At 69.8% G+C, this 57671-nt stretch carries 35 protein-coding genes and 1 tRNA gene (1 of these 36 running past the window's edge); 13 read left to right on the top strand and 23 right to left on the bottom strand.

The genetic code is table 11. From position 1 onward, the window contains the following. The coding region (locus D7X12_RS00985) for a thioesterase domain-containing protein (RefSeq protein ID WP_120623388.1) at positions 1 to 689 on the top strand (689 nt) is incomplete at its 5' end. Positions 690 to 817: 128 nt separating this feature from the next. On the opposite strand, the gene D7X12_RS00990 is transcribed toward D7X12_RS00985, so the two are convergent. From D7X12_RS00990 to D7X12_RS01010, 5 genes are all read right to left on the bottom strand, one after another. Further along, positions 818 to 1405, bottom strand: coding sequence for a prolyl hydroxylase family protein (locus tag D7X12_RS00990; protein WP_120623389.1), 588 nt, complete (start codon positions 1403 to 1405; stop codon positions 818 to 820). Next, positions 1406 to 2143 carry an SDR family oxidoreductase gene (locus D7X12_RS00995; protein ID WP_120623390.1) on the bottom strand — a complete coding sequence of 246 codons (738 nt, stop codon included), beginning with the start codon at positions 2141 to 2143 and terminating at the stop codon, positions 1406 to 1408. 16 nt (positions 2144 to 2159) lie between these two features. Beyond that, positions 2160 to 3551, bottom strand: coding sequence for an FAD-binding oxidoreductase (locus D7X12_RS01000; protein ID WP_120623391.1), 1392 nt, complete (start codon positions 3549 to 3551; stop codon positions 2160 to 2162). Between the two features lie 13 nt (positions 3552 to 3564). Next, positions 3565 to 5013, bottom strand: coding sequence for a UbiA family prenyltransferase (locus tag D7X12_RS01005; RefSeq protein ID WP_120623392.1), 1449 nt, complete (start codon positions 5011 to 5013; stop codon positions 3565 to 3567). A 138-nt stretch (positions 5014 to 5151) separates the two neighbouring features. After that, a complete protein-coding gene (locus D7X12_RS01010) occupies positions 5152 to 6534 on the bottom strand; it encodes a di-heme oxidoreductase family protein (protein WP_120623393.1) in 1383 nt (460 codons plus the stop codon). Positions 6535 to 6826: 292 nt separating this feature from the next. Here D7X12_RS01010 and D7X12_RS01015 point away from each other — a divergent pair, with 292 nt between their 5' ends. The 3 genes from D7X12_RS01015 to D7X12_RS01025 all read left to right on the top strand — a co-directional run bounded on the left by D7X12_RS01015 (position 6827) and on the right by D7X12_RS01025 (position 12456). Beyond that, the gene (locus tag D7X12_RS01015) at positions 6827 to 9823 is read left to right on the top strand and encodes a DEAD/DEAH box helicase (protein ID WP_120623394.1); all 2997 of its coding nucleotides are present in this window, start codon (positions 6827 to 6829) and stop codon (positions 9821 to 9823) included. 138 nt (positions 9824 to 9961) lie between these two features. Next, positions 9962 to 10936 carry an NADP-dependent oxidoreductase gene (locus D7X12_RS01020; RefSeq protein WP_208718755.1) on the top strand — a complete coding sequence of 325 codons (975 nt, stop codon included), beginning with the start codon at positions 9962 to 9964 and terminating at the stop codon, positions 10934 to 10936. Positions 10937 to 11043: 107 nt separating this feature from the next. Beyond that, a complete protein-coding gene (locus D7X12_RS01025; protein ID WP_120623395.1) occupies positions 11044 to 12456 on the top strand; it encodes a hypothetical protein in 1413 nt (470 codons plus the stop codon). A 9-nt stretch (positions 12457 to 12465) separates the two neighbouring features. On the opposite strand, the gene D7X12_RS01030 is transcribed toward D7X12_RS01025, so the two are convergent. Continuing rightward, complete coding sequence (locus tag D7X12_RS01030; RefSeq protein ID WP_120623435.1) at positions 12466 to 12771, bottom strand: hypothetical protein; 306 nt, start codon at positions 12769 to 12771, stop codon at positions 12466 to 12468. A 255-nt stretch (positions 12772 to 13026) separates the two neighbouring features. On the opposite strand from D7X12_RS01030, the gene D7X12_RS01035 reads away from it, so the two are divergent. Beyond that, positions 13027 to 13248, top strand: coding sequence for a hypothetical protein (locus D7X12_RS01035; protein WP_147443471.1), 222 nt, complete (start codon positions 13027 to 13029; stop codon positions 13246 to 13248). Between the two features lie 26 nt (positions 13249 to 13274). Here D7X12_RS01035 and D7X12_RS01040 read toward each other — a convergent pair. Continuing rightward, positions 13275 to 13360: transfer RNA gene (locus D7X12_RS01040), tRNA-Leu, on the bottom strand. 413 nt (positions 13361 to 13773) lie between these two features. Between D7X12_RS01040 and ffh the strand changes: the two genes are divergently transcribed. Together ffh and D7X12_RS01050 are read left to right on the top strand one after the other, a co-directional pair. Further along, the gene (ffh, locus tag D7X12_RS01045) at positions 13774 to 15420 is read left to right on the top strand and encodes a signal recognition particle protein (protein WP_120623397.1); all 1647 of its coding nucleotides are present in this window, start codon (positions 13774 to 13776) and stop codon (positions 15418 to 15420) included. A 169-nt stretch (positions 15421 to 15589) separates the two neighbouring features. Beyond that, positions 15590 to 17701: an Ig-like domain-containing protein gene (locus D7X12_RS01050; protein ID WP_120623398.1), complete on the top strand. Its 2112-nt coding sequence runs from the start codon at positions 15590 to 15592 to the stop codon at positions 17699 to 17701. Between the two features lie 100 nt (positions 17702 to 17801). Here the strand turns inward: D7X12_RS01050 and D7X12_RS01055 are convergent, their stop codons facing one another. From D7X12_RS01055 to D7X12_RS01110, 12 genes are all read right to left on the bottom strand, one after another. After that, on the bottom strand, positions 17802 to 18902 hold the full coding sequence (locus D7X12_RS01055) for a TIGR04552 family protein (RefSeq protein WP_120623399.1): 1101 nt from the start codon (positions 18900 to 18902) through the stop codon (positions 17802 to 17804). A gap of 86 nt (positions 18903 to 18988) precedes the next feature. Then, positions 18989 to 19516, bottom strand: a complete 528-nt coding sequence (locus D7X12_RS01060; RefSeq protein ID WP_158619917.1) for a toxin-antitoxin system YwqK family antitoxin — start codon at positions 19514 to 19516, stop codon at positions 18989 to 18991. A gap of 188 nt (positions 19517 to 19704) precedes the next feature. Beyond that, on the bottom strand, positions 19705 to 20589 hold the full coding sequence (locus tag D7X12_RS01065; protein WP_120623401.1) for a hypothetical protein: 885 nt from the start codon (positions 20587 to 20589) through the stop codon (positions 19705 to 19707). Between the two features lie 233 nt (positions 20590 to 20822). Further along, positions 20823 to 22934, bottom strand: a complete 2112-nt coding sequence (gene gltJ, locus D7X12_RS01070; protein ID WP_120623402.1) for an adventurous gliding motility protein GltJ — start codon at positions 22932 to 22934, stop codon at positions 20823 to 20825. 136 nt (positions 22935 to 23070) lie between these two features. After that, positions 23071 to 35346 carry a tetratricopeptide repeat protein gene (locus D7X12_RS01075; protein WP_120623403.1) on the bottom strand — a complete coding sequence of 4092 codons (12276 nt, stop codon included), beginning with the start codon at positions 35344 to 35346 and terminating at the stop codon, positions 23071 to 23073. A 107-nt stretch (positions 35347 to 35453) separates the two neighbouring features. Beyond that, positions 35454 to 37169, bottom strand: a complete 1716-nt coding sequence (locus tag D7X12_RS01080; RefSeq protein WP_120623404.1) for a tetratricopeptide repeat protein — start codon at positions 37167 to 37169, stop codon at positions 35454 to 35456. Next, positions 37136 to 37351 carry a hypothetical protein gene (locus D7X12_RS44900; protein ID WP_147443472.1) on the bottom strand — a complete coding sequence of 72 codons (216 nt, stop codon included), beginning with the start codon at positions 37349 to 37351 and terminating at the stop codon, positions 37136 to 37138. Before D7X12_RS44900 ends, D7X12_RS01080 begins: the two co-directional genes overlap by 34 nt. 34 nt (positions 37352 to 37385) lie before the next feature. Beyond that, positions 37386 to 38027 carry an adventurous gliding motility protein CglE gene (cglE, locus tag D7X12_RS01090; protein WP_120623406.1) on the bottom strand — a complete coding sequence of 214 codons (642 nt, stop codon included), beginning with the start codon at positions 38025 to 38027 and terminating at the stop codon, positions 37386 to 37388. Positions 38028 to 38147: 120 nt separating this feature from the next. Then, on the bottom strand, positions 38148 to 40115 hold the full coding sequence (gltG, locus tag D7X12_RS01095; protein WP_120623407.1) for an adventurous gliding motility protein GltG: 1968 nt from the start codon (positions 40113 to 40115) through the stop codon (positions 38148 to 38150). Between the two features lie 79 nt (positions 40116 to 40194). Continuing rightward, positions 40195 to 40467, bottom strand: a complete 273-nt coding sequence (cglF, locus tag D7X12_RS01100) for an adventurous gliding motility protein CglF (protein ID WP_120623408.1) — start codon at positions 40465 to 40467, stop codon at positions 40195 to 40197. Between the two features lie 135 nt (positions 40468 to 40602). After that, on the bottom strand, positions 40603 to 42048 hold the full coding sequence (gene gltE, locus D7X12_RS01105) for an adventurous gliding motility TPR repeat lipoprotein GltE (RefSeq protein ID WP_120623409.1): 1446 nt from the start codon (positions 42046 to 42048) through the stop codon (positions 40603 to 40605). Further along, positions 42048 to 45638, bottom strand: coding sequence for a tetratricopeptide repeat protein (locus D7X12_RS01110; protein WP_208718757.1), 3591 nt, complete (start codon positions 45636 to 45638; stop codon positions 42048 to 42050). The genes gltE and D7X12_RS01110 overlap by 1 nt, the downstream gene beginning before the upstream one ends. A 303-nt stretch (positions 45639 to 45941) precedes the next feature. Between D7X12_RS01110 and D7X12_RS01115 the strand changes: the two genes are divergently transcribed. Continuing rightward, a complete protein-coding gene (locus tag D7X12_RS01115; protein ID WP_120623436.1) occupies positions 45942 to 46592 on the top strand; it encodes a hypothetical protein in 651 nt (216 codons plus the stop codon). Positions 46593 to 46659: 67 nt separating this feature from the next. Further along, positions 46660 to 47616: an ATP-binding protein gene (locus D7X12_RS01120; RefSeq protein WP_120623411.1), complete on the top strand. Its 957-nt coding sequence runs from the start codon at positions 46660 to 46662 to the stop codon at positions 47614 to 47616. Here the strand turns inward: D7X12_RS01120 and D7X12_RS01125 are convergent, their stop codons facing one another. Continuing rightward, on the bottom strand, positions 47617 to 50199 hold the full coding sequence (locus D7X12_RS01125; protein WP_120623412.1) for a N,N-dimethylformamidase beta subunit family domain-containing protein: 2583 nt from the start codon (positions 50197 to 50199) through the stop codon (positions 47617 to 47619). It abuts the gene before it with no gap. A 166-nt stretch (positions 50200 to 50365) separates the two neighbouring features. Beyond that, a complete protein-coding gene (locus tag D7X12_RS01130; RefSeq protein ID WP_120623413.1) occupies positions 50366 to 51559 on the bottom strand; it encodes an aspartate kinase in 1194 nt (397 codons plus the stop codon). Between the two features lie 42 nt (positions 51560 to 51601). Between D7X12_RS01130 and D7X12_RS01135 the strand changes: the two genes are divergently transcribed. From D7X12_RS01135 to D7X12_RS01150, 4 genes are read left to right on the top strand one after another with little or no spacing between them, the layout of a single operon-like run. After that, positions 51602 to 52345, top strand: coding sequence for an ABC transporter ATP-binding protein (locus tag D7X12_RS01135; protein ID WP_208718759.1), 744 nt, complete (start codon positions 51602 to 51604; stop codon positions 52343 to 52345). A 35-nt stretch (positions 52346 to 52380) separates the two neighbouring features. Then, positions 52381 to 53184, top strand: coding sequence for an ABC transporter permease (locus D7X12_RS01140; RefSeq protein ID WP_120623414.1), 804 nt, complete (start codon positions 52381 to 52383; stop codon positions 53182 to 53184). Positions 53185 to 53186: 2 nt separating this feature from the next. Next, complete coding sequence (locus D7X12_RS01145) at positions 53187 to 54755, top strand: GldG family protein (protein ID WP_120623415.1); 1569 nt, start codon at positions 53187 to 53189, stop codon at positions 54753 to 54755. Then, entirely contained in the window at positions 54752 to 56227 is a 1476-nt protein-coding gene (locus D7X12_RS01150) for a DUF4340 domain-containing protein (RefSeq protein WP_120623416.1), read from the top strand. Before D7X12_RS01145 ends, D7X12_RS01150 begins: the two co-directional genes overlap by 4 nt. A 7-nt stretch (positions 56228 to 56234) precedes the next feature. On the opposite strand, the gene D7X12_RS01155 is transcribed toward D7X12_RS01150, so the two are convergent. Both D7X12_RS01155 and D7X12_RS01160 read right to left on the bottom strand, forming a co-directional pair. Further along, positions 56235 to 56939 carry a metallophosphoesterase family protein gene (locus D7X12_RS01155; protein WP_120623439.1) on the bottom strand — a complete coding sequence of 235 codons (705 nt, stop codon included), beginning with the start codon at positions 56937 to 56939 and terminating at the stop codon, positions 56235 to 56237. Continuing rightward, positions 56923 to 57671 carry the 3' portion of a nucleotidyltransferase gene (locus D7X12_RS01160; protein WP_208718761.1) on the bottom strand. It continues 76 nt past the right edge of the window, so the window shows 749 of its 825 coding nt (coding positions 77-825); its start codon lies beyond the right edge, outside the window; it ends in the stop codon at positions 56923 to 56925. The genes D7X12_RS01155 and D7X12_RS01160 overlap by 17 nt, the downstream gene beginning before the upstream one ends.

The raw sequence follows: 57671 nt of genomic DNA on the forward strand, positions 1-57671 counted from the left end.
ACGGACGCCCCGTCGCGGAGTCCGTGGAGGAGATGGCCGCCCTCTACCTCGAAGCCGTGCGCTCCGTGCAGCCCCAGGGCCCCTACCTCCTCGGAGGCTGGTCCATGGGCGGCGTCGTCGCGTACGAAATGGCCCGCAGGCTGCGCGAAGCGGGCGAAGCGGTGGACCTGCTCGCCCTGGTGGATGCGCACGTCCCCGGCCTGACGAAGCCTTCCACCGACTACACGCCCCAGGCCAGGGCCCGCATCGCCTTCGCCCACGCCACGGCCTCCGCCTTCGGCCAGACGCCCACGCTGACGGACGACGCCCTCGCCCGGGGCGACGACAACGCGATGCTCGGCGCCCTGCTGGAGGAAGGCCTCCGCGCCCGCATCCTCGACACGCAGTCCGGCCCCGCCCAGCTGCGCGCCCTCTTCCGCGTCTTCCAGGCCAACCTGCTCGCCCTGGAGCACTACGTGCCCCAGCCCTACGACGGCACCGCCCTGCTGCTGAGCGCCAGCGAATCCGCCCCCCTCCCGCGTCATCGCGGCTGGGAAGGCCTCGTGCGCGGCGGACTGGAGGTCCTCGACGTCCCGGGCAGCCACCACGCGCTGATGCAGGACCCGCACCTCGAGCCCCTGGTCGAACGCCTGCGCGAGGCCCTCGCCCGCGTGTCTGTCATTGACCCACGGGAATCCACGGGGAGCTGAGCCCCACTCCACCGTGCCCCGCGTCTGGCCCCACCAGACGCGGGGACTCCCTCCAGGCTGTCGAACACCGCGGAGCCCGCGCCCACTCAGCCCCGGAACACCACACCCACCTCCGAGGCAGAGCGCAGCTACGCGCCAGCGCGCCGATACATCAGGTCGGTGCGAAGCACATACTTGAGGCCCGCCGTGACCGCGGCGCCCTCGTGGTACAGGTGGTGATTGAACAGCAGGGCCGTGCCCGTGCTGGGCGCCACGGAGTGCCCGAGCATGAGGAAGTTCGTCGCGCCCCCCTGTGGGCAGTCATTCAAATACACCATGAACGTGAGCAGGCTGCGCTCATCACGGTGACGGACAAACGCGCCGTCGAAGTGCGGAGCGAAGTACTGGCCCGCCTCGTAGCGATAGCAGCGGAATCGCTCATTCGCCCCGCACGCCTCCCACTCGCGCTCGAGCCGGAGCGGCACATGGGGCGCGATGCGCTCGAACAACCGTGACGCCATCGCGACGTCGTCGAACATCACCCGGGTGTTGTTGCGGATGTCCGGGCGCATCACGAAGCCCGCCGCCGTGGTGATGGGGGCCGCGGTCGGCCCTGCCTCTTCAATCCGCGCAATCAACTCGCGGCACTCCTCCGCGCTGAGCAGGTTCTCGACGGTGATGACGAGCGGGTTGCTCGTCCCAAGCGCCGCCTCCGGATCCGGAAGGAGGGGCAGCATCTAGAGCTTCATCCTCTTGAACACCGGCTCCGGGATGCTCCGGATGATGAGCATGATGAGCGCCCAGAAGCCGGGCACGTAGACCTCGTTCTTCCGGCCATCGGCGGCGCGCAGCAGCCCCTTGGCCACCTGCTCCGGCGTGGCGAAGAGCTTGTTCTTCGGCACGTGCGCCGTCATCGGTGTGTCCACGAAGCCGGGCTTCACCGTCACCACCGCGACGCCGGACTTCGCCAGCCGGTTGCGCAGGCCCTGGAGGAACACGGTCAGCGCGCCCTTGGACGCGCCGTACACGTAGTTGCTCTGCCGGCCCCGGTCTCCGGCCACCGAGGAGATGACCACCAGCGTGCCGGCCTTCTGCGCCTCGAAGCGGTTGGCCAGCTCCGTCAGCAGCGACGCGGCGCTCAGGAAGTTCGTGCGCAGCACCACCTCCGCCGCCGCCCACGAGCGCTGGCTCGCGTCCTGGTCGCCCAGCACGCCATGCGCCAGCACGGCCCCGTCCAGGCCGCCCAGAGCCTGCCACGCCCGCTCCACGAGGCTTGCGTGCGCATCACAGTCGTTCAGGTCCAGCGCCCGGAACTCCACCTTGGGCGCGCCGCGCGTGGCCGCGTCACGGGCCACCGCCTCCAGGTTCTCCGCGTTGCGGCCCACCAGGTACAGCGAGGCCCCGCGCGCGGCGAGCAACCGCACCGTGGCCTGGGCGATGGCGCTCGTGGCGCCGAGGATGATGACTTTCTTCATGGGGACCAGGGGCCTGTCAGCGAAGGGCGAGCAGTGACGCCGGAGGGACCGCGCTGTCGCCGCGCCCCTCCAGCGAAGGCATGGGCAGCGACACCGGGTTCACCCGGCGCCAGAAGGAGGACGAGAAGGCCGGGTCGATGTACGCCGCGAACCGGTCGCGCTGGGGGAAGTACGCCGCGAAGCTCTCCGGGCTCATGCGCGCGTCCTTGGCCGGATACACCGCGCCCCCCGCCTCGCGCGTCACGCGGTCCAGCTCCTCCACCAGGCGCCACGTCTTCTCGCCCCGGTTGGCGAAGTCCAGGGCCAGCGTGAAGCCGGGGCGCGGAAAGGACATCCACCCGGGCGACGGCAGGTCTCCAAAAGTCTTGAGCACGGACAGGAAGCTGGGCAGCCCGCCCCGAGCGCTGCGCTCCAGCAATTCCTTCAGCGCGTCACGCGCGGTGGCGTGCGGCACCACGCACTGGAACTGGAGGAAGCCCCGGCTGCCATAGATGCGGTTCCACCCGTACACGCTGTCGAGCGGGTAGAAGAACGGATCGTAGTGCACCAGCTGCCGCGACGGCCGGCCCCGCTGCCGGTGGTAGTACAGGAAGTTGAAGGCAGACACCGACAGCCGGTTGAGGCAGAAGCCCGGCAGGTCCATGGGCACCGCGAGCCCGGTGCCGTGCGACAGGTGGCTCTTCGCGAGCGGCAGCCGCTCGAACTGCGACGGCGCGAAGTTGCCCCGGTAGAACAGCCCCCGGCCCAGCTTCTTGCCCCGCGCCAGGCAGTCCACCCACGACATGGTGAAGTCGTGGTCGGCCTCGGACTCCGCGGACACGCGGAGGAAGCCGTCCAGGTTGTCGAAGGGCACCGTCTCCTGCATCACGAAGGGGTTGCGGATGGGTGCCAGCTGCACCTCCGCCCAGGTGATGAGCCCGGTGAGCCCCAGTCCGCCAATCGTCGCCCCGAACCAGTCGGGGTTCTCATCGGGCGCGCACATCCGGCGGCTGCCGTCCGAGCGCAGCAATTCGAAGCGCCGCACGTGCCGGCCAAACGTGCCGGCGCGGTGGTGGTTCTTGCCGTGCACGTCGTTGGCGATGGCGCCGCCCACCGTCACGAACTTCGTCCCCGGCGTCACCGGCAGGAACCAGCCGCGAGGCACGCAGAGCCGCAGCAGCGTGTCCAGCGACACGCCCGCCTCGCAGCGCACCACGCCGGTCGCCGCATCGAAGTCGATGAGCCGGTCCAACCCGGGGGTGAGCAGCAGCGTGCCCCCGGCGTTGAGGCAGGAGTCGCCGTAGCTGCGGCCCAGGCCATGCGGCAGCACGGGCCCGTCGACCTTCGGCAGCGCGTCCGAGCGCCAGACGAGCGACCGCGTCCGCTGCTCGACGCGGGGGAAGCGTCCCCAGGAATCCGAAGGGCTCATCACAAGGCTCCCGTCACGTCGCCACCCACAGCACCAGCGCCGCGACGAGCCCGACGACGTAGCTGACCCTGTCCCTGAGCGCGAAGACGAGCGGGTCCTCGTTCACGAGTCCCCGGTGCGCCAGCACCCAGATGCGGCCCACCCAGTACAGCATCACCGGACAGAGCAGCCACAGCCGCTCCGGATGGCCATACAGCGCGGTGACCTCCTTGCTGGTGATGTACAGGGCGAGCACCAGGACGGACACCTGCCCCGCCGCCACGCCCAGGCTCGCGAGCTGCTCGTAGTCCTGCGCCAGGTAGCCGCGCCCGTGGGCGGCCGTCTCGTGGGACTCCCGCAGCCGCCGCACCTCGCTCACGCGCTTGAGCAGGGCCAGGGACAGGAAGAGGAAGGTGCTGAACATCAACAGCCAGCTGGACGTGGGCACGCCCACCGCCAGCGCGCCGCCGAAGATGCGCACGGTGTACAGGCCCGCCAGCACCAGCACGTCCAGCATCACCACCTGCTTGAGCCGCAGCGAGTACGCGAGCGTGAGCACGAAGTACACGCCCAGGAGCGCGGAGAACGACAGGGGCAGCGTCCCCAGCGCCACCACCGCCGCGAGCCCCAGGAGCACCGGCGCCAGCACCACGCCCGCGCGCACCGACAGCTCGCCCGACGCGAAGGGGCGCCGGGACTTGGTGGGGTGCCGCCGGTCCGACGCGAGGTCCATCAAGTCGTTGAGCACGTACACGCTGGACGCGCACAGGCTGAACGCCACGAAGGCGAGCACCGCGCGCGGCGCCATGCCGCCCTGGGTCGCCTTGTGCGCGGCCAGCAGCGGCACGAACACGAGCGCGTTCTTCGCCCACTGGTGCACCCGCAGCGCCCGCACCCAGCCGCGCCAGGAGGCCCTGGGGGCCTCGAACACGCGGTGCATGGGCCGGCCCAGGTCCCGGGCCTGCCGCAGCACCCCGGCCCGGGCGTGCACCACCACGACCTCGCGGCACTCGCGCCACAGCGCCAGGTCCACCGCGTCGTTGCCCGCGTAGTCGAACGTGCCCAGCACCTCCCGCAGCCGCGCGAGCTTCCGCGCGCCGGACAGGTTCACGCCGGCTTCGCTCGCGAGCACGTCGCTGAAGAGGCCCAGGTGCGCGGCCACCGCGTCGGCGATGCGCCGGTCCGCCGCCGTGGCCAGGACGAGCCGCCGCCCCCGCGCATGCTCCTCCCGCAGGAAGGTGAGCACCTCCGCGTTGTAGGGCAGCGAGGTGACGTCCAGCGCCGCGTGCCGGGCGACCTCCGCCTTGAAGAAGGCCTTGCCCCGGAGCATCCACAGCGGCGCCAGCAGCAGCCACCACGGCGCGTGCTTGAGGAGCACGAGCAGGTTCTCGTGCAGGGTGTCCGTGCGCACCAGCGTGCCGTCCAGGTCGACCGCGAGCGGGACGGCGGGGGCGCCATCGGGGATGGGAGCGTGGGGCTGCATGAAGGGGGGCCGCAGGCTAGCCCAAGGATCCGGCCCGTCCACCGTTTCGGGGTCCAGGGTGCCGGAAGTCTCCTCCAGGCGACGGGCCTCCCGGCCGCAGGTCGGACGGGGGGCCAGGGGCTTTGGCCCCCGTCGGCGCTAGAGCGACTTCAGGAAGGCGAGCAGCGCGGCCCGGTCCTCCCGGGGCAGCCGCACGTAGCGCTCCTGCGCGGAAGCCGCCTCGCCCCCGTGCCAGAGCACGGCCTCCTCCAGGTTGCGCGCCCGGCCGTCATGCAGGAAGCGCGTGTGCTTGTTGACGACCTCCACCAGCCCGATGCCCCACAGCGGCGGCGTGCGCCACTCGCGGCCACTGGCGAGCCCATCCGGACGCCCGTCCGCCAGGTCCTCGCCCAGGTCGTGCAGCAGGAGGTCCGTGTAGGTGTAGATGACCTGGCCGGACACCTCGTCGAAGCCCTCCACGGTGCCCGTCAGCTGGGGCGTGTCGATGTGGCAGGCCGCGCACCCGATGGCGCGGAACACGGCGTGGCCGCGCTGCACGTCGGGGGCCTCCCAGTCGCGCCGCTTCGGCACGGCCAGCAGGCGCATGTAGATCATCAGCAGGTCCAGGTCGTCCTGGGACACCTCCGGCTCACCGGGCGCGTCCCGCCCCTGCTCACGGGGATACAGGGAGCTGGTGAGCCCCATGTCCGCGACGAGCGCATGCGTCACCTGCTGGCGCAGCGTGGGCTGGTTGGCCTTCCACCCGAAGCGGCCCAGGCGGGTGGTCCCGGTCTCCACGTCCAGCACCTGGTTGGCGCGGCCGGAGATGCCGTCCTGGTCGCGGTCCTCGGGGTCGGCCCGGGCGAGGATGGCCGCTTCGGGCAGGGCCTCCAGCAGCCCCAGTCCGAAGTTCACGGGCGACACGCGGGCGGACACGGGGGCCCCATCGCCCAGGGGGCCATGGACGAGCCCCTGGAACTGGTAGCGCGGGCGCACCAGCGAGTACGGCTCGCCGGTGGCGAACGTGCCGCGCGTCTCCTCGAAGTCGACGCGGACGTGGCCCTCGGGGACGTGGCCGTCCAGGGCGTGCGCGTCCAGCTGGCCGCCGTACAGCGGATGGGGGCCCTGACCTTCGGGCGCGCTCAGCTGGAACACCAGCGAGACGGGCGCCTCGGAGGGTGAGGCCGGCGGCTGACCGCGGCCGTCCTTCACGTGGCAGGTCATGCAGGAAGCGGCGCTGAAGAGCGGCCCCACGAGGACGGGCCCCCTGCGGGCCTCGCTCCAGTCGCGGTCGAAGACGCCCTTGCCGGCGTGGAAGTCCGGCCAGCGCGGGCGAGGCATGTTCATGGGCGCGCGCCCGAAGGCATTGCGGCCCGGATCCGTCACCGTGGTGGCGCCACCGGAGCGCTCCACGTCGGGAAGGACGACGGGGGGCAGCGCGCCGAGGACGAGGGGCTGAGGGCGGAGGACGACGGTGGCCCACGCGGCACCGACGAGCAGCGCTCCGGCGGAGATGCCAGCAATGGTCCACGGCACGCGCATCCGGAAACCTCCTCGACACACCCCGCGAACATGCTGCGTTCGCGAAAGGGGAACCGGTGCGTCATGCACCTGCCACGCCACGCACCGCTCCAGCCCGGCTCCACTCGGAGGAACGGGACCGGGTGACACGCCGGTCCCGGCGGCTGTAGCGCGCCGGGTTACAGGGGCGCGCGGGGGTGTATCGGTCCGCGTTACAGCGAGCGGCCTGACGGACACTCCGGGTACGGATGTCCTCCACTCCCGCCGCGTTGTTGCGTGGAGCGCGACGGAGGGCTAGGGAACCGGTCCTCGTATGTCGGCGCTCGCGGAACTGCTCGATGCCATCCGGGAGGAGTCAGGCCCGGCCACGTGGTCCGCCGGACAGGCCCTGTCTCGCGCGGGGGTCGTGTCGGTGCAGTCCGTGGGTGAGGAGGAGGTCGTCCTGCGGGTCCGCATCCCCGGCCGCCCCACCCCGCTGACCACCACCCTCTACCCCGAGGACGAAATCTGGGAGTGCGACTGCCGGGGGAAGGTGGACCCGTGCGAGCACGTCATCGCCGCGGCCATCGTCCTGCGGCAGGCGGAGGGCCGGAAGGCGGTCGCGGCGTCCCCTGCCCGCGCAGGACCGGCTCCCACCGCCGCGCGGCCGGGCACCGCACCGAAGCCGGAGCGCATGGTGTACCGCTTCAAGCGCGTGGACGGAGGCCTCCAGTTGGAGCGCCTGGTGGTGCGTCCGGACAGCACCGCGCGCCTCCTGGCCCGCAGCCTGACGTCCCTCTTGAACAACCCCGTGGAGGCCGCGCGCATCCAGGTGGAGCCCTGCGACCTGCTCGCGGACAAGCTCCTGGCCCAGCCCACCAAGGGCGCGCTCCCCTCAAGCCGGCTGGACGCCCTGCTGCACGTGCTGGAGAAGGCGCGCACCGTGCTCTTCGACGGCGTGCTGGTGTCCGTCTCGAACGAGCCCCTCCTGCCCCGCGTCACCGTCGAGGACCGCGGCGAGCAGACGGTGCTCAAGGTGGAGAAGGATCCGCGCATCACCGAGTTGGTCAGCCCCGGCGTCGCGCTGTGCGCGGGCACGCTCTGCCGGCTGGGGGAACAGGCCCTCACCGGCACGAGGCTGGAGAACCTGCCGCAGGAGCGCGTCTTCTCCCCGGATCAGCTGGCGGACCTGACGGGCAAGGTGTTGCCGGACTTCGCGCGGCGCATGCCGGTGGACGTGAAGAGCCGCCGGCTGCCGCCCATCGACCGGACGCTCAAGCCGCGCATCTCGCTGGAGCTCGACAAGCTGGACGCCGGCCTCTCCGTGCTGCCCACGCTGGTGTACGGCTCCCCGCCCACCGCGCGCATCGACAACGGGCGCATGGTGTACCTCCAGGGCGCCGCACCCGTGCGCGACGAAGCCACCGAGACGAAGCTCATCCACCAGTTGAGGGACGAGCTGAACATGGCGCCGGGCCGGCGCGTGACGGTGCACGGCAAGGACGCGGTGCAGCTCGCGGACAAGCTGCGGCGCTGGAGAGGCGGCCTGACAGGGGACGCGGCGGGCGTGGTCAGCCCCGACGTGAAGCTGCGGCCCACGCTCACGCTGGACACGACCACCACCGAAGCCGGAGTGCCCCGCGTGGGCTTCTCGCTCGACTTCCAGGTCGAGGGCCTGGGGCCCGGCGTGACGCGCTCGGTGGACGCTGGCGCGGTGATGCGCGCCTGGGAAGAGGGACTGGGGCTGGTGCCGCTGGAGGGCGGAGGCTGGGCACCCCTTCCCACGGGCTGGCTGAAGGCCCACGGCCAGCGCGTGACGGACCTGCTCGCCGCGCGCGAGACGGACGGCCGCATCGCCAACCACGCCATCCCCCAGCTCACCGGGCTGTGCGACGCGCTGGAGCACCCTGCCCCGCCCGGCCTGGAGCGACTCGCGCCGCTGGTGCAGGGCTTCGAGAAGCTCCCCGAGCCGCGTCTGCCCAAGGACCTCACCGCGACGCTGCGTCCCTACCAGTTGCAGGGCGTGAGCTGGCTCACCTTCCTGCGACAGGCGGGGCTGGGAGGCGTGCTCGCGGACGACATGGGTCTGGGCAAGACGCTGCAGACGATCTGCACGCTGAACCCGGGAACCCTCGTCGTAGCGCCCACGAGCGTGCTCCCCAACTGGGAGGCGGAGGTGAAGCGCTTCCGTCCGTCGCTGAAGGTGTCCGTCTACCACGGCGTGGGAAGGACGCTGGACGAGACGGCCGACGTGACGCTCACGACCTACGCGCTGCTGCGGTTGGACGCGGCCATCCTCGGCGCGAAGACGTGGGACACGGTGGTGCTGGACGAGGCCCAGGCCATCAAGAACCCGGACAGCCAGGTCGCGCGAGCGGCCTTCGAACTGGACGCGAACTTCCGGCTGGCGCTCAGCGGCACGCCCATCGAGAACCGGCTCGAGGAACTGTGGAGCCTGATGCACTTCACCAACCGGGGGCTGCTGGGCGGACGCAAGGCGTTCGACGAGCGCTGGGCGCGGCCGGTGTCGGAGAACCAGAAGGGAGCCGCCGAGCAGCTGCGCGCGAGGATCCGTCCCTTCGTGCTGCGCAGGCTCAAGCGGGACGTGGCGCCCGACCTGCCGCCGCGCACCGAGGCCGTGCGGCACGTCACGCTCACGGAGCAGGAGCGCGCCGTCTACGACGCGGTCCACGCCGCGACGCGCGAGGAGGTGGTGTCCCAGCTCGAGGAGGGCGGCAGCGTGCTGAAGGCGCTGGAGGCCCTGCTGCGGCTGCGACAGGCGGCCTGCCATCCGGCGCTGGTGCCGGGGCAGCAGGCGAAGACGTCCTCGAAGGTGCAGGCGCTGGTGGAGGCGCTCGGCACGGCGGCGGAGGACGGGCACAAGGCGCTCGTGTTCTCGCAGTGGACGTCGATGTTGGATCTCATTGAACCCGCGCTGCGGGAAGCAGGCATCGGGTTCATCCGGTTGGACGGCGGCACGGCGAACCGGGGCGCGGTGGCGGCGTCCTTCCAGGACGAGAAGGGACCGCCGGTGATGCTCATCTCGCTGAAGGCCGGAGCCACGGGGCTCAACCTCACGGCGGCGGATCACGTCTTCCTGGTGGATCCCTGGTGGAACCCATCCGTGGAGGCGCAGGCCGCGGACCGGGCGCACCGCATCGGGCAGCAGCGGCCGGTGATGGTGTACCGGATGGTGTCCCAGGGCACGGTGGAGGAGAAGATCCTCCTCCTCCAGGACAAGAAGCGCGCCCTCTTCGAAGCGGCGCTCGGAGGTGCCTCGGGAGGAGGCGCCGCGCTCACGCGCGCGGACCTCATGCAGTTGCTGAACTGAAGCCGGCGAAGGCGGGCGGACGCACGACCGCTCGGGCACGGGCGTGCGCGCAAGGTGTGAAGGAAGCAGCCCCTGACGCTCACGCGGGGAGTGCGCATGGTTTCGGGGAGTCTGGCTTCACCCGAAAGGAGTCACAGCATGCCCTCGTCCATTCCCGACAAGATGAAGGCCGCGGCGCTCGACCAGTTTGGCGGCCCCGAGGTCCTCGGCATCAAGACCGTGTCTGTTCCCACCTGCGGTGACGATGAGCTCCTCGTCCGCGTCGCGGTCGCCGGAGTCGGCGCCTGGGATTTCATGGAGCGCGAAGGACAGATGGCCGAGATGGTCCCAGGCGGCCCGCGCTTCCCCTACATCCCCGGCACCGACGGCGCGGGAGAGGTGGTCGCGGTGGGCAAGGCCGTGCAGGGCTTCAAGGAGGGAGATCGCGTCTACGGCACCGCGTTCAACAGCGCCAAGGGAGGCTTCTATGCGCAGTTCACCGTGGTGAAGGCGCGGCAGGCGGCACGGATTCCCAAGGGCCTGAAGATCGAGCAGGCAGCAGCCCTCGCGGCGGATGGCATCACCGCGCTGCAAGGCCTTGAGGAGCACCTCCAGCTCAAGGCGGGCCAACGCCTGATCATCTTCGGAGCCAGCGGTGGCGTGGGACACCTCGCCCTGCAGTTCGCCAAGAGACTGGGAGCCCAGGTGCTGGCGATCGCTTCGGGCGAGGACGGGGTGGAGCTGGTCCGTCGGCTCGGCGCGGACGCGGTCGTCGAGGGCCGCCAGGGAGACGTGGACAAGGTCTGCCGTGAGTTCGCACCGGACGGCTTCGACGCCGCGTTGGTGCTGGCGAGCGGGGACACCTGCGAGGCCGCGCTCAAGCACGTCCGCCAGGGAGGGCGCATCGCGCACCCGAACGGCGTGATGCCTCCTCCGAAGGGCTCCGGGAACATCCAGGTCATCGCCTACGATGGCAACGCCCATCCGGAAGCCTTTCAGCGGATGAACACGCTCATCGAAGCGGGCCCCTTCCATCTGGAGATCGGTCGCCTCTACGCGATGGAGGAGGCCGCCAAGGCGCAGCAGGAGGTGCTCAAGCACCACCTGGGCAAGTTCGCGCTGCGGATCCACTGACGCCGCGAAGGCCCTCCCCAGCAAGGCCCCCGGACGCACCGGGAGTGCATGAGGACCGCAATCCAGGCGAGACTGGTTCACCCTGCCCTACCCACTCCAGGTGAACCATGCTCTCCGTCACCGCATTGCTCACGGCGCTCGCCCTCGCGGCAGCCCCCGCTGCTCCCGACGAAGCCGCGCTGTGGAAGGCCGCCTTCGCGTTGGAGGGCGCCCCTGCACCGGCGCCCCGGGCTGCCGCGGAGGCCGTGCTGCTTCAGGGCGGGGCCACTGCGTTTGGCGTGCTGACGAAGCTGGCCCGGGTGGGAGGACGGGGGCAGGTGATGGCCGCCGCGGGCCCGGTGCCCGTCTGCTCCGAGATGATGCACCTGCGCTCCATGGCGATGATGAACTCGAACGGGCCACGGCTGCCCGGCGTGGCCGCGGAGCTCGCGGGGCGCCTGTTGATGAAGGACGACGCCTTGCGGCGACGGGCGCAGGCCTCAGCGGACCCCTTCGACCGGGCCCTCGCACTGGCGGCGGCGACCCAGGCGCCCGAAATCCAGGCCCAGGCCCTGTCAGCGATGCGGAAGGAGCCGGAGCTGTGGCTGCGGCTGTGGGCCAGCTCGTTCGCGAATTGCTTCACCCGCGTGGCGGAGAAGCGCGGCGATGGCTCGGTGGAAGCGCTGCGCAGCGAGGCGAAGTACCTGGCGGAGCGGGCCGAGGAGGTGGGCCCACCGCTGCGGTGTGAGGAGCCCGCCGAGCTGGAGCCCGCCCTGGTGGACGAGCTGGCCAGGGACCAGGCCTCGGCCGGGGGCTGGTCGTCCTCCAACGACACGCTGGAGGTGAAGGTGCGGCGTGCGAACGAGGACAACGTCGAGTTGAGCCCGGCGTGTGCGTTGGCGGCCTATGACGCGCTGGTGGCACGGGGGAAGTATGTCAATGCGCTGGTGATGCCGGTGGCCACGCAACTGCACAGCCATTGGAAGCTGCGGCAGGCCGCGGGCCAACGGGCGGCGCGCGACCTGGAGCACGTCCCGGAGCTCAGGCGCAACCGCGTGGCGGCGGAGCTGGTCAACGCGGGCCACAGCGTGCCGCTGAAGGTGACCTGGGAGGCAGACAGGATCCACTGGAGCCGGGAGGAGCTGGAAGCCGCCATGCGCCAGGGAAACCCAGACGCGAAGGCCGCCCTTGAGCAGCTCGTGTTCTGCCGGAGTACCACCGGGCAGAACGACCTGTCGCTCGTGGGGTATCTGGGGACGAAGAAGGCGGCGGAGACGGCGCATGTGATTGCCGAGCGCTGCCCTGACGTGCAGGCGGCCGCCACCGCGGCGCTGGTGCGCCTGAAGGACCCGAGGGCGGCCAGGTTCCTGCCCCAGGCGCTGGAGCAGTGGGGCCACGACCAGGAGGCGCTGAAGCGCGCGATGCTGGAGGCGTACACCCCGAAGCTGGGCCAGCAACTGCGGGCCCTGGAGGCCAAGGGCCTCGACAAGGCCGGGGACATGGTGAAGCTGCTGAAGACCGCTGGGGTGATGAAGGACTAGCTCCGGCCTTCAGTGCGGTCCGGCGTCCTCCGCAACGGGGGTCAGCATCCGGACCGCCACGGAGCGGCACTCGGCGCACGCCACCCCGGTGCGCTCCCAGTGCACCTGTGCCTCCAGCTCGCTGGAATCTTCGGATCCAGCCTCCAGCCGCTGGACGAGCTCGGCGAGCGCATCTCCGTGGCCGCTGTCCGCCTCGCCCGAAGGGTCGAGCAGATCCTGCTCCCCTTCGAGCACCAGGCTGAAGCGGTAGTACACCTCGTGGGCCGCCAGGACGCGCTGACATGCAGCACAGGTTCTTGATTGCGGACCCGTCATGCCGCTGAGCGTAGCCAGGAACGCCCGCGTCCGCCCTCTCAACCGGTGGGAGAGGCCCGGGAGGATTCGATGTGCAGTGCACTTGACACTCCGCGCGTCGTCCCTAGCTTCCGGTCCACGAGAACGAAGCGCCCTGAGCCCCAGCGTGCGCCGTCATTTTCGCCTTCCCTCGAACCCTCCGGAACAACAATGACCAGGCACCTGAAGACGCTGCTTGTCGCGGCAATGGCACTCACGGGAATGGTTGGCTGTGGCGTGGACGCCGCGATCGACTGCAACTCCATCTGCGACCGTTACGCCTCCTGCTACGACAACGACTACGACACGTCCGCGTGCGAGAGCCGCTGCCGGGACAACGCGAACGACGACGAGGACTACGAGCGAAAGGCAGACATGTGTGACGCCTGCCTCACGGACCGGGCCTGCACGTCAGCGACCTTCGCCTGCGCCACGGACTGCGCCACCATCGTCCCCTGAGGCTGGCGCGGGACGGGGGCTGTGAATGCACGAGCCGGGGATCGAACCCGGACGACCCTTGCGAGTCAGCGGATTTTAAGTCCGCTGCGTCTGCCAGTTCCGCCACTCGTGCTCCCGCTGCATCGACAACCTACCTCATCCCGTCCCATGGCGCGCAGGGTGGGACGGACGGTCCTGGTCACCCCACCCGTCTGCGCATGAAGGGCGCAGCCCCGTCGCAGCACAGGTTCGTCTGGCGTCGCAGGGCACCTGCCCCTGGCGAGGAAAGGGCCCCCTGGGCAGGGCCGTTCCCGTCCCGTTCGACGCGGGGGTGAACCCTCGGAATCCCCGTCCCATCCTGGGACAGGGGGAGGCCGGCCCCCGCCGGACGGCCCGGAAACGGGGCGCTGGCGGGCCCTGCCGAGGGGCCTGGGGGCTTCCGAAACCCCGGAATGGTGGGGGAAGTCCCTTGATTCCTCCACTGCTGGACGGCCGGGGCTTCCGTGGGCGTCGCATCCTGCGGGCCCCTGTTATAAAGCGCCCCCCATGCTTGAGACCGTCACCAAGGGCTTCCGGGCCGCCAAGAACCGCCTCGCCGGCAAGAGCGAACTCACCCCCGACCTGGTGGACGAGTCGCTGCGAGACATCCGGGTTTCGTTGTTGGAGGCGGACGTCGCCTTCGACGTGGTGAAGAAGTTCGTCGCCCGTGTCCGCGAGAAGGCCGTGGGCGAGGTGGTGCAGACCTCCGTCACGGACGCAGGGGGCCAGAAGCGCCGCGTGAGCGCGATGGACCACTTCATCAAGATCTGCCACGACGAGTTGCAGGCCCTGATGGGCCCGGTGGACACGAGCCTCCACCTGAAGCCCAAGGGGCAGCTGTCGGGCATCATGATGGTGGGCCTCCAGGGCTCCGGTAAGACGACGACGACGGGCAAGCTCGCCAGCCGGCTCCTCCAGGAAGGGCGCAAGCCGTTGCTGGTCGCCGCGGACATCTACCGTCCGGCCGCCGTGGACCAGCTCAAGGTCCTGGGCGAGCGGCTGAAGGTCCCCGTGTACTTCGAGCCCGGCATCCAGCCGCCGGAGCTGGCGAAGCGGGGCTACGCCGCCGCGCGCGAGCAGAAGTGCGACGTGGTGCTCATCGACACGGCGGGTCGGCTCGCCATCGACGAGACGCTGATGACGGAGCTGGAGGCCATCAAGTCCAACGTGCAGCCGGACACCATCCTGCTGGTGTGCGACGCGATGATTGGCCAGGACTCGGTGCGCACGGCGGCCGAGTTCGACCGGCGCCTGACGTTGGACGGCTTCATCCTGACGAAGCTGGACGGTGACGCGCGTGGTGGCGCGGCGTTGTCCATCAAGGAAGTGACGGGCAAGCCCATCAAGTTCCTCGGCATGGGCGAGTCGATGGACAAGCTGGAGGAGTTCCGTCCGGAGGGCCTCGCGGGCCGCATCCTGGGCTTCGGCGACATCGTCGGCCTGATGAAGGACTTCGAGAAGGTCGTCGACGAGAAGAAGGCGGAGGACGACGCGCGCAAGCTGTTGTCCGGCCAGTTCTCGATGAAGGACTTCGTCGAGCAGATCCGCATGGTCCGCCGCATGGGGCCGCTGAAGGACCTGCTGGAGAAGTTCCCGCTCTTCGGAGACCTCACCGAGCACCTGAACCCGGACGAGAAGGAGCTCACGAAGATCGAGGCGATGTACGACTCGATGACGGCGAAGGAGCGCCTGCGTCCGGACCTCATCAATGCCAGCCGCATCAATCGCATCTCGAAGGGCAGCGGTCGCAAGCCGGAGGAGGTGCGCGAGCTGCTGCAGAAGTTCGGGATGATGCAGCAGGTGATGGGCAGCATCGGCCAGAACCCGGGCCTGCTGGGCCGCATCCCCGGCTTCAAGCAGTTGGGGCAGCTGGGCCAGATGAAGAACATGGACCTGGGCAGCATGTTCGGGAAGGACCCGAAGATGCTGGAGAAGGCCATGGCGGGGTTGGGAGGCGGCATGGGAGGCATGCCCATGCAGCTGCCCCAGATTGCCCCGGGCTACACGCCCCCCATGGGCCAGGCCGCGATGGCCAAGGCCCGCCTGATGGGCTACGCGCCGCCGCCGGTGGGCAAGCCGGACGACCGCGACGCCATCAAGGAGCGGCGCAAGAAGGAGAAGGAGAACAAGAAGAAGAACCGCAAGAAGAAGTAGCCGGTTCGAGCAGCTCCCGAAGTCCCCCTGCCCGCGCGTCCCCACCTGAAACCGGGGGGCGGCGGGCAGATGTGTATCCAGGGCCGGACGCCCATCCCCTCCTCCGGACGCCCACGGCAGTGCCTCCCGTCGGGACCGACCGGAACACCCCTTGCAGAAAGCCACCCCCATGCCCCACCTGAGACTCTTGTTGCTGTTGAGCTGCGTAGGCCTGAGCCACGCATGCATCGAGGTTCCGCCCATTGAAGACCCCGTCGGCGCCCCTCAACCGGACCCCAATGCCGACTTCACGTTCACCGCGGTTCCCTCGCAGGAGCAGGTCCTTCCCGGTGATGCGCTCGGTTGCGAGGTCCAGCTGACGTGGGTGGGGGCAGAGGGTGGAGACGTGGCGATGAGCCTCGTCGGTCCTCCAGAAGGCATCCAGCTTCAGCCGTTCACGCTGTCCTCCGGGAAGAGGCGCGCGACGCTGAGCATCGGAATCGGCACGTCCACGATGCCGGGGACCTACTCCCTGACGCTCGAGGGCCGGAGTGGCGCGGTCACGAAGCAGGCCACGCTGGCGGTGACTGTCGGGAAGGCCGGCGACTTGGTGGTGAACTGGATCGTCCCGACGCCCGGTAAGGCCTTTACCAACGGACCACTGCTCCTCCAGTTCACCGTGGGAGGAGGCACCGCCGAAGCGGTGGAGATCCTGAAGGACGCCAGCGTGCTGGCGAAGCCGAGCGGAACGCCCTACGCGTTCACCTGGGACACGACCCAGGAAGCGGAAGGCACCTACCAGCTGTCGATCCGCGCGATTCGGGATGGAGCCATCTTCCTCAGCACGCCCCGGACGGTCACCGTCGACCGCACGGCCCCCACCGTAAGTTCCTTCCTGCCCGTCAGGAACGCGGCGGCGGTCGGAGTGCGCGAGTCCATCCAGGTCACGTTCAGCGAGCCCATGAATCCGCTGTCGGTGACGGAGGAACTGGTGCGCCTCACGACGAGCACAGGCGCCCCCATTCCGAAGACGGTCAGTCTCTCGGTGGATGGAAAGACGCTGACCGCTACGCCGGTCAATCCGCTGGCGGCCCCCGATACAGTGTCCGTTGATCTCTCACCTGTGGTCGGCCTCATCACGGATCTGGCAGGCAACATGGTGGGCAGTGCATCGGAATGGGCATTCACGGTTCCCACGTGGCTCCCGCTGGGTGGAGCCATCAGTGCGGTCGCAGGCCCAACTTCGGCGGAAGGCGTAGTGCTGAAGATGGACCGCGATGACCAGCCGGTGGTTGCCTGGGCTGAGTCGGATGGAACGAACAAGAACATCTACGTCGCGCGCTGGACCGGTGCGGCATGGACCATGCTGGGCGCGCCCTTGAGCGGACTGGTTGCAGTTGGAACCGATGCAGCGATGCCTACCCTGGCCATTGAGTCCACTGGCGAACCGGTGGTTGCCTGGGAGGAAAAAACTGGCAACGGCGATGGGCGCACCATCTTCGTCAGGCGATGGACTGGCACCACATGGGCCGCATTACCTTCCCCGCCCTTCCCAACCGGCCAAGCAGAATATCCATCTAAACCTCGACTCACCATCGACACAAACAAGAACATCAACATCTTCGCGGACTTCTACGATTCCGTCGCGTTCTCAATCCTCGGTTACACGTCCCCCCCTCAGTCTCAGACCTGGCAAGATCGGAAACTGTTTGAAGACCCCTATCTATTCAACCCAAGCGACGTGTCCGCAACATCTTCGGGCCCAGACACATTCGTTGCGGCAAGTGTCTTCAACGATCACGACTCAACACGTGGCATTGCAGTCTTCAAAAACGACACCTCTCCGCTGGGAAACAGGACTCTCGGAAGAAGCGCAAGCACACCGTCAATCACTATCGACGGCAACGGGTACGCATGGGTTGCTTGGACTGAGTTGACTACGGATCCGCAGTCAGACGGACAAATCCATTGGGCCCGCTGGGAGGGAACTACATGGTCCCCCGCCGCATCCATCAGCACGGGGGGAACAGGGAATACCGCACCAAGCCTCGCACTTGCACAGGGCGGACCTCACATTCTCGCTTGGAGTGGAATCGTTGCTTCCGAGCGGAGCATTCTTGTCAGCCAATGGATCAACAACTCGTGGCAGCCCTTGGGTGCCCCATTGAATGCATCGACTGTTGCAGGAACGCCTGCGATGAATCCTTCCGTCGACCTGAACGCCACCGCTCAGCCATTCATCGCATGGACCGAACCTGATCCAAGCGTGGCAAGCATTCATGTTGTCCGGATAAATCGATAACCAGGGTTCGGTTTCCGACGTGTCCTCGCAGGCCTTTCTTGCAAAAGGCCTGCAGGACGCAGGCCTTTCAAAAACAGGGGTTCTGGCAACGACCGAGGGCTTAACCTTGTCGTTTCGGAACGACCAATCCTCGGCTTAGTCGATTGAGCACTCGTCGCTTCTGTCGACGCTTGTAACTCTCATGGGCATTGTCTCCCAATTCGTTGCGTCGGGCTGTCTCCTCATCCGCAATCTGGAACTCCACCAGTGCGAAGGAGACTCGCCCCTTCCTGGGGCGAACGTCCTCGTCGGGAGGCGGCAAGTACGGATCCATCCGAAGGGGGAGATCTACGACGAAGTTGAGAACCTGGTACGAGCTGCCCGAGAACGCGTTTCCCGTTCGGTCCTCACGGTCTTCAAAATCACGGTCGAGGTGAAGCTGTGGGATGAACTGCTCGAAGTGGGGGTTATCCGCGAGCAGCCCCTTGAACGGCAGCAGCGTGTTCTCCGTCTGCCCCGGTACGACGAAGTTGAAGGGGAACAGACGCTGCGTGAGGAAGTAGAGCACAGGAAGTAAGTCCGCCCGTGTCCGGGTAATGACCCGGAACCGTGTGCGGTCGTAGACCTGGGCCGCCACGGTCTCCTTCTTCGCGTTCAGCTTCGTGATCAGCGAGTCACGCGTCTTGATGGAGTGCGCGAACTCCACGATGGGGAGCCCTTGCTTCTTCATCTCCTCCGCGACGCCCAGGACCTTGTCCGTGACCATCGTGGCCAGTTCTGCCTCGGACGCAGCCAGACGGAAGAGGAGATCGCGCCCTTCAATATGCTGGATGACGTGCATCACCTTGAGGACGATGCAGGCAATCCGTCGGTAGCGAGCGAGGCCCTTGGCTCCCGACGCGAAGAGGAAGAGGTCGTGCAGTTCCTCAGGCTGGGCCACCGCGTCCGCGACCCTGTAGTCAAAGGTCTTGCGGAGGTACTCCACGGCATCCGCGAGAACAGTCCGCGCCCAGGCGTCGTCAAAGGGCCGCGACACGTCGAACTGGCAGAGCCGGAGGAACCGGTCCACCTCTTCGCGTGACTGGAAGTGCATTCGCCGCCAGTCGATGACGGACCCGCCCCGCAGGATGAGGCGGATGCGTTCAAGCTCGCGCAATCCCATCTGCTGCACCGTGCAGATGGGAATCGAGGACAGAACGGGAGCTAGAGAAGGGGCCTTCACCCCTACGTTCCTACTCGGACCGAAGGCCGAGGGAAAGCCCCTCGACGGCCTCCCTCGCGGGACAGGAAGCCGTCTTGGACATCAAGCTACTGCGCCGAAACCGGCCGCCCGTTTTCGAAGCGCTGCGTGCTCACGAGCTGGCCATTTCGGTACTCGGACTCGGCGACCTTCTGCCCGTTCTCAGCGAAGGCCACTGCCACACCATTCTGCATTCCCTTGGCCCAGCGCTCCTCGGACTGCTTCTGCCCGGTGACAAAGAAGTGCGTCCGGCGGCCGTTGTAATTCCCGCCCGCGAACTCGATCTCCTCCGTCTTCACCCCGTCGGCGTTGAAGAAGGTCCAGAGGCCCGACTGAGCGCCATCGGTGTGCTGACCAACAGCCTTCTTCTGTCCGTTCGGGTGGTAGCTGACGTAGGGGCCGTGCGCCACCGGCAGACTCTGGTCGGTCTTGTTCTTCACGCAGAACACGCCGCGGTCCGTCATGGTCGCACGGCCACCAAACTGCTTCGTCCCCGCCGGGCAGGACAGCTTGACATCGTCAGCCTGGTCGGCAGCCAGAGCAGGGCTCCCCACAGCCAGGCACAGGGCAAGAACGCGGAACGTGACTTTCGACATGGTCTTTTTCTTTCCAGAAGTTGGGAGGTATCTCGAACTTCCACTCAAGAAAACGCGCGGCATCCGAATAAATTCAAGTCGCTACCGGGCATCTAGACGAAGCCCCCAATGAGTGAGGCCCTGCTCCCGAGGATCGGAAGCAGGGCCTGCTGGACTCGAACAGCAGCCCAGTTGCTCACTGAAGGTGCTTACTTCGTCAGCGTCGCGCAGTAGCCGTTGCCGCCCGTGAAGTAGAAGCCGAGCACAATCTGGCTGTCACCCGCGGCGGTGCAGAGATTGACCGAGAGGGAGGCGCTGCGAGCGTCGGCCGACCGCTGGTAGCCATTGCTGAGCGGAACACCATTCAGCTCGCTGCCATTGGTCCGGACGTAGAAGAAGCCGTTGAGCCCTTCCTTCGACGTGGGGAGGTCCGCATTCTTGGAGTAGAACGAGACGCGGGCCTTCACCGTCTGCGACGTGGTATCCGTGCCGCAAGCCGTGCCAAAGATCTCCTTGGTCACGTTGTAGATGACGTAGCCGGTACCCGTGGCCGGGTCGAAGCTGGCGGCCGGCTTGCCCTGAAGATTGGAGCAGGTCGGGGCCGGGGGAGCCGAGCAGGTGCCGCTGTAGCAGGCCGAACCGTACGCGCAGGTCGACTTGCCATCGCCGGAGCAGGTCGTCGCGGCAGGCTTGCACTGACCGGTGGCCGTGTCGCAGGTGTTGCCGGTGCCGCACTCGGTGTCAGTGGTGCAGCCCGTCGTGGTTCCCGGGGTCTCGCAGCGCTTGGAGACGGTCCCGCAGACCAGGGACGTGGAGTCATCCTCGTTGCACAGCTGGTTGGTCTTGCACTGGCAGACCTTCGCCGTGTTGGTCGCACCCGCGAGCGGGGCGCACTCCTTCTCGGTGTCGGGGCAGTCCGAGGCGCTCTCGCAGGTCTCCATACACACGCTCGCCGCCGTGTTGCAGAAACCGGAGGCGCAGTCGGTGTCGGACGAACACGTCTCCGGCGTCGTCGCGTCATCGCCACATGCCGTCAGGGCCAGGCTCATCGTGCTCACCGCGGCGAGCATCACCATCATCTTGCGAAGCTGCATTCGGAACTTCCTCCTGGAATGGATACGTCCACCGGAGCCTCCGGCCAAAACTCCAGGCCCCGGGTTTGAAGTCGAGCGGCTTTAGTCCCCTCGCTCCAGACGTGTCAACGAGTGTCGACGGACCTCCCAACGCACCGGCCCGGAGGAAATTCACTGTTCACGAAAGCGCACAATCCTGGCGCACTTCGCAGCGACATTGCCGTCATGCCTGACGGCAATGTCGCTGTTTGACTTCAGAACGTGAACGGGAAGTCGATGGGGTCGCCCTGCTTCTGGTGCTTCGGGAAGGACCACCCCTTGATGATGCCCGTGATGCACGTCGCCATGTAGCTCGAGCGGAACTCGTCCGTGCGGCACGACACGCTGGTCGTCTTGCCACTCGTCTGGACCGTCCAGCGCATCACCAGCTTGCCGCTGAGCGACGGGTCCTTCTGCCGCTGCTCGTTCACGCACTTCATGATGGCCGGCTTGTTGTTCAGCACCACCTGCATGATGTCCGACTGCTGCAGGCGCTCCAGCGTGCCGCCTCCCGGCTCGGGCGGGACGTACACCGTCGACGTCTTGCCCGCGGGCTTCGTGGTGGCGGCCGGCTTCTTCGTGCCGAACAGCTCATCGAAGTCGTCGTCCCCTCCCCCGGAGCTCGATGAGGACGTGGCGGCGGGCTTCGAGACCGTGATGGCCTCCTCGTCCGCCTGCGAGGACCCTCGGCTGCCTCCGCTGCCGGAGCCCGTACGACGCTGGGTACGAGGCTCCACCTTCGCGACCGCCGTCGCCATGTTGGGCGTCGACGCCGGGGGCTGCACCGCCGCGGGCGGCGGCGGCGTGACCGCGGCCGGAGCCGCTGCCACGGCGGGCGCGGTCGTGGGAGGCGTTCCCACCGCTGCGGGCGTCCCCGCCGCCGGGGCTCCCGCCACGGTGGTGGCCGGGGCTCCCGCCGCGGGCGCAGCGACCGGCGCGGTCGCCGTCGGCGTGGCCGCAGGCTGCACCGCCGCGGGGGGCGGAGGCATGGGAGGCAGCTCGGGCTGGCGCGTCGGCGCGACAGCGACCTGGGCGGGAGGGTCCACGGGGCGCTCGGACGAATTGCCTCGCGCGACGTAGACGACCGCGGCGCCCGCGATCACCAGCACGCCCGCGGTCACCGCCACCAGCATCCCCGTACGACCCTTGCCGCCGCCCGCAGGCGCTGCCACCGGCGGCGGATAGGCCGCGGGATAGCCCGGAGGCGGATAGCCCTGGGGCTGCTGCTGCCCGTAGGGCATCTGCGCCTGCTGCTGCGGATAGGCCTGCTGCTGGGGCGCGTACTGCTGCACGGGCTGCTGCTGCGCGTACCCCTGCTGCTGCGGATAGGCCGTGGGTGCGGCCATCCCCGACGCCGCGCCCATCATGGCCACCGGCATCGCCGGGGACGACTTCGGCTCCGGCGGCGGCATGGGCACGTCCAGGAGGCGTGCCTGCGACACCGGCTCGCGCTCCAGCGAAGGCGCGGGACGCGGAGGCGGCTTGGTGAGGGCGTCGTTCTCTTCCTTCACCAGCGAGGCCAGCACGCTCGCGGCAGAGGGCTTCCAGCCCACCGGCTCCTCGGACGCGGCCGACGCACCGCCCAGGCCCGGACGGGAGTTGCCCGCGCTGAAGGCGGACTCCACGGGGCCTGCGGGAATCGTCGGCGACGACGCAGTGACGGGCGCGGGAGCGACGATGACCGGCTTCGCGGGACGCGGCGCCAGCACCGAGGCCAGCTCCGCCGTCTCCGAGAGGGGAATCCAGTCGCCGAACCCCGAACGCCAGCAGAGGTTGTCCGGGCCCACCTCGCCCCGATCCCAGGCGTCCTTCACCTTCTCCACGGACCAGGGACCGACCTGCTTCTCGTCGATGGCGACGTACCACTCATGCGACGCGGCCTTCGCGTCGTCCATGGTGGACTCGGCGGCCTCGGCCTCGGCGAGCTTGCGGACCGTCTCCGCCTTCGCGGCCTTCACGGCCTCGGCCTCCGCGTCACGGGCCTGGATCTTCTGCGAGCCCGTGCTCAGGACCTGGTCGAAGACGGCGCCAATCTCGTCCTCTTCGACGTCGGTGAAGAGGCCGCCTTCGGGCGGGGTGCCGAGCGTGGCGGGAAGCCCCGTCCCGGACGACTCCACGATGCGCGGCGCATTGGAGTCCGGCGTGGCGCTCTTGGCTTCGGTGGACGCGGGGGTGTCCGCTCCTCCCTCCTTCGCCGCGGACGCTCCGGCGGGCCTCACCAGGATGGTGTGACCACACTTCTTGCAACGAAGCTTGACCCCCTTCGGGCCAATCTTGTCGTCGCTGATCATGTACTGGGCGCGGCAGCTGTCGCAGACGAAACGCATCGTTCCCGTAAGCCTCAGAAATGACGGGCGAAATCCCGTCTGAATCGTAGAAGTGGCGACAGGCGGAGATCAAGGACGCCTGCCTTGAACGCCCGCCTGCTTTCAACGCGTGAACCCTCGCGTCGGTCTGAGGGCCCTACTTTCGAGCTTGCACTTCCACGTGTGTGCCAACAGCCACACGCAGCTCGTGGAGGTCCTCGGAGGTCGCGAACACCAGCAACTCCCGCAGCTTGGTGCGGGACGCGACGCGGAATGACGACCCCGTCTCGCCCTGGACCATGCGGCGTACGGGCTCCAGCTCGCCCGCAGCGAAGAGGCCCGCGCGCGACGCGGTGAGTTCCGCGCCCTCCAACCAGGTGCGCACATCCTGCGGCGTCGCCGTGGGCAGGTAGGCCCGCGCGACCTTCGCGAGGGCGGCCCGGTCCGGCTCGCTCAGGCTCTTCTGGAGCAGCTGCCGCTCGGCGTCCACCAGTCGTGGATCCACCGTGAAGCGCACGTTGCCCACCACCAGGCTGAGCGCCGCCTGCACCACGGCCTCCAGCCGCTCGGGCGCGACGCGCTGGCTGAACGCCAGCTCCGGACGGGCCAGGGCCAGCGTCCTGCCCAGGAGGTAGTACACCTCCTTCTGTCCCTGCTCCGCGAAGTACTTCCCACCCACACGCACGCACGCCGGATGCGTCTGGAGCAGGTCCACGTTCACGAGCGGTTCGGGGGCCGGTTCGTTGGAGCGCTTCGCCAGCCGCTCGCGCGTCGCCACGAGGAACGGCGAGTACAGCTCCACCGCCTCCATGCCGAAGAGCCGCGCGACATAGCGGTAGTGGTTGACGTGGTACTCCTGCGCGGTCGCCACGTCGATGCGGTGGCGCTTGGGGACGAGCTGGTACTGCGGGAACGGCACCGCGTACAGGTGCCCCGCCTTCTCGAAGAGCAGGCCCAGCAGCTCCGACAGCGGCCCGCGCACCTTCGGGTGGAAGAGCGCCGTCTGCCACAGCCGGTCCGTCAGCGGACGCTGGGCCAGCTCCTTCTTCTTCGCGTAGGGCCCCAGCTTGGTGAGGATCTCCTGCTCGTCCTCCCCTGCCTCACCCAAGAGCCCGGACACGGCCTGGGCCGCGAGCCACGCGGCGTCGTAGTCCTTGCGCACCGCGGACAGCCGCACCAGGTGGCCCACCACCTTGCGCGGGTTCTCCGTGTTCGGCAGCGCGCGGCGCAGCGCCACGATGGCCTCTTCCTCGCGGCCCGGCATCTGGCCGGCGACCTCCGCGAACATCTCCTGGATGACCGGATCCTCCGGCATGCCCTTCGCCGCGACGCCGTAGGCCGCCACCGCGCCCTCCGGGTGCTTGAGCACCTGGAGGTACAGGTCACCCAGCGCGCGCCACAGCGTCATGCGGGCCGGGTGCGTGTCCGGCGTCTTGGGCAGACGCGAGAGCATGCGCGTGTAGTTCTCCTCCAGCACCTTCCACTGGCGCGCGCCGCCCAGCAGCGCCTCCAGCGCGCTGAAGGCCTCCACGAAGCGGTGGTCCAGGTCGAGCGCGGCGTTGAAGGCCTGCGTCGCGCCCTCCACGTCCTTCAGCTCGTCGCGGCGGATCTCGCCGAGCGCGAACCAGACGCGCTTGGCCTTGTGCGGCTCCGACGTGAGCGCGGGCAGGGCCAGCATGCGGCCCAGCACGTCCGCGGCCTTCTGGCCCTGACGCGTCTCGCGCAGCAGGCGGTAGAGCGCGTCCATCACCTCCGGCGCCTCCGGCTGCGTCTTGAGGGCGCCGCTGAACGCGTCGATGGCCATGTACGGGTCGTGCAGCTCGTCGCGCGCGATGCGCCCCAGCTCCAGGTAGACCTTGACCTTCGCCTCGCCCTCCAGGCTGTTGACGAGCTCCTGGCGCAGCTCCGCGGACTTCTCGTAGCGGCCCGCCTTGTCCATCAGCGTCACCAACGCGCGCAGCGTCGGCTCGTGCTGCGGATCAATGGCGAGCGCCTTCTCGAAGTGGTTCTGCGCGCGGTCCGCCTGGCCGAGCGCGGCGTGCACGTCACCCAGCTGCCAGTAGACCTCCACGACCTCCAGGTCCGTCAGCTCCTCGCGGTGGTGGATGAGGATGGTCTGGAAGACCTTGAGCGCGTCCTCGTACCGCTTCGCCTGCACGAGCAGGTTGCCGTAGCCCTCCAGCGCGGGCAGGTACGTGGCATCCAGGCCGTAGGCCTTCTCGTAGGAGCTGAGCGCCTTGTCGCGCCGGCCCAGCTTCTCCGTCACGTAGCCCAGCCGGTACAGCTGGCGGCAGAGGTCCTGCGCGATGGCGGCGTCCTTCTCCGCCATGGCCTTCTCCGCCATCTTGCGCGTGACGATGTCGAGCATCCGCTCCGCCGCTGCCCAGTCCTCCCGCGCGATGTAGACGTCCGCCAGCGGGCGCGCCGCCTCCAGGCTGTCCGGGACGTGCTTGAGGGCCTCTTCCCAGTAGTGGGTGGCCGTCTCGCGGTCCTCGCGCGTCTCCGCGTGGTAGCGCGCGACGTCCAGCAGGGCGCGGCCCTTGGCGGCCGGGTCCTCCGTCTGCTGCGCCTCCTGCAGGAGCGTCTGCTCGTAGCCGCCCCAGTCCTTCTCCTGCTCCTGGATGCCCTTGAGGGCGCGGATGGTGGGCAGGTGGCCCGGATCAATGGCGAGCGCCTGCTGGTACGCGGTGCGCGCGCTGGCCATGTCCGACAGCATGTCCTCGTTGATCTTCCCCAGCCGGTGCCACAGCTCCACCGCCACCGGATCCGTGCCAACGACCTGCGCTTCCTTCTGCAGCATCTCCAGCGCGAAGGGCCAGTTGCCGCTGCGCTCGTAGAGGTTGCCCAGCGCGTGCAGCGCCTGACGGGACTCGGGGTCCGTGGCGAGCGCCGCGTGGTAGCTGTTCACCGCGCGGTCCACCACCTTGAGCTGCTGGTACTGGACGTTGCCGATCTCCACGTACAGCTCCGCCTGCTCCTGCGGACTCGTGGCGAGCGCGAGCTGGCGCTCGTACGCGGCGATGAGGTCCTCCCACCGGGCCTGCGCGCGGCGCAGCCGGATGAGGGACTTGATGGCCGGCACGTTCTGCGGGTCGATGGAGAGCACACCCTCCACGCACGCGTCGGCGTTGGCCGGGTTCTGGTACGTGTCCTCCCAGATGGTCGCGCTGCGGAAGAGGACGCGGACCTTCTCGCGGTAGTCCTGGCTCAGCTCCAGCATCCGCTCGTAGATGGCGAGCAGGTCCGCCGGCTGATCCAACCGGATGTGCAGCCGCTCCAGCGACTCCAGCGCCTCGCGGTTGACGGGGTCGAACTCCAGCGCCATCCGGAACGCGGACACCGCGGACTCGTCGTCCTTCAGGTCGCGCTCGTAGACGGTCGCCACCTCCACCTGGATGCGCGCACGCTCCTCGGCGGAGGCCGCGAGGTCGCGCGCCCGCAGCAGCGTCATGGCCACGTCGCGGTGGGCCCCTCCGCGCCGGTAGAGCTGTGTGAGGACGCCGAGCGTCTCGAGGTCCGGCTCCAGCTCCAGCGCGCGCAACAGGGCGCTGGCCGCCTCGGTGGGGTCCTCCAGCGTCTCGTCCCAGACGCGGGCGATCTCCTTGAGGATGCCCTTGCGCGCCTCGATGGAGCCCGCCGCCTCCAGCTTCTGCTCCAGCGCGACGACGTACTCGCGGTCGCGGCCGCGCCGCTGGAACACCGCCGCCAGCCCGTCCAGCGCGGTGGCGTTGGTGGGGTCGAACTCGAGGATCTTCCGGAACGCGGCCTCGGCCGCCTGCGGATCATCCAGGCGTGTGTCGTGGATGCGCGCGAGCGTGGCGTACAGGCGCTCCGCGAGCGGGCCGCGTGGCAGCTCGTCCGCGACCTCCTCGTAGACGGCCGCCAGCTCCTCGTGGCTGCCCGTCTCGTCGGCGAGCCGCTCGACCTCCTCGCGCAGCCCGTCCTCCGTCGCGTCCAGTTGCAGCGCGCGGCACAGCGCCAGGAACGCCACGTCCTTCTGGCCCAGGCGCTCTTCCTGCACGCGGGCGATTTCCCGGAGGGCCGCCAGCTTCTCCTCGTCGGTGACGAGGTTTGGCATGTAGCGGTCCATCACCGTCGCGTACGCACGCCAGTCGTTGTGCGTCCGGTACAGCGCGCACACACGCTCGTAGGCCGTGCGGTTGGCCGGATCCAGCTCCAGCACCTTCTCCAGCGCACCCGCGGAGAGCTCGGGCTTGCCGCCCTGCCCTTCCCACAGCTCCGCGACCGTGAAGTACGCGGCGATGGCCGGGTCGCGCTCCTCGGTCTGCAGGTGCACCTGGACCTTGAGCTCCAGGGCGCGCACCGCGTCGTTCCACGCACGCAGCGACACGGACAGCGCGTACACGCGCTCCAGGTCGGAGACGATGTGCGGTTCGACTTCCAGCGCGCGGCGGGCCGCGTCCAGCGACTCCTCGCGCCGGCCCATGCCCGCGAGCACCTCGGCCAGCCGCAGGCGCAGCGCCTTCACGCCCTCGCTGTTCTCCTGCAGCGGGACCAGGCGGCGCAGCACGCCCACCAGCTCCTCGCGCTGGCCCGTCTCGTCGTACAACTCGCGCAGCGTGTCCAGCACGCCGCGGTGGCGTGCGTCACGGTCGAGCGCCGCCTTGAAGTAAGGCACCGCCGCGTCCGGCTGCTTGAGCAGCCGGTACACCACGCGGCCCAGCCGCTCGTTGAGGCGCACCACCTCGCGCGGGTCGAGCGTCAGGGCGAGCCGGCCCTCGAGCAGCTCGCGCAGGTCCTGCGGACGGTCGGCGCGCTCGTACAGCGACTCGAGCGCGGAGAAGACCTGCTCGTTGCGCGGGTTCTTCGCCAGCAGCTCGCGGTACAGGTCGATGGAGCGGCCCAGGTCCGACAGCCCTTCGGCGGACACCTGCGCCATCTTGCCGAGCACGCGGTCGCGCTCGCTGCCGACGACCTTGTCCGCCTGGAGCTTCAGGATGGCGTAGAGCTTCTCGGACGCACCCGCGCCCTCGTAGATGCCCTCCAGCAGTCGCGCCGAGGCGAGGTGGCCCGGCTCCAGCGCGAGGATGGCCTCGTAGGCGCTCGCCGCGCGGTCCGGGCTGTCCAACCGCTCCTGGTAGAGCTGTCCCAGCCGGAAGAGGAAGCCCAGCTTGTCCGCCGTCGTGGTCGCGCCGGTCGCCAGCGCCTCCAGGATACCGGCCAGCTCCGGCCACGCCTCCAGGTGCAGGTAGAGGCGGTCCAACGCGACGAGCGAACGCTCCTGCACCGAGGCGTGCAACGTGCGCGCACGCTCGAAGTAGGACACCGCGCGGTCGGGATCGCGCAGCCGCGTCTCCAGCAGCTGCCCCAGCTTGAGGCACACCTGGGCCGCGTCGGCGGCCTCGGCGATGCGCGGCAGGGCCTCTTCGTAGAGCACCACCAGCTCGTCGTAGCTGCCCGCGACGTCGGTGGCGTTCTCCAGCCGGCGGCGGACCTCCGCGTCGTTCGGGTCCTCCTTGAAGCCACGGTAGAGCGCGAGGAAGGCCAGCTCGCCCTCACCCTGCGTCTCGCGCAGCGTGGCCAGCTCGCCGAGCAGCTGCTTGCGCTCGACCGAGTCCGGGGACACGCCCACGCGCGTTTCAATCAGCTGCGCCAGCCGCTGGACATCACCGCTCGCACGGAAGGCGCGCAGCAGCGTCTCCACCGCGAGCAGGTTCTGGGGCTCGCGCGCCACCAGCGCTTCCATGCGGGCCACCGCGCCCGGATGGTTGGGCTGCACCGCCAGCACTTCGCTGTACAGCGCCAGCGCGCCCACCTTGTCGAGCAGCTTGGACTCGCGCACCGTCGCGAGGCGGAACTTCAGCTCCAGTCCCTCCTCCGTCGGCATCAGCGCGATGCGGCGCGCGAGGACGTCCGCGAGCTCCGGCCAGCGCTCCTGCTTCTGGCAGAGCGCTTCCATCCGCGCGAGCGCGGCGGCGTCATCCGGCTTGAGTTCCAGCAGGCGCCGGAACGTGGCCAGTGCGCCCAGCGTGTCCTTGAGCTGCTCCTCCTGCAACGCGCCAATCTGGAAGAGCACCGTGGCGCGACGCGCCGGCTCCTCCGACAGCGCGAGCTGACGGCGCAGCACTTCCAACAGCTCCGACGGACGGCCCTGCGACGCCACCAGGCGCGCCGTGCCATCCAGCGCCTCGTGGTCCGTGGGCTTGAGCTCCAGGACGCGCTTCCAGGACGTCAGGGCCTCGGCCGGCTCGCCCAGGTCCACCTGCAACCGCGCGAGCGTGCGGTACAGCTCCGCGCGGGCGGCGTCGCCCGCCTTGGGCGCGACCTCCATCAGCACCGCGCACAGCTCCTCCGGGGCCTCCGCCTTGTCCACCAGCGAGACGCACAGCTCCAGCGAGCGCGGATCCTCTGGCAGCTCGCGCAGCGCACGCGTGGCGGAGAGGAACGCCATCTCCGCGTTCTCCAGCGCGGTGGCGTAGATCTCCGAGATGCGGCGCAAGAGCGCGGCCCGCTCCTGCGGCACGGCCTCCGCGGAGGCGCGCGACTCCAGCATCTCCACCTGCTTCAGGTGGTTGCCCACCGACGCGAAGACGGGCTCCAGGGCACTCGCCGCCGCGCCTCGCAGCGGGCTCTCCGAACGCGCCAGCTCCTCCAGCGCGCCCACCGCACCCGGGTGGCCTGCGCGCCGCGCCAGGACCGACTGGTACAGCTCCAGCGCGCCGCGCGGATCATCCAGGCGCGAGACCTTCAGACGGCCCAGGCGCACCCGCAGGTCGGACGCCTCTTCCTGCGCGTCGCGCGCATCCGCCATCTGGATTTCACGCTCGACGTGCTGCGCGAGCTCCGCCCAGCGCTCCATGTCCGCGAGCACGCGGCCCAGGAGCTTCAGCGCGTTGGCGTTCTCCGGACGGCGCTCCAGCACCTCGCGGTACGCCTGCGCCGCCAGCGACTTGTCCGCCAGCGTCTCCTCGGCCAGGTGCGCCAGCTCGAAGAGCAGGTTCACCTGCGAGGCAGGGGTCGGCTCCGCGGCCACCTGCCGGCGCATGACGAGCGCCAGCTCCCGGTGCGCGCCCGTGCGGCGATGCACGCGGGCGATGGCCTCCAGCACCGTCTTGTTCATCGGGTCGCGCCGGCTCACCTGCTCCAGCGCGCGCACCGCCAGGTCGTAGCGCTTCAGGCGGTTGTCGTAGATGGCCGCGAGCCGCCGCCACAGGTCGCCCGCCAGGGGCTCCGCGGGGTCGCGCTCGAGCTGATCCTCGTAGGCCGCCGCCACCTCTTCGAACGAACCCGAGTCCGCCGCGAGCCGCTCCAGTTCGTCGCGCACGCTGGCTTCCGCCGGCAGTTCGTTGAAGGCACGCAGGCGCGCGACGAAGGCGAGCGACGTCTGGCCCAGGCCCTCGCGCAGGATGGCGATCTCCTGAAGCCGCTCCAGGCGCTTCTCCGGCGGCACTCCGGGCAGGAGCACCTCCAGCACGTCCACCAGCTTCCGCGTGTCGTTGAGGCCGCGGTAGACGGGCTCCAGCAGCCGCGCCGCCTCCAGCCGGGGGCCGTCGTGCGCGAGCAGCCGCTCCAGGCCCGCCACCACCTGGCCGTCGCCGGGCGACAGCTCCAGCAGCCGGCGGTAGACCGGCAGCGCCTCGGAGGGACCGACCTCCTTCTCCAGCAACTGCGCGCGACGCAGCAGGTACGCGCGGCGCCCCGGTTCGTCCGGCGCCAGCTCGGCGAGCTGATCCAACACGTCCGCCTGCTCCACGAAGCGGCGCGTCTTGGCGTACAGCTTGTCGAGCGCCAGCAGCCCTTCCGGCACCTTGCTCTGCGCCAGCGCGGAGCGCAGGGCCTCGATGGCCTTCGCGTCCTCGCCCGCGCTCGCGTAGGCCTCACCCGCCTTGAGCAGCAGGCCCAGGCGGGCCTCCGGGTCGGTGGCGAGCTGCGCCTGACGGGCGTAGACCTCCGACAGGCTCTTCGCGTTCTGGCCCTTCTCGTACAGCCGGGACAGCGCCTCCAGCGCCTGACGGTCCTGCGGCGCGTCCGACAGCAGGTTCTTCCAGAGGCGCGTGGCCTCCTCGGGCTGATCCAGGCTCTCGCGCAGCTCCGCCGCGCGGCGCAGCAGATCCAACGCCACCGGGTCGCCGGACGTGAGGTCCACCGCGGCGCTCTCGTAGATCTCCGCCAGCACCTCGTGGCTGCCCGTCTCGCGCGCCAGCCGCTCCAGGTCCGGCCGCACGCCCTCGCGGTCCAGCCCGTTGGCGAACGCCTTCACCGACGCCATGAACGCGAGCGACGGCTGCTGCATGTCGCGCTCGTAGATGCGGCGGATCTCCCCGGCGAGGATGATCTTCTCCACCGTGAGCGCGGACTCCATCCGCGTCTCGCGCAGCGCCACCCGGCGGGCATGGTCGCCCACCTGCTCCAGCACCTTGTCCAGCACCTCCAGCGCCGCCCCGCTCGTGGGCACCGCCGCCTTCACCCAGGACTCCAGCGCGGCGCGCGCGCCCGGGTGCCCCGGGTCCTCGGTCAGGATGCGCTTGTAGAGCCCCAGCGCCGCGTTGGCGTCGTCCAGCTCCGTGCGCAGCAACTCCGCCAACCGGAACGAGACCTCACGCCCCTGCGGGCTCTGGCCCTCCTGGTTGCGCCGGAGCGCGAGCGTCCACGCCAGGTCCTTGGAGCGGTCGAGGTCCGTGTAGAGCCGATCCAACGCGGTGGCGGCCTCGCGCTGCGCGGGGTCGCGCTCCGCGATGGCGCGCCACGCGGCGGCGGCGCTCTCCTTGTCGGTGAGCTTCGTCTCATGCAGCAGCGCGGCCTCGCGCAGCGACACGAGCTGATCCGCCGGCTCCTGCGAGGCGGCGGCCAGCTTCTCCAGCACCTCCGCCAGCGCCGCCCACTCCTCGCCCGCGCGGTGCAAGCGCTGCAGCGCCCGCAGGCTGTCGAGGTTGCCCGGCTCCAGGACCAGCAGCGCGCGCAGGGCCTTCACCGCGCCCGGGCGGTCATCGAGCTTCTTCTCCTGCACCTCCGCCAGCTCGCGCAGCAGCGCCGCGCGCGAGGGGCCGACGTCGCCCTCTTCCGTCAGCTCGACGAGGATCTCCGCGAAGCTGTCCAGCGAGTCCGCGTCCTCCGCGGCCTGACGCGCGGCGGCCCGCAGGCCCGCGTCCGCCGGGGCCATGCGCATCGCCCGTGCGAGCGACGCGAACGCCAGCTCCGGCTGCCGCAGGTGCGCCAGGTGCACCTGGGCCGCGGAGCGCAGCGCCTGCACCCGGCCGGCGTCGTCGCGCGCCACTTCCGAGAGCACGTCCAGCGTCGCCACCAGCTTGCGGTGCTCCTTGGTGCGCTCGTACGCGGGGATCAGCGCCCGCGCCGCAGCCTCGCGCGACGGGCCCGAGGCCAGCATCGCCTCCAGCGCCGCGAGCGCGTCCGGATCCGACGGGCGCTGACGGAGCAGGTCGCCGTAGCTCTGCACCGCCTCCGCGCTGCCGTCCTGCGACCCCTGCAGCAGCTGCGCGCGACGCAGCTTCAGCCGCGACACGTGATCCGCGTCCCCGGCCGTCTCCGCGAGGCCGATCATCCGCGCCAGGGTGTCCCCCAGCTCGCGGTTCATGCCGGCCTTCTCATACAGCTCGGCGAGGCGCGGCAGGTGCCGGCCCTCCTCCGCGCCATGGGTGATGGCGGACTGGAGCGCTTCGGCGGCCTCCAGGGGACGGCCCAACTCGACGTTGAGCTCCACGAGGCGCAGCAACAGCTCCAGGCGCTCCGGCCCGCGCGTGGCGTGGATGCGCTTGCGCAGCAGCGTCTCCGCGTCCGCGGAGCGGCCCGCACGGCCGTACAACCGCACGAGGCGCTGGAGCACCTGCGGCGCCTCGGGCGCGCGCGACAGCGCGGCCTCCAGCGCGGTGATGGCCTCCGCCGCCATCCCGCCCTCTTCCGCGAGCACCGACGCCTCGGAGAGCAGTTGCACGGCCAGGGTCGGATCCTCGGCCTCGGTGGCGAGCGTGCGCAGCACGCGGCCCAGCTCGGCGTGCGCGGACAGGTCGCGCGCCAGGCGCGCCGTCTCCGCGCGTCCCGCTTCGTCCCGGGGCTCCTCGCGCACCATGCGCAGCCGCGTGTCGAACGCGGCGCGGCTGTCCGCGAGCTGCTTCTCGTGGATGCTGGCCAGCACCGTCAGGAGCCGCTTGCGCGTCGCCGCATCCGTCGTGGAATCCAGCTGCTGCTGGAGCGCCGCCACCTGCCGCTGATGATCTCCCGTGCGGCCGTAGTGGTTCGCCAGGGCCTCGGTCAGCGCGACCGTGCGCACGCCTCCGGCCGCCAGCCGCTCCAGGCCGCCCACCACCACGCCGGTGGACACGTTCTCCGCCAGCAGGCCGAGGAACAGGTCCGCCGCGTCCTCCTGACGGTTCAGCCGCTCCGCGTACAGCTTCGCCTGCCGCGCGGTCCACTCGTTGCGCTCGAGCTGAGACTCGGCGAGCGTCGCGAGCTTCGCCGCCAGGGACGCGGCCTCCTCGAACTTCGACAGCGCCACGCACAGCGCCTGGAGGCGCTGCACCGCGCCCGCATCCTCGGGCGCGAGCTGCACCCACTGGCGCACCAGCGCTTCCAGCTCCTCCGGGGACGCGCCCGATGCCTCGCGCCGCGCGATGTCCGTCTCCAGCCGCGTCTTCGGATCATCCGCCAGCGCCGCGGCCGCCTGCAGCGACTTCACGGCCTCGCTCGCCACCGAGTCTCCCGGCACGCGCGAGAGCACCTCGCGCCACGCGGCCTCCGCGCGCACGGGATCCGCCAGCGGGCCCTGGAGCAGCTGCGCCAGGTGCCGCCACAGCGCCACCGCCACCGCCGGAGGCGCCGCCGCCTGCGCCGCTCGCAGCAGGGCATGGGCCAGCGCCGGCTGCGCGTTGGCCTTCTCCGCGTGCTCCACCACCGTGTTGAGCAGGAGCGGACGTCCCGGCTCCAGCTCCAGCGCGCGCGCCAGGACCTCGAAGGCGCCGCGCTCGTTCTCCTGCTCCTCGAACATCAGCGCCAGCGCCTCGCAGAACGCCACGCGCTCGGCGCGCGGACGCGGGGCGAGCATCGCCAGCTCCAGCAGCGGCAGCACTTCCTCCAGCTTCTCGTCCTCCGCCAGCAGGCGCGCCAGCTGGAAGGCCGCGAGCGCGTTGGTGGGCTCCAGCTTCAGCGCCGCCTCCAGGTGCTCGCGCGCTGCCTCCGGATCCTTCAACTGCTGCATGCACAGGTCCGCCAGCCGCAGGCGCAGGCTCGCCTGCTGCGCGCGGTCCTTCACCGTGCCCAGGTAGCGCTCCAGCGTGGCCACCGCTTCCAGGTAGCGCTCCTGGCCCAGCATCAACTCCGCCGCGAGGCTCGCCGCGTCCGCGCGCGAGGCATCCGCCGCCACGGCCTTCTCGAAGGCGGCCAGCGCCCCGGCCGCGTCGTTCATCCGCCCCAGCTTGAGCGTGCCCACGCGCAGCCACAGGTCCACCTGCGCCGTGCGGTCGCGCGCCTCGGCCGCCATCGTCTCCAACTGCACGATGGCCGGCGCGTGGTCACCCGCGCGCTCCGCCATCCGCTCGATGAGCGTGAGCGCTTCAGGCATGCCCGGCCACAGCAGGAAGCAGCGATCCAACGCCTCCTTCACCTTGCCGGCCGACGTCGGGTCGTACCAGGCGAACAGCTTCGCCACGAGCAGCGACAGGCGGGCAGCGCTCTTCCGGTCGCGCTCCTCCAGCGACATGCTGCGCAGCATCCGCACCTTGTCGCGCCACACCTGCTCGAAGCGCTGCATCGCGCGGGTGGCCTTCTCCGCGCGCGCGTTCTGCGGATCCAGCTCCCGCGCCACGTCCAGCACCTGCTGCGCCAGCACGTGCTCGGTGGGGTCGTCCACCAGACGCTCCGCGAGCGCGGCGTACTCCTCCGCCATGCCCGCGTCGCCCAGCGCCGCGCGCTCCCGCTGCAGCGCCTCGAAGGCCGGCTGGAAGCGCTCCTCGCTCAACAGCAACTGCCGCACGCGCCGGAACGTCGCGCGGTCCGGCTTCACCCTCGCCGCGCGCTGCAGGCACAGCACCGCGCGGTCGCGGCGGAAGAGCTTCTGCTCGTAGAGGTCCGCGGCCTTCAGGTAGTGGCCCGCGCTCTCCTCGCCCTGGGTGGCGGCGCCCAGCCGCTCCAGCACGTCCACCAGCGCCGCCGAGTCCTGACGGATCTCATGCAGCCGCTTGAGCCCGCGCAGCGCGGGCATCGGATCCTTCGCCACCAGCAGCGCGCGCTTGAGCAGATCCTCCGCGCGAGGCGCGTTGCGCTGCCGCTCGTGCGCGAGCTCCGCCGCGCGGCACAACAGCCGCGCCGCCTCTTCCGTGGGGACATCCCGCGAGCGTCCCTCGTAGAGGCGGATCAGCTCCTCGACCCGGCCTGTTTTCTCCAGGGCCGCTTCGGTCTCGACGAAGGTGCGGTCATCGGTCACACGCAGCGTGGGACGCGCAGGGGTGGAAGGCAGTTCCATGATGCTCGGGGGCCAGGGGGGTGAATGAAACGAGGGCGCCAGCGGCCGGAGTGTACCGGCCGCGGGCGCCCCCGGGCAATCGCGCAAAACCCGTCAACCGATGGGATTTATTGGCTTTCTTGCTCGCCAGCCGAGGAAGCATTTTCCGCCGACGTCGCCGCGCCATCCGCGCCGTCCGCATCTTCACCGGCTTCCGACTTGTCGCCCGCAGCGCCCGGGGGAGGCGTCGCCGGAGCCTCGGGGAGGGCCTTCGCCCGCTCCAGGCCCGCGCTGTCGTTGAGCTGCGTGTACAGCGCGATGGCCTTCTCGCGCTGCTGCAGCTCTTCGGCGAACTGCGCGGCGCGGGGCAGGTCCCCGAGCTTCTCGTACAGAGGCAGGGCCTTGTCCTTGCGGCCCGCCTGCGTCCACGTCTCCGCGGCGGCGGCCGTGTCGCCCAGGAGCTCCAGCCACCGGGCACGGCCGGCGGGCTTCTGCTCCTGTTCGGCGCGGGCCAGCTCGCGCTGCGCGAGCTCCTTGGCCTCGTCCTCGAGGGTGAGCCGCTGCATGAAGTGGAACGCCTTGGGCGGAGGCAGGGGGCTCAACACCTCCACCGCTTCACGCCGCTGGCCCACGGCCACCAGCAGGGTCGCCGCGCCCAGCCGGTCGCCACGCTCCACCAGGCCCTTCACCTCCAGGCCCCGGATGCGGTTGGCGCTCGGCAGGTCCCGGGCGCGCTCGTACGCCTTGCGCGCCAGGGTCAGCTTGTTCGCGCGCTCGTAAGCGAGCGCCGCCTGGTCGAACTGACGCGCGCGCTCGTAGAGGCGGGCGACGTTCTCGAAGTCGGCCTTGGCGACGTAGTGCTCCATGAGGAGCTCGTACGCGCCCGCCTTCTCCAGCGTGGGGCCAATCTGATCCGGCGGCAGCGTGCCGACGAGGCGACGGGCCGCGTCGTTGTCCTGCCCGGCCAGCGCCGTGCGCAGCGCGCTCTTCAGGTCTCCGCCCGCCTCGAACAGGCGGGTGGCGTCCGCGAAGCCGTTGTTGCGCTCGTGCAGCCGCGCGGCATCGCGCGTGCGACCCAGGGTCTCCAGCTGCGCCGCCTGCTCCTTCCAGTCGCCCGTCAGCTCCGGCATCGGCGCGCGCTCGGGGCGCTCACCGCGGGGCGGACGCTCGGCGCGCTCCGGACGCTCGGCCCGGGGCGGACGCTCGCGCCGCTCACCGGCGGCGCCGCGCTCCGGACGGTCTCCGCGCGGAGGACGGTCGGACCGCTCCCGGCGCTCACCAGGGCCGCCGCGATCCGGACGCTCGGACCGCTCGCGCGGCGCCTCGCTCCGGGCAGGCGCCTCGGGCTCCGGGGTCGGCTCGCGACCGCTGAGGGTGAAGGCCGCCTGGGAACGCTCGCGATCCCCCGCGGCGCGCCAGACGCGGCCCACCAGGGTCATCACGTCCAGCCAGGCCGCGTGCTTCGCCTTCGCGGGATCCTCGGCCGGAGCCGCGGGAGCCGCCTCGGCGGGCGTGGCACCCTCCGTCGGCGCGGCAGCCTCGCCTTCCGCGGCCGGAGCCTCGGAGGGCGCAGCGGACTCGGCACCTTCCGTCGACGCCGCTGCTTCCGGAGCCACGGCGCCCGCTTCCGGCAGGGCCGGCTTGGGCTGACGCTGCACGCGCAAGAGCGTGGTGATGAGCCGCCCGCGCGTGTTGAGGTCCAGGTCGTCCAGCGACTTGAGGTTCATGGGCCGCAGCGAGCGGACAATGGCCTCCAGCGGACCCTTCTCCGCCGCGAAATCGTTCTTGGAGAGCGCCTTCTCCAGGACGCTCAGCTCGGCGATGACGCGCTGGCCCGGACCCACCGGACCGGCATCCCGGTCGCGGCCTCGGCCTTCGCCCCGCCCGCGCCCTTCACCGCCACCACGGCCGCCGCCTGGACCCCCTGGACCGCCACCACGACCGCCGAATCCACCCGGCCCGTCACGGCGAGGCCCCTGACCCGGCGCGCCCCCACCCGGACCGCGTCCACCCGGACGCGATCCACCGCTTCCATTCTCCTGAGCCACGTGAATCTCCCGCTAGAACGCGTAGCGAATGTTGGGCGCGACCGCGAACCCGAAGGCGCCCTTGGAGGCGAGGTAGTTCCCCGTGACCTCCAGCCCCACCGAGAAGTGGCGCAGCCGCGTGTAGTACTCCACTCCGGGCCCGGCAAACACAAGAATGTCGGAATCCGGGAGGAGCTTCTTGGGAGAGAACATCGCGTAGCCCACGCCGGCACGGGCGTAGATCCACGTGCGCTTGACCTCCTGGCTGTCCGCGAAGCCCACCAGGCGGGCGCGCAGCACCGCCCCCGGCGTCATCATGGAGAAGTCGCCGGAGGCCGCGCCCTGCGAGTCACCGACGTAGTCAGAGCCCGCGCGGTTCACCGAGCCCATGAAGAAGACGCCCAGCGACAGGCGCTCTCCCAGGTCGATGCCCAGCTCCACCTGGGCGAACTGGCCGGACGAGAAGGGCCGGGGGCCCGACGACGCGGGAGGGTTGGCGATCCACGAGGGGCCGCCGTACACCGCGAAGTACACACCGCGCTCGACCTCGTCGAAGGTCACCGCGGGACGGTCCTGCATCGCGGTGGACCCGGCACTGGGAGTCTCCTGCGCACCCGAAACCCCGGGAAGGAGGAACGTGGCGCACAGGACGAGAGGAGCAAGGACTTTCTGCATGGAAGGCAGCCTGGGGGGGCAGGACTCCCGCGGGGACGGGAGGAGGAAGTGAAGAAGCGGGCAGCCCTGTCGCCAGGGCCGCCCGCGCGGAATACGGATGCGGCGCGTTGCAAGTCTACGCTAGTCGCCGGCCTGCTTGAAGATGAACGGGTAGGTGACGATCACCGAGCCGCCACCCTTGGGCTCCGGGAACTTCCAGGTGCGCACGCGGCCCGCGACGCAGGTCTCCAGGTCCGAGTTGCCCGCCGTGGACTGCGCGACGTTGGACGTGGCCACCGAGCCGGTGGCGCTGATGATGAACTTCACGGACACCTTGCCGCCCAGCTTGGGGAAGCGGTTGAGCAGGCTCTCGTAGCAGTAGCGGATCTGCCCGCGGTTGCGCTGGATGACCTGACGGATGAGCTCCTTGTCCAGCGAGCCCATGACCTCCGGGTCCGAGGACGTGATGCCCACGTCCACGCTCTGCTTGCCGCCGAGCGTGCCCACGCCGGTGCCGTAGCTGCCGCTGCCGCCGCCACGGCCCTTGGTGCCGATGCCGCCGATGCCGATGCTGTCACCGGTGCCGCCGCCACCGCCGCCGCTGCCGCGCAGACCCAGGCCGCCGAAGCCGCCCGCGTCGCCCGCCTTGGCGCCGAACATGTTGCCCATGGCGCTCTTGAGCTCACCGCCGAGGCCGGACTTGCCGAAGATGGTGGAGATGCCGCCCTTGCCGCCGCCGAAGATCTTCGCGGTGAGGGCGCGCGCCTCGTCCTTCTTGTTCGGGTCGCCCTTGGGCGCGGTGCGGTTGTTGGCCTTGGGCGCGTCCTTCTTGCCCATCTGGCCTTCATCGCCGCGCGACTTCTGGGCCATCTCGCCCGACTTCTTCTCCTTCTGCTGGTTCAGCTTCTCCAGGAACTTGTTCTTCTGGGTCTCCGGAGGCTTGATGATCAGCTTCGCGATGCGCGCGTCATTGCCCGCGAGCTCATCCGCGTACTCGTCCCCTTCCCCGCTGCTGTTCATCGAGTGGATGACGAACGCGGTGGCGATGAAGAACATCACCAGGAAGATGTTGAGCGCCGTGTAGTCGAGGTTCTCCCCGATCGGCACGACGACGCGCTTGGGCACCGGCTGGAACTGCGCCTCCAGCGTGACGCCGCCCAGGTCCACCCAGAAGAAGTCGTCCGCCTCCAGCGTGACGGCGTAGGACTCGCCCTCGTTGGACGCCTTGCCCGACTCGATGACGGCTTCCAGGTCCAGCGTCTGGCCCTTGCGGGTGAGCTCGCCCTTCATCTTGCGCGCGAAGCGCACGGAGAAGGCCTGGCCGTCGGTGCGCAGCACCTCGAAGGACGGGCCGCCCAGCTTGGCGTCACCCATCACGAAGTCCACGCCCTTGGCGGAGCCGACCGTGAAGCCCTTCTTCTGGCCCGGAGGCACGAAGAACTCGCCCACGCGCTGATCACCCCAGAGCAGGCGCAGCGACACACCCTGCGGCCCGTTGGACTTGGTGCGGCGCACGGTGCGGACGCGCGGCGCCTCCTCCTCGTCCTCGGAAGGAGCCTCCGGCGCCTGCGCGGCGGCGGGCACCACGGCGTGCTTCTGCGTGGGCGCGACCGACGCATCCATCGCGGCGGGGGCCGTGGGGCGCGGCGCGGCGACGGGCGCCGTCACAGGGGCCGCGACGGCGGGAGCGGCCACGGCCTGCGCGATGGCGGCGGCGGAAGCGCCGGCCACGTGGGCCACGGTGGTGTTCTTGTCGGTGGGCGCGTCCGCCTGGGCGACGGCGGCGGCCAGGTTCACCGCGGCGACCGCGGCCGGGTTCTCCAGGCGGATGGTGGTGCCGCCCACGCGGACCTCGTCACCGAAGGAGACCTGCCCCTTGTTGACGCGCTTGCCGTTGACGTAGGTGCCTTCGACGCTGCCCATGTCGATGATGGACATGGAGCCGTCGCCCGCGACCTCGATGACGGAGTGGATGCGGCTGACCTTGTCGTCCTCCAGGCACAGGTGCGCGGAAGAGAGACGACCAATCTTGATGATGTCGCGCTCGTAGTCCTTGGAGGCGACCAGCGTGTCGCCCTTGAAGACCTTGAGTGTCAGAGGTACGGCCATGAAGGGGGGCTCCCGGTTCGCTTACGCGCTCGTTGGACAACAGGGTCGGCGGAAGGTTCCCGCCGCAATTCGTGAGGATTTACAGCTCACCCACGGACTGCATGACCTTGTCCTCGAAGTCCTCGCGGATCCGGATGAGGTTCGAGTGCTTCACCGACTTGCGCGCCTCGACGTACTCGCCATCCGGCTTCGTGAGGTCGCCCTCGATGGTGTCGTCCTCGAAGTCGACGTTCGTCGTCTTCTGCATCCGGGCACCGCCGCCTTCGCCACCGCCCTGCGCCTTGCCGCCCTCATCCTGGGCGAAGGCGGGAGCCACCGACAGCGTCACGCACAGCATCAGCCACTTCCGCATCCTGCCTCCACGAGGGGCCCCTTCCCGGGCCCACTTGTTCCGCACGGCACCCCCGCGAAATGCCGGGGGCTCACAAGGTTCGCATCATCCCGAGTCACACCGCCAGCGTGAAGCCACTGGCGGGCTTCTCCTACATCACAGCAGGTCGTCGGTCGGTTCGTCCGCGTCCGCCGGAGCTGCATTCTTCTGGGGAGGCGCCGCCGGGGGACCGCCCGCCGGAGTGGCCGCGGCCGGCTGCGCGCCGGTGGCGGCGGCCGGGGTGGCCTTGGGGGCGGTGCCGTCGCCGGACACCGGCGTCGCGGCGGAGTTGGGCGCGGGCTGGCCCTTCTGCTTCGACTCCTCGGCCTTCATCGCGGCCTGCTGCTGGGCCTGGAGCGCCTCCATCTGCTTGGCCTGCTCCTCGGCGGCCTTCGCCTCACGCTTGGCCTGCACGATGCTCTCCGCTTCGCGCATCAGGCCGAAGACGGGGGACTCGGCATTGAGCGCGACCTCGCCGCCCGCCAGGGCGACGTACTTGCGGTACAGCTCCACCGCGCGCTCCGGGGCGTCCTTCACCTTGTGCAGGATGATGCCGCGGTTGAGGTAGGTGGCGCCCAGCTCCGGGTTGAGCTTCTCCGCCTCGTCGTACTCCTGCATGGCCTTGTCGTACTGGCCCTGGCCCTTGAGCGCGATGCCCAGGTCCACATGCGCGGCGGCGTTCTTGCCGTCGTTCTGCAGGATGCGGCGCAGGTGCTCTTCAGCGCCGGGGAAGTCCTCGGCGTCCAGCGCCAGCTGCGCGAGCGCCACGTGCGACGGCACGTAGTCCGCCTTCGCCTCCAGCGCGCTCTTGAACTGCAGGCGCGCGCCGGCGTTGTCCCCTTCCTTCTGGAGGATGAGGCCCACGGCGTGGTGCAGCTCCGGATCCGTGGCGTCCAGCTTCACCGCGCGCAGCGCGACGAGCTTCGCCATGGCCAGCTGCTTGCGCTCCAGGTAGCTGCGGATCATCACCTTCAGGGCGTTGGTGTTCTGCGGGTCGCGCATGAGCGCGGCGCGCGACAGCTCCATCGCCTTGTCGTGGTCGTTGTTCTGCCGGTAGATCTCCGCGAGGCGGGCCCGCGAGCCTGCATCGTCCGGGTAGCGCGTGAGCACGTCCTGGTAGAGCGCGACCGCGCCGGCCACGTCACCGGAGTTCTGGCGCATGATGGCCAGGTTGTCCGACGCCTGCCGCAGCGACGGCTTCTTGGTGAGCGCCGCCTGGTAGTGGGCGCGCGCCTCGTCGGGCTTGCCCATGCGCTCGGCGATGACGCCCAGGTTGTACTCGGCCTCCGCGAGGTTCTGGTCCGCCTCCGCGGCGGCCTTGAACTTGCGCTGGAGCGACGGGTAGTCGAACGCCTTGGCCTTCTTCTGCGCGTCGAAGGACTTCACCGCGTCATCGAACAGCAGCATGGCGCGGTTGGAGATGGCCACCGGCCCCGTGGGCGAGGTGGTCGTCGGCTTCGTGACCACGGGCTTGGCCGCGGTCTGCGAAGAGGTGCAGCCGACGGCGCTGAGGGCCAGCGTGGCCAGGAGGAGGGCGGGACGGAACGGGTGCGTGCGATTCATTAGAGGAAGTCCTCCGGCTCCTGATCATCAACGGTCTTCTTGGGGGCGCTGCCGTCCTTGGAGGCGGCGGGCTTGGCGATCTCGGACTCGGTCTGCTGGCGGAGCTGATCCGTCAGCGTGGACAGGTCCTCGTTGAGCGCCTCGCTCTTGGCCAGCTTCTCTGGCTCGGGCTTCGCCGTGGGGGGCGGGATGTCCTGCACGGCGGCCAGCAGGTCGCCGCCCAGCACCAGCTCCTTGCTCTTGAGCGCGAGCTTCTCCTCCAGCACCTCCGGGTACCGGTCCGGGGCGTAGGTGGTGCGCAGGATCTTCAGGCTGTTCGCGGCGCAGTCGTTGAACACGCCCAGCTCGCGGCTCTTGGCGACCGCGCCGGAGAAGGCCTCCGTGGCCTTGTCCTTGAGCGGCTGCGCCTGGTTGGTGAACTCGTCGCGCAGCGCCTGCTGGGACTCCTCGTCCAGGCCGCGCGGCATGGGCGCGTTCACCACGAGCTCCGCCATGTGGTCGTACGCCATGCCAATGCGCTGCAGCGCGCAGATGGCCGGCTCCGGGGCGCCCAGGGCCACCGTCTGCACGTACTTCTTCTGGACGACCTCCAGCGCGCGGCCCTTGTCGGCCAGCGAGCCCTTGAAGCGCTCCGGCGACGGCGGCACGCCCCAGTACAGCTTCAGGCGCTTGAACTCGACCCAGTCCGGCTCGATGGCGAGCAGGCTCGCCTGCGCGGCGGCGGCCAGTGCGGGCTTCTCCAGGGCCGTCTGGGCGCGGCGCGGGAGCTGGTCGAAGTACTCGTAGATGCGCTTGTTCATGCGCGCCACGTCGCGCGTCTTCTTCATCTTCTCGTAGATGGCGACGATGCGGCCTTCGGCGTTGAGGAACTTGCTCGACGAGCGCTGGTTGTCACGCTCGTACTCCTCCAGCAGCTTGATGGCCTTCATGGACGCGCCCTGCTTCACGTGCAGGTCCACGATGGAGAGGAACACGCCTTCGGCGTCCTTCGACTTCGGCCACAGCTCCAGGTAGTGCTCGCGGTTCTTGAGCGCGGCCTTCAGCTGGCCCAGGCCCTCGCGGTAGGTGGACGCGTTGAACAGGGCGATCTGCGCCTTGGACTCGTCCCACTTCTGCACCACCGCGGGCTTCGCGGGGGCGTCGTCGGAGCCCTGCTTCGCGCGGGCCTTCGCCTTGGCCTTCGCCTTGGCGCGGGCGGCCGGGGCGTTGCCCTTCTCGCTCAGGTTGCGCTCGTAGCCGCGCACGTAGAGTTCGTAGGTGGTCGCCGCGTCCTCGAAGTCACCGATGGCCTCCAGCGCCTCCGCGTTCGCGTAGATGGAGTCCGGCACGTACTTGGACCGCGGGTACTCCGCGAACAGGCGCTTGCGGACCTCGATGGCCTTGTCCAGGCTCTTCGCCTTGTAATAGTCGACGGACGCGTTGTAGAGCGCCAGGTCCGCGATCTCCGTCTGCGGGAAGTCGTGGACGAAGTTCAGGTACGCCTCGGCCGCCTTGGAGAACTCCTTCTTCTCCTCCAACTGGCTGACCAGCTTGAACGACGACTGTTCAATCAGCTTCGCCAGGTCGTCGCGGAACTTGCCCACGGCGAGCTTGTCGTTCGCGTAGAAGCGGCGCGCCCACTCGTTCACCTTCGCGAAGTCCTGCAGCAGGTTGTACGAGTCGAGGATGAGGTTGGCGGCGATCTCACCGGCGCGCTGGCCGTCCTCGAACTTGTACTCGGGGTAGCCCAACGCGATCTCGCTGAAGCGCAGCACCGCTTCGTCGAAGTGGTTGTGGCGGTAGTAGATGTTGGCCGCCTTGAAGGCGATCTCCACGCGCTTGTCGCCCTTGGGGACGTACTTCAGGTAGCGCTCGCACGCGTCCAGCAGCGACTTCTTCAGCGTGGGGATGGTGATCTTCTTGGTGATGTCGGAGCCGGCGGACTCGCTCTTGGCCTCACCGCGCGCCTCGGCCGACTTGACGACCTCGTCGTAGGCGAGCACCGCGTTGTAGGAGGCGTTGGACAGCCACTTGCCCGGCTTGCCCGGCTTGGGCTTGCCCTTGTCGTCCTTGGCCTCCAGCACCTTGGCGTCCTGGAGGACGACGAGGGTGTAGTTGGCGGCGGCCTTGTCGAAGTTCTGCAGGCTGTCGTTGAGGAGCTCCGCCCAGAAGAAGCGCAGGTCGTACGCCTTGGGGTTCTCCGGGAAGAGCGTGAGGTAGTCGCTGTACACGGCGTCCGCGTACTTGAAGGTCTCCTCGTTGCGCGTCTTCTTGCCCTCGTTGTGCCAGGTGACGGCGAGGTTGGAGAGCGTGCGCTCGGACAGCTCCTTCGCCTCCGCGAGCGCCTTCTTGTCCTTGTCGTCCTTGATGACGCCGGAGGACTCCACGTCCTTCATGATCTTCACGAGCCGGCGCACCTGGGCCACGGTGCGCTCCTTGTTGCCCATGCGAAGGATGCAGTCGACGATCTTCCCCTGGAAGCCGGGCGCCTCCGGCGACAGCGGCTTCTCCTTGATCAGGGCGTTGTACGTGATGGCCGCTTCGCGGTCCTTGCCGTCGCCGTAGTACAGGTTCGCGAGCTGCTTCATCATCGCGAAGCGGTCTTCCGGGTTGGTGGCGACCTTGCCGAAGTCCGCGCGGGCCTGCGTCACGTCACCCTCGCGGGCGAAGGAGCGCACGTAGTCTGCGCGGGCTTCGCGCACGAGCGAACCCTTCGCCTTGGCCTTGCCGTCCTTCTCCACCGCGGCGGCGCCGGCCAGCTCACCGTAGAGGACGACGGTCTTGTACTTGTCCTTCGCGGACTCGTACTCGCCCATGTTGAAGTAGCACCAGCCCTGCTTGTAGAGGGCGAAGGCGTAGACCTGGTTCTCCGGGAACTCGGCGGCCTTCTTGTAGGCCGCGAGCGCCTTCTCCAGCTCCGGGCGCTTGCCCTTGGAGTTGTTGAAGTAGTACTCGCCGAAGGCGAAGTACGCGTCCGGGATGTACTTGGACTGCGGGTGCTTTTCGATGAGGCGCTTGAACGCGACGAGCGCCTTCTTGTCCTGGCCGTCCTCCATCAGGTACTGGCCGAGGAAGAAGAGCACTTCGTCCGTGCGCTCGAACTTCGGGTACTCCTGGACGATCTTCGTGTACTGCTCGACGGCGTACTTGCCGTTCTCCTTCACCTTCGCCATCAACTCCGCCTTCTCCGCCTTGGCCTTCTGCTGGCCCGCGGCGTCGTTGCGGTTCATGGCGACGATGAGCTCATCGTCCTTCCGGTTGGCTTCGAAGAAGAAGAACTTCGACTCCTCCCAGTAGAGCTCACCCAGGCGGAACAGCAGGCTGGGCGCCTCCTTCTGGTCGGGCGACAGGGAGATGATCTTGCGGAGCGATTCAATCTGCTCGCGGCGCTTGGAGGCGACCTGCACCTCCACGCCCAGGCGGAACTGATCATATTGCAGCGCGGGAGCGGCCTGCTGGGCTTCCTTCGGGCGCGTGATGTCGCCAGCGAGGGACTTGTCCACGGTGGTGGTGGACTTCTTGCCCAGGTCAGCGTCGCGCAGTGCTTTCTTCTCCTGGGCGGAAGCCATGGAAGTCAGGAGAACGAGGCAAACGAGTAGCGAGCGGCGCATGGTCTTCCTAGGAACGAGGGACCGGCGTCCCCGGTGGCCTGCCTGCTTGGCAAGTGTCCGGGAATCTTCGGGAATTTCCATGAGGGGACCCGCACTATGCGCGGTTTCCGCAAGGCGGGTCAACTTGGACGGACGGACGTTCGGTCCGTTGAATAGCAGGCGAGAAAACTTCAAATTCATTGTGCTCAGGGGGCAGCCAGCCGAGTCAGTCACTGTGGCCGGAAGGTTGCGGTGTCGGATCCAGGGGGTATTGAAAGCGGACGGTCGAACGACTGGCCGCCCTGCTTGGAGCCGTCGCGGATCATGAGCCTTCTGCCGGAGAGCGCCAGCTTTGAAGAGCTGGTGCAGGACTACTTCCTCGCGGTGCGTGGCGCGGGGCTGATGTTGTCCGCGCTGGATACCCAGCTGGTGACGGCGTGGGCGCAGGAGGGTGTTCCCTTCGAGGTGGTGGCGCGCGGCATCTCCCGTTCAGCGGAGAAGGCGCTGTGGGACGCGCGCCCCGGAGAGCCGGTGCTGCGCTCGCTGCGGGCGTGCCGGCGCCAGGTGGAGACGGAGATCCGCAAGTACCGCGACCTGTCCGCGGGCCAGGGGGAGGAGCCCGCCCCCGCCGCGAAGAAGCGGCCGGCGCGCTCGTGGGAGGAGGTGCGCCATGCGCGGCTGTGCGCGGCGCTCCGGGCCCTGACGGAGCGTGAGTCCGAGCTCGCTCCCCGGGTGCACCGACTGTTGGATACGGTCCTCGCGTGCGTGCCCCAGGAGCCCGCGGCGATGGATCAGCAGGAGTCGTGGGCGCTGCTGGCGCTGCTGCGCGCCCTGCCCTTCTCCGAGCGGCGCAGGGTGTGGCGCGACGCGCGGACCGGAGAGCAGCAGCTCATGACGGCCCGGGCGCGGCGGGTGTCCCGGCGCTTCCGGTTGCAGGCCGCGGTGCGGCGGCGGCTGGACATGAAAGAGACCTGAGGGGTTGGGCCCCTGCCGCGAGCCTGAACGGAAGTTCAGCGAGCTGACGAGCAGGGATGGCGGTGGTATGGCTGGGCGCCTGATGGCTGCCAAGGCGAACGGCGAGGCTTGCGCGGAGTGCAGCGGGCGGACGTACCTCATCGAGCGGCGCGGAGAGCTCGCGTCGGCGCGGGTGTGTCCCTGCTCGGAGAACTGCCCGGTGTGCGGTGGGCGCGGGCACATCCTCGTGGAGAAGGAAGGCACCTTCAGCAAGAAGGTGGGCGCGCGGATGTACGAGGTGCTGGAGCCGTGCATGTGCACGCTGCGGCGCAAGCGGGTGGCGCTCTACAACGACGTGCAGATGCCGGGCGTCATGGCGCACGCGTCGTTCGACAACTACCGCCCCTTCAACGAGGCGCAGGACCGGGGCCGGGGCGTGGCGATGCACTTCGCCCACCAGTACGTGAAGGCCGCCACCAACAAGGGCTACGTGCTGAGCGGGCCGGTGGGCACGGGCAAGACGCACCTCCTGGCGGCGACGCTCGCGCACCTGGTGCTGGAGATGGGCGTGCGGGCCCGGTACGTGGAGATCTCCCTGCTGTACGCCACCATCCGGCGCGGCTTCCAGGACGGCAAGAGCGGCGGGGAGATCATCGGGCCGCTGTCGGAGGTGGAGGTGCTGGCCATCGACGAGCTGGGCAAGGGCCGCGGCAGCCCCTTCGAGATGGAGACGCTCGATGAGCTGATCGCCCGGCGCTACAACGCGGGCCGCACCACCCTGTTCGCGACGAACTACTCGCTGGAGCCGGAGCGCAAGGGTGCTCGCACCACCGCGCCCACGGGCTACCGCGCGACAGACGACGCGCGCACGGCGATGAAGGACGCGGAGCTGCTGCGCGAGCGCGTGGGCGAGCGCATCTACAGCCGGCTGTGTGAGATGTGCAGCTTCGTGGAGCTGCCGCGCGACACCCCGGACCGGCGGCGCACGCGGCAGGAGATGGACGCGCCCCCGCCCATGGGTGGGATGCGCAACCCCGGGCGCTGATCAGCGCGTGATGGCGCGCAGCAGCGAGTTGCCCGCGTCCGCCACGTAGAGCGTCCCGTCCGGCCCCACCGCGAGCCCCGCGGGCAGCACCAGTTGGGCCTCCCGGCCCGCTCCATCCTCGTGGCCATAGCGGCCGCTGCCCGCGAGCGTGGTCAGCTTCTCCGGCTCACCGGCCGCGTTGAACACGAGCCGGCGCACGCGGTAGTTGCCGGGGTCGGACACCGCGAGCGAGCCGTCCGGCAGCAGCGCGAGGCCCAGGTAGGGCAGGAGCTGCGCGTCCTTCGCCTCCCCGTCGCGGAAGCCGGGCGTGGAGCCCGTCATGACGGAGGTGACGCCGTCGCGCACGCGCACCACGCGCGCCATGCCGCTCTCCACGACGTACAGGGTGCCGTCCGCCGCCTGGACCGCCGCGGAGGGGCGGTAGAGCCAGTCGCCCTGCAGCGTCGTCACCGGGTTGCCGGGCGTCACCATGTCGATGCGGCGGATGACGCTGTTGTTCATGTCCGCGACGAGCAGCCCCGTGCCATCCGGCGTGAAGGACAGCCCGGTGGGCTGGTTGAAGGCCGCCGCGAGGGCGGGCCCGTCCAGGTAGCCGTAGGTGGTGCCCGCGAAGACCTGCGACTTGCCGTCCACGGAGATGCGCCGGATGAGGGCGTTCTCCGTGTCCGACACGTAGATGTTGCCCAGCGCGTCCGCGGCGATGCCCATGGGGCCCACGAGGTTGTTGAGCACCGTGCGGATCTTCCCGTCCGGCGACACGCGCTTGACGGCGTTGGCCAGCGCGTCCGCCACCGCCCAGCCGCCGTCCGGCAGCACCGCGACCGCGAGCGGCGCGCCCAGGGCATCCGCCGCCACCTTGGCGTCCGAGCGGCAGCGCTTGCCGGGCTCTCCCGCCACCGTGTGCACGGCCTGCGCGAACGGGCCCTGGGCCTGGGGCAGCGCGGGCGGCTGGAACTTCACCAGGTCCTCCGGCACCTTCCGGCCCAGCGCCTTGTAGAGCACGTTGGCCACGATGCGGCCCGCGCGGGCATCCGGCACGCGGTCCCCCACCCCGGCCAGCTTCTGCACGAAGTCGATGCCGCCCGAGGAGAACACGTACGCGTCCCCCTGCTTGCGCACCACCATGTGCGCGAAGCCGAAGCCGCCCTGGAGCGACAGCGAGGGAGACTCGGCGAGCACGTCCACCCCGGACGGTTGCCGGCCGTTGTTCACCAGCTGATCCACTTCGTAGCCGTTGGCCATCCACAGCGTGTCACCGTGCTTGAGCCCGGTGCCGGCGAAGGCCCAGTGGTCCGGCGCGGTGATGACCGTGGGGAAGGGCCACTGGTGCCAGCGCGCGGCGAACTGCACGCCCAGCAGCGCGTTCTCCGGACGGGGCGCGGGCAGGTCGCGGAACTTCACAGTCCTGCGCTGATCCTTGTACGGATCCGCCGCGTGGCCCTTGTAGCAGGTGACGACGCGGCGCTCGCGGCCGTCCGCCGCGGGCTCGAAGCGCACCTGCCAGTAGGCGTTGTTCGCGCCCAGGTTCAGCAGCGACCGGCCCTCCGTCAGCGCGCGGTCCGCGTGGTCGCGCTGCTTCGAGGACCAGTACTCGTCGTGCCCGGACATCACCCACACCTTCGCGCCGCGAAGGAAGTCGTAGCTTTCGTCCAGGTCCTCGTCGGTGAAGTAGCCCACGTCCAGGTCCTGCGACTCCAGCCACGTCACCAGGCTGAGGTCGTCCGTCATCAGGGCGCCGGTGCCCTGGGCCCGGTAGTACGGCCGGTCATAGGAGGACTTGAAGGCGCGGCTGACGCCCTGCGACTTCATCACGCCCTTCTGATCATCGTAGAGGCTGGTGCCGCCCCAGGTGTTGTACGCCGCCCAGCTGGAGGTGGGGATGAGCACCGCGACCTCGGAGCGCGGGTTGGCGTCGCGGACGAAGAAGGGCACGTAGCGCGACGGCTGATCCTCGCGCACGAGCTTCACCACGTACACGCCGCGCACCCAGTCCTTCGCGACGGGGATCTCCAGCGAGGGGGACCACGCGCAGGCGATGAGGCCCGTCGTCGGGTCCGCCGGGCAGTCCGCCTGCCGCGTGCCCTTCACGGGGCCGCCGCGCGCGACCTCGCGGGCGCCCACGCCGCCGTAGTAGCCCAGGCGATAGACGAACCACGTGAAGCTCTTCGCCTCCGACAGCGACACCGCCACGCGCAGCGACTCGCCCTGCGTCAGCGTGGCCTTGAGGGGATAGCCCTCGATTTCACGCTGGTTCGCGTTGCGGGTGATGCGCCAGTGGGCGGTCCCCTTCTTCTGGTTCTCCTTGTGCACCGCGTCCGCGTCGCGCGCGGGCAGCGAGGTGCCTCCATCCGGCAGGTTCGGGTCCGGCTCGTCCGGAGTGCCCGCGTCATATTCGGGCACGATGACGCCGCCATCCGGGCCAGGGAGCACACCCGCGTCGTCGTTGTTCAGCGGGGGATCATCATGGCGATCACCGGGAGGAGGCGTGCCCGGGGCAGGACCCGAGTCCTTGCACCCCGCCGAGCCCGTCACCAGGAGCGCCAACACCACTCCCAGCCCCATCCACCGACGCCCCTGTCCCATTGACCGACCCTCCACCCCGGTGTTCAGGAGCGGAGGGTAGGCATCGACTCCTGGGAGGGAAGCACCCTGCCCGACGTGGGCACAAAAGTTCGACACTTCCACCCCGCCAGGGTCCAAGCGGGCGCGCAATTCGCTGGATCAGCGAACATCCCTGGGACACCGGGTGTCAGCTACCCAGCAGTTCCCGGTGCAGCCTCGCCGTCAGCGGCTTCAGGTGGGCCTTGTCCACCAGCAGGGTCACTTGCAGGGGCGAGGTGCTCACGGCATGCACCCGGGCAGACAGGCCCTCGGCCGCTGCCAGGGCCTTCCTCAGGGGCACCCAGTCCGCGTTGAGGCCCACGCCCACGCAGGTGACGGTGCCCCACCCGTCCCGCCACTCCACCGCCGGGCCGAAGCGCGTGGACAGCTCCCGCTGGAGCGCTTCGGGGCCGTGCACGTCCGCGAGCGGCACCGCGAGGAAGGTGCGCCCCGGCGCGCCCGGCAGCCCGTCATGCGCGAGCGTCCGGCCGCGCACGGCGCGCGCGTCCAGGAACTCCAGCAGTTCCTCCAGGGCCACGGTGTCCCCGGCGACGAGCACCGCCATCTCCGCGTCGGCCGTCACGCCCTTGACGCGGCTGTCGGTGGGGACGGCCAGCTCCTGCACGGCGGTGCCGGTGCCCTGCCCGTGCGCGGTGCGCGCGAGGATGGTGATGCCGCGCGCCTTGGCCCACTCCACGGCCTGGGCGTTGAGCACCTTGGCGCCGGCGCTCGCCAGCTCCTGCATCTCGTCGTAGCTCAGGGTCTCCAGCTTGCGGGCGTCCGGCACCACCCGGGGGTCCGCGCTGAAGACGCCGTCCACGTCCGAGTAGATTTCACACGCCTCCGCCTCCAGCGCCGCCGCCAGCGCCACGGCGGTGGTGTCCGAGCCGCCGCGCCCCAGCGTCGTCACCTCCTTCTTGAAGGAGACGCCCTGGTAGCCCGCGACGATGACGACCTTGCCGTTCGCCAGCTCCTCCTGGATGCGGTAGGGCCGCACCTCCACGATGCGGGCCTGCGCGTGCGCGTCGTTGGTGATGATGCCGCTCTGGCTGCCGGTGAAGCTGATGGCCGGCACGCCGTGCTCCTGGAGCGCCATGGACAGGAGCGCCATGGAGATGCGCTCGCCGCACGTCAGCAGCATGTCCAGCTCCCGCCGGGGCGGGTCCGCCGACACGCCCTTGGCGAGCGCCAGCAGATCGTCCGTGGTGTCGCCCATGGCGCTCACCACCACCACCACCTGGTAGCCCGAGTCCCGCTTCTCCTTCACGCGACGGGCGACCTTGCCGAGCTTCTCCGCGTCGGCGACCGATGAGCCGCCGTACTTCTGAACCACGATTGGCATCCGCGCCTCGCTTCCCCGGCAGTGTAAAGTCCGCCCCCGCGCATGCCAATCACCGAGAAACCCATCATCGAGGTGCGCAACCTCACCCGGAGCTACCGCGATCGCGTGGCCATCCAGGACCTGTCCTTCACCGTGGGTGAGGGGGAGCTGCTCGGCTTCCTCGGGCCCAACGGCGCGGGCAAGTCCACCACGATGAAGATCCTCACCGGCTTCCTGCCGCCCACAGGGGGGCAGGTGAAGGTGGCCGGCTTCGACGTGTCCACGCACCCGATGGAGGTCAAACGGCGCATCGGGTACCTGCCGGAGACGCCGCCGCTGTACCCGGAGCTGACGGTGCACGGCTACCTGACGTTCGTGGCCGCGCTCAAGCAGGTGCCCGGCCACGCCGTGAAGGCGGAGGTGGAGCGGGTGGCGGGGCTCACCGGCGTGGGTGACGTGATGGGCCGTGTCATCCAGAACCTGTCCAAGGGCTTCCAGCAACGCGTGGGCATCGCGCAGGCGCTCTTGGGCTCGCCGCCGGTGCTCATCCTCGACGAGCCCACGGAGGGGTTGGATCCCACGCAGCGCGCGGAGCTGCGCGCGTTGATCCGCGGCCTGGCGGGCAAGCACACCGTGCTCCTGTCCACGCACATCCTCTCGGAGGTCGCCGTGACGTGCGAGACGGTGCTCATCCTCCACCAGGGCCGCGTGGTGGCCCATGAGGCCATCGCCACGCTCGCGCAGTCCCACGGCCAGGCCGAGCACGCCTCGCTGGAAGAAGTCTTCATCAAGCTGACCGCCGCCTGAGCGCCTCCCCTTCCCCTTCGAGGATTCCCCCCCGCATGCGCACCGCCCTGGCCATCGCCCGCAAGGAACTGGCCGTCGCCTTCACCACCCCGTGGGCCTACGTCGTGTTCACGGCGATGGCGGCGCTCTCGTCGTTCTTCTTCGTCAGCCTGCTGGAGCAGTTCCAGCAGGTGCAGTCGCTGGCGCGGGAGCACGGCTGGAGCAAGCTGCCGGCGGACTCGGTCGTCTACCGCAACCTCACCGACGGCGTGGTGGTGCAGCTGTGGGGCGTGGTGCTGATCATCACGCTCTTCATCGCGCCCTTCCTGTCCATGCGGTTGTTCGCGGAGGAGAAGCGCCAGAAGACGCTCGCGCTCCTGCTGACGACGCCGGTGCGGCCGGTGGACATCGTGCTGGGCAAGTACCTGGGAGGCCTGGGCCTCATCTTCGTCACGCTGGGGCTGACGCTGGTGTTCCCGCTGCTCTTGTCGGTGGTGGGTTCGAGCGAGTCCGGGCCCGCGCTGGAGTGGCCCACGGTGCTGCTGGGCTACGGGGCGGTGCTCCTGTGGGGCGCCACCTGCATGGCGGTGGGCCTGTTCATCTCCGCGCTGACGGAGAGCCAGATGCTGGCGGCCTTCCTCACCTTCACCGTGCTGCTGCCGTGGATGCTCCTGCGCGGCGTGGCCCAGTCCACGGAAGAGCCGCTGCGCTCCTTCCTGAGCTACCTGTCCTTCGACACCCAGTTGCAGGGGATGATCCAGGGCGTCCTGGAGGTGCAGGCGCTGGTGTTCTTCGCGTCCGTCATCCTGTTCTCGCTGCTGCTCACCCACCGCGCCGTGGAAGCGCAGCGCTACGTGTGACCATGAGAGCGAACCACATCACCCGGCTGCAGGGCGCCTTCGGCCTGCTGCTCCTGCTGTCCAGTCCCTTCACGCTGTTCCTCTCGTCCGGCAGCGTGCCGCTCGCCGTGGGCAAGGCGGTGCTGGGCGCCGTGATGCTCGGGGACTACGTCGTCTCGCACCGTCGGGAGCTGGGGCGCTCAGGCTCACGCCGCACGGGGCGGTTCGTCGCGTCCACCGTGCTCATCACGCTGTTGGCGCTGGGCGTGCTGGTGGGCCTCAACGTCCTCGCGTTCAAGAACAACCGGCGCATCGACCTGACGCGGGAGCGCATCTTCTCGCTCGCGCCGCAGACGCGCGAGACGCTCGCGGGCCTGAAGGAGCCAGCTCGCGCGCTGGCGCTCATCCCCCCCACGCACCCGTCCTATGGCGAGTTGGAGGAGCTGTTCCGGCGCTTCCACGAGGCGGCGCCCCAGAGGTTCAACTACGCGTTCGCGGATCCGCACCACGAGCCCGGCCTGGCCGCGAGGTATCAGCTCAAGGACGGCCAGACGCTGGTCGTCGTCTCGCGCGGCGAGGGCGAGGATGCGCCCCACACCACCCTGCCCCTCCCCTACGAACAGGAGCTGACCAACGCCCTCCTCCAGTTGGAGGCGGCGGGCACGCAGAAGGTGTACGTCCTTGAGGGGCACGGCGAGTGGCCGCTGGAGACGCCGAACGGTCCCCAGGGTCCGGGCGACGGGCTGTCGGAGCTGCGCAGGCAACTGCTGCGCGAGGGCTACCGCCCCGAGCCCCTCAACCTCCTGGGCCTCAAGGAGGTGCCTCGCGACGCGGGGCTGCTGATCATCGCGGGGGCGAAGGAGGACTACACGGCTCCGGAAATGGCGGTCCTGCGCACCTACCTGGGCGAGGGCGGCCGGCTCCTGTACTTCACCGACGTGGGCACGACGGACGGGCTGGGCCTGCTGCTCGCGGACTACGGCGTGCAGGTGGACGACGGCGTGGCGGCGGACTCGCAGTTCAACGCGGGCAACCCGTTCGTCCTCGTGTCGAACTTCTTCGGCAAGCACGTCATCACCCGCCCCTTGCAGGAGCGCGCGTTCAACGTGCAGCTCCCCACCGTGCGCAGCCTCACGCTGTTCCGCGAGGGCTTCCTGCCCGGCGTGAAGGTGGAGCCCGTGCTGCTGACGTCGCCCTATGCGTGGGTGGAGACGCGGCCCCAGGAGGACACCACCCCGTCCGATGGCGAGAAGATGGGGCAGCTCACGCTCGTGGCCGCCGCGTCCCGGGACACGCGCGGGGCGGACTCCAAGCGCTTCGACGAGGCGCGGCTGGTGGTGATGGGGGACTCGGAGCTGCTGCTGGATCCGAACTGGGGCCATGAGGCCAACCGCAACCTGGTGATGAATGCCCTGGGCTGGGCGTCCCATCAGGTGGAGAAGATCACCCTGCGCCCCCCGAACCGGGAGACGTCCTCGCTGGAGCTGGGCCGAGGGCAGCTCCAGTTGCTGCGCTTCGTCGCCACCGACCTGTTTCCCCTGGCGTTGCTGGGCGTGGGGCTCGCTGTCTGGCTGTCGCGGAGGGACCGGTGAGGACTGCTGGAGTCGTGGTGCTGGGGCTCGCGGTGCTGGGTCCCTGGGCGTGTTCACGTGAAGCGGAGAAGCCCGCCCCTCCGAAGCTCTTCGCGACGGAGGCCGCGGAGCCGGCTCGTGGATCCGCGCCCCAGGCGGCCCCTGTCTTCACGCACCTGACGGTGAAGGCCCGGGGCGCCACCACGGAGCTGGAGCGGACGCCCGAGGGCTGGCGGCTCACCGCCCCCGTGGAGGCGAAGGCGGATCCGTACGCGGTGGAGGCCCTGGTGCAGCAGCTCACCACGGCGAAGTTCAAGGCGACGGTGAACGCCTCGCCGTCGGACGCGGACCTGAAGAAGTACGGCCTCACGTCGCCCCGCTTCACCGTGACGGCGCGGGCCTATGTGCCGGACGCAAGCGGCGGCGGCGCGGAGGATCCATCCCGGCAGCGCACCGTCACGCTGGCGGGGGGCGAGGAGAACTCCTTCGACGGCTCCGTGTACGTGCGCCGTGAGGGGGATGCGACCGTCTACGCGGCCGAGGGCGCCGTGCGGTGGGCGCTCGACAAGGGCCCCTTCGAGCTGCGCGCCAAGGAGTTCCTGGGGCCGCTGGACGCCGCGTCGCTCCAGTCCATCGAGGTGACGGCGAAGGCACACGCGTACCAACTGACGCGCGACGTGGACGGCAAGACGTGGCGGCTGGTGAAGCCGGAGCCGACGCGTGCGAACGCCAGCCGCGTGGCGGACCTGCTCACCGCGTTCGCGGGACAGCAGGCCCTGTCGTTCCCGGAGGACTCCCCTGCCCAGCGAAAGGCGCTCGGCCTGGAAACGCCCGTGGTGGATGCGCGCTTCGTTCCCTCCTCGGGCGAGCCCATCCGCGTGCGGCTGTCCCAGGTGACGCGCGAGGGGGCGACCGCGGTCCATGCGCTGCGTGAGCAGGGAAATCGCTCCACGCTGGCGGAGGTGGACGCGCGCGCGCTGACGACACTGGACGTCGGGGTGCCGGAGCTGAAGGACCGGCGCGTGCTGGCGTTCCCGCGCGACGCCGTGCGGCGGCTGGAGTTCCATCCTGGAGGCAAGGCCGCGCCCGTGGTGGTGACGCGCGGGTCTGCCGCGGACGGTGGCTCCGACGCATGGCAGGTGGAGGGCCCCGACGGTGGACGCGCCCGGCACTTCCGCGTGGTGAAGCTCCTGGGCACGCTCGACGCGCTGAAGGCCGCCGCGTTCGGCGAGGCGAACGTGAAGCGGTGGGAGCGCTACGGCATCAGCGAGTCCTCCCGGAGCGTGGTGCTGCGCGACGCGGACGGGAAGGAGCTGGCGCGGCTGTGGCTGGGCCACGCGGTGCCGGAGCAGGAGGAGCGGCTCTACGCGCGCGGCTCCGGACCGGACCTGCTGGAGGTCTCCGCGAGCGCCGTGGCGGACCTGCCCACGAGCGCCGCGGACCTGAAGGACGCGCCGCCCGGGGGGCCGGACGGCGGGGCTCCCACGCCCTGAGGCAGCGTCAGACCTCCATCAAGGCGAAGCGCTGCTCGGGCGTGAACTTGGTGAGCAGCGGCATCGCCACGTTGAACACGGGGATGCCGCTCTTGGTCTTCCCCTCGCGGGCACCGTGGTGCGCGTGCCCGTGGAAGACGCAGGCCGCGCCGTAGTGGTCGATGGGCATCGACAGGCGGCTCGTGCCGAGGAAGGGGCGGATCTCGATGTTCTCCCCGTCCAGCGTCTCCGGGATGGGGGCGTAGTGCATGATCACGACCTTCTTCTCCGTGTCCAGGTGGCTGAGCGCCGCTTCCAGCTTGAGCGACTCCTTCACGGCCTCCTGCACGAAGGACTTCGTCTCGCCCTCGCCGAAGGCCTGCAACGTCGCGTTGCCGAAGCCTCCTCCGAAGCCCTTCACGCCCGCCACGCCCAGCACCTTCTCGAAGATGTAGTGGTCTCCGTCGAGGATGTGGACGCCGACCTTGGACAGCTCCGAGCAGATGTCCTTCACCTGCCCGTGCTCGTAGTCGTGATTGCCCAGCACCGCGGCGCACGGGACGCGCAGCGCTGACAGCTCCTCCGCCAGCACCTTGCCCTCTTCGACCATGCCGCGATCCGTCAGGTCGCCGCACAGCAGCAGCAGATCCGCCGAGGCGTTCACCTGTTTGACGAACTGACGGAAGCGGCCGTGCTGGTCGTCACGGCAGTGGAGGTCACCGACCGCTGCCAGCCGTATTTTCGAGCTCGGATCTCGGGCCACGCGCGTCCCCCTCGGGTCGTTCTTGTTCGTCCCACGCCCTGCCGTCCCCAAACCCCCAGTGATGGATGTCCACGTGGTAGTTCACCTTGGACACCAGGTTGCCGCGGCACAGGCGCGCATCCCAGCTGCCGTCACGCACCGTCTGCAGCGTGCGGCTCATCAGCTCCGTCATCACGTAGTTGGGCACGATGTCGCGCTCGCTGGGATAGGCGAAGCGGAACATCATCAGGTGGCTGAGCAGCACCTCCCAGTAGCGGTCGAACCGCCGGAGGATGCGATCCCAGTCCATCTCCCGCCCCGCCTTGAGGATGAGGTGGTTGATGTCCGCGCCGTCATAGCGCTCGCGCTCGGTGACGAAGGCCTTGGACCAGATCATCTCCTCGGCGGGCGCGATGAGACACTCGTAGCCGAAGATGTTGGCCTTCTTGGCGTTCGTGAACCACTCGTCGTCCACCGTCGCCACGCCGTTGCCGGACGAGAAGATGAAGTCGACGAAGTAGTCGCCCTTGTAGGCCTTGTAGATCCACACCTCGTCGTGGTGTTCGGTGCGCCACCCATCCTTCTCCAGGACCTCCAGCGCGCGGACGGCATCCGCCTTGCGCGGGAACAGGTCCAGGTCCTTGGTGTCGCGGTAGATGCCCGTATAGGTGGCGTAGGCATAGGCCCCGCCCACCACGAATGGCACCCCGGCGTCATGGAGCA

This window comes from Corallococcus sicarius, assembly GCF_003611735.1.
In the GTDB taxonomy this organism is placed as follows: Bacteria; Myxococcota; Myxococcia; order Myxococcales; family Myxococcaceae; genus Corallococcus; species Corallococcus sicarius.

Coding starts and splice junctions, on each gene's coding strand:
- D7X12_RS00990 (WP_120623389.1), bottom strand. CDS start 1,405: ATGCTGCCCCTCCTTCCGGATCCGGAGGCGGCGCTTGGGACGAGCAAC.
- D7X12_RS00995 (WP_120623390.1), bottom strand. CDS start 2,143: ATGAAGAAAGTCATCATCCTCGGCGCCACGAGCGCCATCGCCCAGGCC.
- D7X12_RS01000 (WP_120623391.1), bottom strand. CDS start 3,551: ATGAGCCCTTCGGATTCCTGGGGACGCTTCCCCCGCGTCGAGCAGCGG.
- D7X12_RS01005 (WP_120623392.1), bottom strand. CDS start 5,013: ATGCAGCCCCACGCTCCCATCCCCGATGGCGCCCCCGCCGTCCCGCTC.
- D7X12_RS01010 (WP_120623393.1), bottom strand. CDS start 6,534: ATGCGCGTGCCGTGGACCATTGCTGGCATCTCCGCCGGAGCGCTGCTC.
- D7X12_RS01015 (WP_120623394.1), top strand. CDS start 6,827: ATGTCGGCGCTCGCGGAACTGCTCGATGCCATCCGGGAGGAGTCAGGC.
- D7X12_RS01020 (WP_208718755.1), top strand. CDS start 9,962: ATGCCCTCGTCCATTCCCGACAAGATGAAGGCCGCGGCGCTCGACCAG.
- D7X12_RS01025 (WP_120623395.1), top strand. CDS start 11,044: ATGCTCTCCGTCACCGCATTGCTCACGGCGCTCGCCCTCGCGGCAGCC.
- D7X12_RS01030 (WP_120623435.1), bottom strand. CDS start 12,771: ATGACGGGTCCGCAATCAAGAACCTGTGCTGCATGTCAGCGCGTCCTG.
- ffh (WP_120623397.1), top strand. CDS start 13,774: ATGCTTGAGACCGTCACCAAGGGCTTCCGGGCCGCCAAGAACCGCCTC.
- D7X12_RS01050 (WP_120623398.1), top strand. CDS start 15,590: ATGCCCCACCTGAGACTCTTGTTGCTGTTGAGCTGCGTAGGCCTGAGC.
- D7X12_RS01060 (WP_158619917.1), bottom strand. CDS start 19,516: ATGTCGAAAGTCACGTTCCGCGTTCTTGCCCTGTGCCTGGCTGTGGGG.
- D7X12_RS01065 (WP_120623401.1), bottom strand. CDS start 20,589: ATGCAGCTTCGCAAGATGATGGTGATGCTCGCCGCGGTGAGCACGATG.
- gltJ (WP_120623402.1), bottom strand. CDS start 22,934: ATGCGTTTCGTCTGCGACAGCTGCCGCGCCCAGTACATGATCAGCGAC.
- D7X12_RS01075 (WP_120623403.1), bottom strand. CDS start 35,346: ATGGAACTGCCTTCCACCCCTGCGCGTCCCACGCTGCGTGTGACCGAT.
- cglE (WP_120623406.1), bottom strand. CDS start 38,027: ATGCAGAAAGTCCTTGCTCCTCTCGTCCTGTGCGCCACGTTCCTCCTT.
- gltG (WP_120623407.1), bottom strand. CDS start 40,115: ATGGCCGTACCTCTGACACTCAAGGTCTTCAAGGGCGACACGCTGGTC.
- cglF (WP_120623408.1), bottom strand. CDS start 40,467: ATGCGGAAGTGGCTGATGCTGTGCGTGACGCTGTCGGTGGCTCCCGCC.
- gltE (WP_120623409.1), bottom strand. CDS start 42,048: ATGAATCGCACGCACCCGTTCCGTCCCGCCCTCCTCCTGGCCACGCTG.
- D7X12_RS01110 (WP_208718757.1), bottom strand. CDS start 45,638: ATGCGCCGCTCGCTACTCGTTTGCCTCGTTCTCCTGACTTCCATGGCT.
- D7X12_RS01115 (WP_120623436.1), top strand. CDS start 45,942: ATGAGCCTTCTGCCGGAGAGCGCCAGCTTTGAAGAGCTGGTGCAGGAC.
- D7X12_RS01120 (WP_120623411.1), top strand. CDS start 46,660: ATGGCTGGGCGCCTGATGGCTGCCAAGGCGAACGGCGAGGCTTGCGCG.
- D7X12_RS01125 (WP_120623412.1), bottom strand. CDS start 50,199: ATGGGACAGGGGCGTCGGTGGATGGGGCTGGGAGTGGTGTTGGCGCTC.
- D7X12_RS01130 (WP_120623413.1), bottom strand. CDS start 51,559: ATGCCAATCGTGGTTCAGAAGTACGGCGGCTCATCGGTCGCCGACGCG.
- D7X12_RS01135 (WP_208718759.1), top strand. CDS start 51,602: ATGCCAATCACCGAGAAACCCATCATCGAGGTGCGCAACCTCACCCGG.
- D7X12_RS01140 (WP_120623414.1), top strand. CDS start 52,381: ATGCGCACCGCCCTGGCCATCGCCCGCAAGGAACTGGCCGTCGCCTTC.
- D7X12_RS01145 (WP_120623415.1), top strand. CDS start 53,187: ATGAGAGCGAACCACATCACCCGGCTGCAGGGCGCCTTCGGCCTGCTG.